General features: G+C 54.7%; 59 protein-coding genes and 1 CRISPR repeat array (2 of these 60 running past the window's edge). Of the genes, 16 read left to right on the top strand and 43 right to left on the bottom strand.

Annotation, left to right across the window (positions count from 1 at the left end; genetic code table 11):
- Window positions 1–214: the 5' portion of a hypothetical protein gene (locus ACLCGK_RS02090; protein ID WP_410951106.1), read on the bottom strand. It extends 143 nt beyond the left edge of the window; the window shows 214 of its 357 coding nt (coding positions 1–214); the start codon lies at window positions 212–214; its stop codon lies beyond the left edge, outside the window.
- Between the two features lie 50 nt (window positions 215–264).
- Between ACLCGK_RS02090 and ACLCGK_RS02085 the strand changes: the two genes are divergently transcribed.
- Both ACLCGK_RS02085 and ACLCGK_RS02080 read left to right on the top strand, forming a co-directional pair.
- Window positions 265–1,218 (top strand): hypothetical protein, encoded by a 954-nt coding sequence (locus ACLCGK_RS02085; protein ID WP_410951105.1) that lies wholly within the window; start codon window positions 265–267, stop codon window positions 1,216–1,218.
- A gap of 71 nt (window positions 1,219–1,289) precedes the next feature.
- Window positions 1,290–1,847, top strand: coding sequence for a hypothetical protein (locus ACLCGK_RS02080; protein ID WP_410951104.1), 558 nt, complete (start codon window positions 1,290–1,292; stop codon window positions 1,845–1,847).
- A gap of 151 nt (window positions 1,848–1,998) precedes the next feature.
- Here the strand turns inward: ACLCGK_RS02080 and ACLCGK_RS02075 are convergent, their stop codons facing one another.
- On the bottom strand, window positions 1,999–2,505 hold the full coding sequence (locus ACLCGK_RS02075; RefSeq protein ID WP_410951103.1) for a hypothetical protein: 507 nt from the start codon (window positions 2,503–2,505) through the stop codon (window positions 1,999–2,001).
- Between the two features lie 179 nt (window positions 2,506–2,684).
- Between ACLCGK_RS02075 and ACLCGK_RS02070 the strand changes: the two genes are divergently transcribed.
- On the top strand, window positions 2,685–2,888 hold the full coding sequence (locus ACLCGK_RS02070; protein WP_410951102.1) for a hypothetical protein: 204 nt from the start codon (window positions 2,685–2,687) through the stop codon (window positions 2,886–2,888).
- A gap of 97 nt (window positions 2,889–2,985) precedes the next feature.
- On the opposite strand, the gene ACLCGK_RS02065 is transcribed toward ACLCGK_RS02070, so the two are convergent.
- Complete coding sequence (locus tag ACLCGK_RS02065; protein WP_410951101.1) at window positions 2,986–3,543, bottom strand: hypothetical protein; 558 nt, start codon at window positions 3,541–3,543, stop codon at window positions 2,986–2,988.
- A 328-nt stretch (window positions 3,544–3,871) separates the two neighbouring features.
- Here ACLCGK_RS02065 and ACLCGK_RS02060 point away from each other — a divergent pair, with 328 nt between their 5' ends.
- Complete coding sequence (locus ACLCGK_RS02060) at window positions 3,872–4,090, top strand: hypothetical protein (protein ID WP_410951100.1); 219 nt, start codon at window positions 3,872–3,874, stop codon at window positions 4,088–4,090.
- 72 nt (window positions 4,091–4,162) lie between these two features.
- The gene (locus tag ACLCGK_RS02055; protein WP_410951099.1) at window positions 4,163–4,603 is read left to right on the top strand and encodes a hypothetical protein; all 441 of its coding nucleotides are present in this window, start codon (window positions 4,163–4,165) and stop codon (window positions 4,601–4,603) included.
- Window positions 4,604–4,616: 13 nt separating this feature from the next.
- Here ACLCGK_RS02055 and ACLCGK_RS02050 read toward each other — a convergent pair whose 3' ends face one another.
- From ACLCGK_RS02050 to ACLCGK_RS02040, 3 genes are read right to left on the bottom strand one after another with little or no spacing between them, the layout of a single operon-like run.
- On the bottom strand, window positions 4,617–4,883 hold the full coding sequence (locus tag ACLCGK_RS02050; RefSeq protein WP_410951098.1) for a hypothetical protein: 267 nt from the start codon (window positions 4,881–4,883) through the stop codon (window positions 4,617–4,619).
- A gap of 12 nt (window positions 4,884–4,895) precedes the next feature.
- On the bottom strand, window positions 4,896–5,252 hold the full coding sequence (locus tag ACLCGK_RS02045) for a hypothetical protein (RefSeq protein ID WP_410951097.1): 357 nt from the start codon (window positions 5,250–5,252) through the stop codon (window positions 4,896–4,898).
- A gap of 14 nt (window positions 5,253–5,266) precedes the next feature.
- Entirely contained in the window at window positions 5,267–5,722 is a 456-nt protein-coding gene (locus ACLCGK_RS02040) for a hypothetical protein (protein WP_410951096.1), read from the bottom strand.
- 328 nt (window positions 5,723–6,050) lie between these two features.
- Between ACLCGK_RS02040 and ACLCGK_RS02035 the strand changes: the two genes are divergently transcribed.
- The 7 genes from ACLCGK_RS02035 to ACLCGK_RS02005 all read left to right on the top strand — a co-directional run bounded on the left by ACLCGK_RS02035 (window position 6,051) and on the right by ACLCGK_RS02005 (window position 17,987).
- On the top strand, window positions 6,051–6,299 hold the full coding sequence (locus ACLCGK_RS02035) for a hypothetical protein (RefSeq protein WP_410951095.1): 249 nt from the start codon (window positions 6,051–6,053) through the stop codon (window positions 6,297–6,299).
- Between the two features lie 308 nt (window positions 6,300–6,607).
- The gene (locus ACLCGK_RS02030; protein ID WP_410951094.1) at window positions 6,608–7,984 is read left to right on the top strand and encodes a type I-F CRISPR-associated protein Csy1; all 1,377 of its coding nucleotides are present in this window, start codon (window positions 6,608–6,610) and stop codon (window positions 7,982–7,984) included.
- A gap of 10 nt (window positions 7,985–7,994) precedes the next feature.
- Window positions 7,995–8,897 (top strand): type I-F CRISPR-associated protein Csy2, encoded by a 903-nt coding sequence (locus ACLCGK_RS02025; protein ID WP_410951093.1) that lies wholly within the window; start codon window positions 7,995–7,997, stop codon window positions 8,895–8,897.
- Window positions 8,897–9,934, top strand: coding sequence for a type I-F CRISPR-associated protein Csy3 (gene csy3 / locus ACLCGK_RS02020; protein WP_410951092.1), 1,038 nt, complete (start codon window positions 8,897–8,899; stop codon window positions 9,932–9,934). The genes ACLCGK_RS02025 and csy3 overlap by 1 nt, the downstream gene beginning before the upstream one ends.
- A 48-nt stretch (window positions 9,935–9,982) precedes the next feature.
- Entirely contained in the window at window positions 9,983–10,543 is a 561-nt protein-coding gene (gene cas6f / locus ACLCGK_RS02015) for a type I-F CRISPR-associated endoribonuclease Cas6/Csy4 (protein WP_410951091.1), read from the top strand.
- Between the two features lie 207 nt (window positions 10,544–10,750).
- A CRISPR array of direct repeats spans window positions 10,751–13,180; the repeat unit is 28 nt; unit sequence CTTCACTGCCGCATGGGCAGCTTAGAAA.
- 202 nt (window positions 13,181–13,382) lie between these two features.
- Window positions 13,383–14,324 carry a type I-F CRISPR-associated endonuclease Cas1f gene (cas1f, locus tag ACLCGK_RS02010; protein WP_410951090.1) on the top strand — a complete coding sequence of 314 codons (942 nt, stop codon included), beginning with the start codon at window positions 13,383–13,385 and terminating at the stop codon, window positions 14,322–14,324.
- Between the two features lie 21 nt (window positions 14,325–14,345).
- Entirely contained in the window at window positions 14,346–17,987 is a 3,642-nt protein-coding gene (locus ACLCGK_RS02005; protein WP_410951089.1) for a hypothetical protein, read from the top strand.
- A gap of 112 nt (window positions 17,988–18,099) precedes the next feature.
- On the opposite strand, the gene ACLCGK_RS02000 is transcribed toward ACLCGK_RS02005, so the two are convergent.
- The 4 genes from ACLCGK_RS02000 to ACLCGK_RS01985 form a co-directional block, all read right to left on the bottom strand.
- Window positions 18,100–18,489, bottom strand: a complete 390-nt coding sequence (locus ACLCGK_RS02000; protein WP_410951088.1) for a hypothetical protein — start codon at window positions 18,487–18,489, stop codon at window positions 18,100–18,102.
- Between the two features lie 41 nt (window positions 18,490–18,530).
- Window positions 18,531–18,806, bottom strand: a complete 276-nt coding sequence (locus ACLCGK_RS01995) for a hypothetical protein (protein ID WP_410951087.1) — start codon at window positions 18,804–18,806, stop codon at window positions 18,531–18,533.
- A gap of 76 nt (window positions 18,807–18,882) precedes the next feature.
- Window positions 18,883–19,227, bottom strand: coding sequence for a hypothetical protein (locus ACLCGK_RS01990; RefSeq protein WP_410951086.1), 345 nt, complete (start codon window positions 19,225–19,227; stop codon window positions 18,883–18,885).
- Window positions 19,228–19,298: 71 nt separating this feature from the next.
- Window positions 19,299–19,562 (bottom strand): hypothetical protein, encoded by a 264-nt coding sequence (locus tag ACLCGK_RS01985; RefSeq protein ID WP_410951085.1) that lies wholly within the window; start codon window positions 19,560–19,562, stop codon window positions 19,299–19,301.
- 235 nt (window positions 19,563–19,797) lie between these two features.
- Between ACLCGK_RS01985 and ACLCGK_RS01980 the strand changes: the two genes are divergently transcribed.
- Entirely contained in the window at window positions 19,798–20,370 is a 573-nt protein-coding gene (locus ACLCGK_RS01980; protein WP_410951084.1) for a hypothetical protein, read from the top strand.
- Between the two features lie 142 nt (window positions 20,371–20,512).
- Here the strand turns inward: ACLCGK_RS01980 and ACLCGK_RS01975 are convergent, their stop codons facing one another.
- The 6 genes from ACLCGK_RS01975 to ACLCGK_RS01950 form a co-directional block, all read right to left on the bottom strand.
- Window positions 20,513–21,097, bottom strand: coding sequence for a hypothetical protein (locus ACLCGK_RS01975; RefSeq protein ID WP_410951083.1), 585 nt, complete (start codon window positions 21,095–21,097; stop codon window positions 20,513–20,515).
- Between the two features lie 125 nt (window positions 21,098–21,222).
- Window positions 21,223–21,687, bottom strand: coding sequence for a hypothetical protein (locus ACLCGK_RS01970; RefSeq protein WP_315695735.1), 465 nt, complete (start codon window positions 21,685–21,687; stop codon window positions 21,223–21,225).
- Between the two features lie 43 nt (window positions 21,688–21,730).
- Window positions 21,731–21,991 carry a hypothetical protein gene (locus ACLCGK_RS01965; protein ID WP_156675958.1) on the bottom strand — a complete coding sequence of 87 codons (261 nt, stop codon included), beginning with the start codon at window positions 21,989–21,991 and terminating at the stop codon, window positions 21,731–21,733.
- A 129-nt stretch (window positions 21,992–22,120) separates the two neighbouring features.
- Window positions 22,121–22,666, bottom strand: a complete 546-nt coding sequence (locus ACLCGK_RS01960) for a hypothetical protein (protein WP_315695737.1) — start codon at window positions 22,664–22,666, stop codon at window positions 22,121–22,123.
- Window positions 22,667–22,794: 128 nt separating this feature from the next.
- Window positions 22,795–24,045 carry a hypothetical protein gene (locus tag ACLCGK_RS01955; RefSeq protein WP_410951082.1) on the bottom strand — a complete coding sequence of 417 codons (1,251 nt, stop codon included), beginning with the start codon at window positions 24,043–24,045 and terminating at the stop codon, window positions 22,795–22,797.
- A gap of 2 nt (window positions 24,046–24,047) precedes the next feature.
- Window positions 24,048–25,295, bottom strand: a complete 1,248-nt coding sequence (locus ACLCGK_RS01950; protein ID WP_410951081.1) for a hypothetical protein — start codon at window positions 25,293–25,295, stop codon at window positions 24,048–24,050.
- Between the two features lie 446 nt (window positions 25,296–25,741).
- On the opposite strand from ACLCGK_RS01950, the gene ACLCGK_RS01945 reads away from it, so the two are divergent.
- On the top strand, window positions 25,742–26,347 hold the full coding sequence (locus ACLCGK_RS01945; RefSeq protein ID WP_410951080.1) for a hypothetical protein: 606 nt from the start codon (window positions 25,742–25,744) through the stop codon (window positions 26,345–26,347).
- 50 nt (window positions 26,348–26,397) lie between these two features.
- The gene (locus ACLCGK_RS01940; RefSeq protein WP_410951079.1) at window positions 26,398–26,697 is read left to right on the top strand and encodes a hypothetical protein; all 300 of its coding nucleotides are present in this window, start codon (window positions 26,398–26,400) and stop codon (window positions 26,695–26,697) included.
- Window positions 26,698–26,709: 12 nt separating this feature from the next.
- On the opposite strand, the gene ACLCGK_RS01935 is transcribed toward ACLCGK_RS01940, so the two are convergent.
- From ACLCGK_RS01935 to ACLCGK_RS01805, 27 genes are all read right to left on the bottom strand, one after another.
- The gene (locus ACLCGK_RS01935; RefSeq protein ID WP_410951078.1) at window positions 26,710–27,414 is read right to left on the bottom strand and encodes a hypothetical protein; all 705 of its coding nucleotides are present in this window, start codon (window positions 27,412–27,414) and stop codon (window positions 26,710–26,712) included.
- Window positions 27,415–27,417: 3 nt separating this feature from the next.
- Window positions 27,418–28,491, bottom strand: coding sequence for a hypothetical protein (locus ACLCGK_RS01930; RefSeq protein ID WP_410951077.1), 1,074 nt, complete (start codon window positions 28,489–28,491; stop codon window positions 27,418–27,420).
- Between the two features lie 209 nt (window positions 28,492–28,700).
- Window positions 28,701–30,071, bottom strand: a complete 1,371-nt coding sequence (locus ACLCGK_RS01925) for a hypothetical protein (RefSeq protein WP_410951076.1) — start codon at window positions 30,069–30,071, stop codon at window positions 28,701–28,703.
- Window positions 30,072–30,210: 139 nt separating this feature from the next.
- Complete coding sequence (locus ACLCGK_RS01920; RefSeq protein ID WP_410951075.1) at window positions 30,211–31,581, bottom strand: hypothetical protein; 1,371 nt, start codon at window positions 31,579–31,581, stop codon at window positions 30,211–30,213.
- Between the two features lie 87 nt (window positions 31,582–31,668).
- Complete coding sequence (locus tag ACLCGK_RS01915; protein ID WP_410951074.1) at window positions 31,669–32,328, bottom strand: hypothetical protein; 660 nt, start codon at window positions 32,326–32,328, stop codon at window positions 31,669–31,671.
- Between the two features lie 110 nt (window positions 32,329–32,438).
- Entirely contained in the window at window positions 32,439–33,146 is a 708-nt protein-coding gene (locus ACLCGK_RS01910) for a hypothetical protein (RefSeq protein ID WP_410951073.1), read from the bottom strand.
- 17 nt (window positions 33,147–33,163) lie between these two features.
- The gene (locus ACLCGK_RS01905; RefSeq protein ID WP_410951072.1) at window positions 33,164–34,141 is read right to left on the bottom strand and encodes a hypothetical protein; all 978 of its coding nucleotides are present in this window, start codon (window positions 34,139–34,141) and stop codon (window positions 33,164–33,166) included.
- Between the two features lie 72 nt (window positions 34,142–34,213).
- Window positions 34,214–34,702, bottom strand: coding sequence for a ProQ/FinO family protein (locus ACLCGK_RS01900; RefSeq protein ID WP_410951071.1), 489 nt, complete (start codon window positions 34,700–34,702; stop codon window positions 34,214–34,216).
- A gap of 105 nt (window positions 34,703–34,807) precedes the next feature.
- A complete protein-coding gene (locus ACLCGK_RS01895; protein WP_410951070.1) occupies window positions 34,808–36,106 on the bottom strand; it encodes a hypothetical protein in 1,299 nt (432 codons plus the stop codon).
- Between the two features lie 2 nt (window positions 36,107–36,108).
- The gene (locus tag ACLCGK_RS01890; RefSeq protein WP_410951069.1) at window positions 36,109–37,488 is read right to left on the bottom strand and encodes a hypothetical protein; all 1,380 of its coding nucleotides are present in this window, start codon (window positions 37,486–37,488) and stop codon (window positions 36,109–36,111) included.
- A gap of 137 nt (window positions 37,489–37,625) precedes the next feature.
- Window positions 37,626–37,898 (bottom strand): hypothetical protein, encoded by a 273-nt coding sequence (locus ACLCGK_RS01885; RefSeq protein WP_410951068.1) that lies wholly within the window; start codon window positions 37,896–37,898, stop codon window positions 37,626–37,628.
- Window positions 37,899–37,978: 80 nt separating this feature from the next.
- Window positions 37,979–38,176, bottom strand: coding sequence for a hypothetical protein (locus ACLCGK_RS01880; protein ID WP_410951067.1), 198 nt, complete (start codon window positions 38,174–38,176; stop codon window positions 37,979–37,981).
- A gap of 30 nt (window positions 38,177–38,206) precedes the next feature.
- Window positions 38,207–38,683 (bottom strand): hypothetical protein, encoded by a 477-nt coding sequence (locus ACLCGK_RS01875; protein ID WP_410951066.1) that lies wholly within the window; start codon window positions 38,681–38,683, stop codon window positions 38,207–38,209.
- Window positions 38,684–38,923: 240 nt separating this feature from the next.
- On the bottom strand, window positions 38,924–40,117 hold the full coding sequence (locus ACLCGK_RS01870; protein WP_410951065.1) for a hypothetical protein: 1,194 nt from the start codon (window positions 40,115–40,117) through the stop codon (window positions 38,924–38,926).
- 17 nt (window positions 40,118–40,134) lie between these two features.
- Entirely contained in the window at window positions 40,135–41,331 is a 1,197-nt protein-coding gene (locus tag ACLCGK_RS01865) for a hypothetical protein (RefSeq protein WP_410951064.1), read from the bottom strand.
- Window positions 41,332–41,334: 3 nt separating this feature from the next.
- A complete protein-coding gene (locus tag ACLCGK_RS01860) occupies window positions 41,335–42,576 on the bottom strand; it encodes a hypothetical protein (protein ID WP_410951063.1) in 1,242 nt (413 codons plus the stop codon).
- 4 nt (window positions 42,577–42,580) lie between these two features.
- Complete coding sequence (locus tag ACLCGK_RS01855) at window positions 42,581–43,798, bottom strand: hypothetical protein (RefSeq protein ID WP_410951062.1); 1,218 nt, start codon at window positions 43,796–43,798, stop codon at window positions 42,581–42,583.
- 22 nt (window positions 43,799–43,820) lie between these two features.
- A complete protein-coding gene (locus tag ACLCGK_RS01850) occupies window positions 43,821–45,062 on the bottom strand; it encodes a hypothetical protein (RefSeq protein WP_410951061.1) in 1,242 nt (413 codons plus the stop codon).
- A gap of 65 nt (window positions 45,063–45,127) precedes the next feature.
- Window positions 45,128–46,312 carry a hypothetical protein gene (locus ACLCGK_RS01845; RefSeq protein ID WP_410951060.1) on the bottom strand — a complete coding sequence of 395 codons (1,185 nt, stop codon included), beginning with the start codon at window positions 46,310–46,312 and terminating at the stop codon, window positions 45,128–45,130.
- Between the two features lie 2 nt (window positions 46,313–46,314).
- Window positions 46,315–47,385 carry a hypothetical protein gene (locus ACLCGK_RS01840; protein WP_410951059.1) on the bottom strand — a complete coding sequence of 357 codons (1,071 nt, stop codon included), beginning with the start codon at window positions 47,383–47,385 and terminating at the stop codon, window positions 46,315–46,317.
- 211 nt (window positions 47,386–47,596) lie between these two features.
- A complete protein-coding gene (locus ACLCGK_RS01835) occupies window positions 47,597–48,928 on the bottom strand; it encodes a hypothetical protein (protein WP_410951058.1) in 1,332 nt (443 codons plus the stop codon).
- Window positions 48,894–50,180: a hypothetical protein gene (locus ACLCGK_RS01830; protein ID WP_410951057.1), complete on the bottom strand. Its 1,287-nt coding sequence runs from the start codon at window positions 50,178–50,180 to the stop codon at window positions 48,894–48,896. Before ACLCGK_RS01830 ends, ACLCGK_RS01835 begins: the two co-directional genes overlap by 35 nt.
- 2 nt (window positions 50,181–50,182) lie before the next feature.
- Window positions 50,183–51,424 (bottom strand): hypothetical protein, encoded by a 1,242-nt coding sequence (locus ACLCGK_RS01825; protein WP_410951056.1) that lies wholly within the window; start codon window positions 51,422–51,424, stop codon window positions 50,183–50,185.
- 322 nt (window positions 51,425–51,746) lie between these two features.
- Window positions 51,747–52,334, bottom strand: a complete 588-nt coding sequence (locus tag ACLCGK_RS01820; RefSeq protein ID WP_410951055.1) for a hypothetical protein — start codon at window positions 52,332–52,334, stop codon at window positions 51,747–51,749.
- A gap of 74 nt (window positions 52,335–52,408) precedes the next feature.
- Window positions 52,409–53,773, bottom strand: a complete 1,365-nt coding sequence (locus ACLCGK_RS01815; protein WP_410951054.1) for an efflux transporter outer membrane subunit — start codon at window positions 53,771–53,773, stop codon at window positions 52,409–52,411.
- A gap of 113 nt (window positions 53,774–53,886) precedes the next feature.
- Window positions 53,887–54,555: a hypothetical protein gene (locus ACLCGK_RS01810; protein ID WP_410951053.1), complete on the bottom strand. Its 669-nt coding sequence runs from the start codon at window positions 54,553–54,555 to the stop codon at window positions 53,887–53,889.
- Between the two features lie 88 nt (window positions 54,556–54,643).
- Window positions 54,644–55,291 (bottom strand): hypothetical protein, encoded by a 648-nt coding sequence (locus tag ACLCGK_RS01805; protein ID WP_410951052.1) that lies wholly within the window; start codon window positions 55,289–55,291, stop codon window positions 54,644–54,646.
- A 127-nt stretch (window positions 55,292–55,418) separates the two neighbouring features.
- On the opposite strand from ACLCGK_RS01805, the gene ACLCGK_RS01800 reads away from it, so the two are divergent.
- Window positions 55,419–55,615, top strand: partial view of a hypothetical protein gene (locus ACLCGK_RS01800; RefSeq protein ID WP_056799349.1) — the 5' portion only. It continues 115 nt past the right edge of the window; 197 of the gene's 312 nt are visible here — the first part of the coding sequence; the start codon lies at window positions 55,419–55,421; the stop codon falls past the right edge of the window.

Below are 55,615 nucleotides of genomic sequence, written 5' to 3'. Positions count from 1 at the left end.
CACACCAGACCTCCAGGCCACTACCGCGACGCACCCGCACTTCCTTGCCCTTGAAATAATCCCGGTATTGGAGGCAGCCGTGCATCTGGTCGATGATCGCTTCTGCGTAGTGGCCGGTGATGTAGATCACACCACCCTCACCATCGTAGGAGAAATCTTCCGGGCCGGAAATGCGCAGTGCTTTTTCGATGTCGCTGTGCGGGGTCTGTTCCATGATGAAATCCTCAGAAGGTCGTAATGGCGATTTAAGCATAAATTGCCAAAATGGCAATGATTATTTCGACCACTGGCCCTGGCTTCGCTGGACGCGACCATGAAACAATTGAAGCATCAGCACGCAGCACCGCAAAACGGGTAAATGCCATGATCAAATTCTCAGACCTGCCCCCTGATATGCAAACGCTCATCAGCGATTTTATTGGCGCCCCGATCGGTGATACGGCTATTCCAGAGCACCTGCCTGTCATTGACGTCAGGCTTGCGGATCTCCCTGTCGTCCCCCTGTGCGAATACGACCGAGGCACCTTGTATGCCAGGCGCATGTCGCCAGATCTCACACCGCCCATCATCGTTGCTGACAACCAGTTTCTGGATGGCAAGCATAGGCGATTTTTGTTCTTGGAGCTTGGGCTAACCAGCGTGCCGGCCATCGATCTAACAGGCATCGCAGATCCGGAAATGGTGAAATTTTGCAGCATGGGTGAAGTAGGCGCCGGCATTTCCTACGTTCCAGAGCACGATCGCCCCGATGCGCCTGATTTCATGGTCTGGGACTATGCAAACAGTGGCTTTGTAACCAAAGACAACGGCTACAGCGCCCACCCCAATGATGCCTGCGAGCTGTCCCACAATCAGATTGCTGAGCGTTACAGCAGTTCCGAGCAGTATTTGATTTTCCCCCACCTGTATTTCGTGGACATCCAGACCAAGCTGCGCATCGAGCGCGGGACACCAGAACTGCTTGCCAGGGGAATTGTGGGATGGGCCTGGCAAATCGACTCACGCAATTCCTTGGGCGGAGAGTGGTATGACTGCGATTCTGCCAAGGACGCTGTCGAGGCGGCGAGGATGTACGTGGGTGATCGCCTGATTGGCGTGCGAGTACCCGAGCCGGAGCTGCTGTTGGCCCTGGACGCTCCCTGCATCACCGATGCGCTGGAGGCAGCCCCGCCACAGGTCGTCAAACGCCAGGCCTTTGAGTCCGTCCTGGGCTTCTGATTGGTTTAGGCTTTGCGCCGCCAGGGACGTATTCGTTAGACTTCACTGAAAGGCACTTGCGAGCGGTGAACATGAGTAGATTGACAACGCTGTTTCCTGAAGACGATGGCGTCACCCACATCAACATCGGGCGTGCCGCTAAAACGCAGCTGGGTCGTGACCTCGACATCTATGCTCATCGGCCTTTTCAACATCCGCAGTATGGTCAGTTCGCCTCGGTGGCCGGCTACTTGGTCTGGTTGACACGACAAGTCGAGTCCATCCGGGAAGTCCATGGATTTGACGCAGTGAACATCGCCAAAGAGCTTCCAGTCGTGAAGCACTTTACGCCCGAGCGATTCCAGGCACAGATCAATGCGGCAACAGCATTGAAAATTGCCGCGCATGCGGATATCGGCCAGGCCCTCTACGCATCAACTCTACCATTGATGCACTACGAGGTGCTCAAGCAGGATGGGCAGACTGCTGTCCAAATGGGCTCGAACGGGCCTCACGCGCTCTTGTTCATCGAAGGACTGCGCCGTGAACAAAACTGTGATGCCGACATGCACAACATCCACAAGACTTCCGAGCGATTTGCCGAAGTTCGCCATCTGACCGATGACTATGATGTCGGTCTTAGGCACTAATTTCTCCTCAGGCGAGCAGGGGGCGTTGCAGCTGGTCAAGTTAAGGCGGCACGCCCATGTGGCCTTGGCGTTCGCCCCCCATCCAGTGCCTCAACCAGCCCCCTGGGAAGTGTCAGCAGGAAGGTTATGCCCCATAGACGGCCCGGCTTGCCTAGTGTCGTGTGGCTTTGGCCTGATGTTGTTCATTTAGCTTAGTGGCAAATTCCGAAGCCTCACAAAACGAGCCAGTCAGATGGCATGGGGCAACACACTCTATTTTGTAGACCCGTTCACTCATGGCTTTCAGGCTGTCAGCCATTTCCGGATTTATTTTTCGAATCATTGCGCAAACAACCGCTATATGGATAGAGGTGTTCTCTATCGAGTTTTCCAGGAGATGCGGAGCAAGATTTAGACCAGTGGTGTATAAATAGTCCTTTTCAAGAATCTTCTGCAGGGCGCCCAGGAGAGACTCATGGTGTTCGTAGGCCTTCATTATTGAAAACCGGTTGTTGGAAAATACACCCATTCTCAACCCCCGGAGTTGAACTACAGCAAAGAAATCTTTTTCAGCAATCGGATGAAAGTAGTAACAACCAAACTCCTCGGGATCAATGAGACTTAAAAATTTGGATTGATTTCCTGCATGCTCCAGTTCAACACCGATGTCTCTACTCATCATTTAACTCCCCGAATGGAGCATTAGTCATATGCCTTCAATTTAATCAAGTTTTGCTATCGGTCACAAGCTGGATATGTTTTACCTTGGGATGACAAGGTATATTTCTTAATGAATGTATTGACAGGATGCCCTCAGATGCTGACCTTAATGGCGGATGTCATCCAACAGGAAGTTTTATGCCATCCCGTACACTCGAAGAAGTTTCCAAGGCGCTTGACCTCTATGGCGCATCGCATGAGCTGCTGAAGTGGCTTCAGAATGAAGGCGTGCTCCAGGTGGCCACCGACGCTCAGATTAGCGACCTTGCCCAGCGCTTTGCGGTGTCGAGCATTTCTGAAGAAGCGAAGAACCGTGTAGAAATGGCGATCGATACGCAATAGCGCATCGTCTCTTCAGCCTGGCTATCCAAGCGGCCCGCGCCGCTTGCACACACTCAGGGCCTTCCGTGCTGGCGCCTGGAAATCTGCAAGCCCCGCATCAGCCTTCAGAATCTGCACGGTTATTTCGATTACGCAGCCCATCGACAAACTCTGGCCACCCCAAGGGTTTCTGGTGATTGACCTGAGCGATGCCCACCACTTTCTGCGCCATCACATGCACAGTGAGCACTGGGTATCCGCCCTCGGCAAAGTCGTTGCTGCTCCCCTGGCGAATGTCCCCCACCACGGCATCTGAATCGAGGTTCAGCGACTTCAGCGCTGTCGCCTGAATGTCGGCAAGGCTTGCATCATCCTTCAGGATGCAGGGTGTCAGCCTGGTCTCACCGTAGATCCTCGCGTACCAGGACTCGTTGTGCTCCCTGACCGTCTGGAGAGCCTTTGGAGCGTCTTTCTGGTAGATGCAGGACGCATGCAGGCTCGTTACGCTTTTGCTGTCGAGAAGCCAGCCCTTTCCGCTTTCAATCATCGTCTGTTCAATGACAGGATTGTTTACCGGGCCATGGGGGACACGGTCTTTAGTCAGGGTGGAGATCCCTGCGGCAAAGCCGAGCATGGTTAAAATGTACAGTAGGATATTCCCTGCAGTGGTTCTCATGAGCAAATCCTGAGGTAGCGTATATTGAAGCAGTCAATATACCCGTAAAGGATTATAAGGCAAGCGCGCACCCGTGGATCGGAATGGTGCGAGGGAGGGTTCATGGGCTTTTGGTTCCAAAAACGCCACCGCCCTTTGTGGCCAGCGCTGTTAAGCGCCCGAGTCACAAACTTCGAGGGCTTGTTGATTGCCATTTTGGTAATCGCAAACTATGATTCAGACATGGATATCAATTCATGGATAAACCGTCATGCCGACCACCTTTCTGAATGGTGTGCGCACCTGGCGACCCTTGACTGGAATTAACGAACCATCAGGAGAACCACTCTTGGAAACCGAACAGCAACCGAGACGGAAACACCGATCGACCATCCGCCGCGTGGCCAAGCAGCTGCGCCAACAGCTGAATGGCAACTCAATGGGGGTCTATTGGTCAGCGAAACGCCTGGCCACCTGGGCAACGGAAGACCTGGAAGCCGTGCGTGATCTCGCCGAGTGCGAGGGGATGATGCGCGATGATGAACTGGTTTGGCACGACGATCCTTGAGAGGTGGCCCTTGCGCCATCCAAACATGCTGGCGAAAACCGTTATGATGGCCGCAACTATTAGGAGCGCGTCGTGATGCCACCCCCTGCAGAGCAGCTAACAACCTCAGAACAACCCCTGGACTTCAGGGGGATGCGAGTCAGTCCTGAAGAGCTCGATGTGGGCGAGGAGGGTGTGCTTGCCATTCTCCCGAATGACCAGGTGGTTGAGCTGCTCGAATGGATGCGTGTCCGAATAGGGAATGGCGGCGCTACGGTAGGTGGTACGAGCAGTGGCGAGGAGTGGGGCTATAGGGTGGTACGCCAAGCGCCAAGCGGACTCTACGCGAGGATGCAGCAGTTTCTTGGGGCGGTTGCACAAGTAAGGGCTGAGCGTATTGCCGCTGGCAAGCGACAGAAACGCTGGGACAGCATCATTCATGTGGTTGGCCATGAGGCCCTGACCTGCCCAGAGATTGCTGCGGAGGTAGTGGAAGATGGCTGGCTTACCCTACTGAGGGACTTCAGGGTATGAGTGCGAAATCCCCTCAACTTTTGAGTATGAACGTAGGGTGCAGAATTTCCCGCAGGCCGCTCGCATCGCAAGCGCGAATGTAGCCATCGTGCTTGAAGAGCTCTGAGCGACGAGCAGCATCCAGTACAGCCTTGATCTTGTTCAATGGGTGTTCCACTCGGCCTGCTGAGCGCTGATAGGCAGAAATACACAAATCAGGATCACCCGCCCAAGCACAGGATGCTTTGCGCTCCAGCATTTCGTCTCTCAGGTGTTCGGCTAGCGTCGATTTCTTGGGCATAGTGCGATCTTCCTATCTTGCTGAACTTGGTTGCTGAACCTCGATGTAAGCATACACCTCAGTTCTCAGATGTGTTCTTGCTTTGTCGAATCGCTGGCCCTGACGAACCGCGAACCAGTGGTTAGGGACACTGATAATATAGGTCTTGGTCGCATCAAGCGTCGGCAAAAAACGCTTCAAGGTCACACGCCCACCCGGCTGCTTCATGGGTGTTATCTGAAACCCCAGATCATCACGTAGCATGTACCAAGCAGCCACTCCGGTCATCCCTTTTTCGCTGTCCCATCCTCGTTGCTTTGCCAAGGACAATACGTCTGCCAGCTCCAGACCTGTTGCAATGTGAATGGCGTAGGGCACACAGTCTGTCATGACACGTTTTTCCTCTAACGTTCGGTGCCCAGGTCGGGGATAGCTTGAATCACCTTAGCTACCTGGCGCTTGGCTTCTTTCAAGTTGTTTGCCGCCCAAACCGGGGTGTAATGCCAGTGCTTGATGATCCGGGTCGGCTCATGCCAGCGCTCGAACCCTTGAATGCTGGCTGTCCAGGGCTGGCCCCTCGGGCGCCGGTTCAGCCTCCCGATGACAATACCATTCATTGATATGGAATAGCCCAGGGTGCCCTTTGTCCATGTCAGATGAGCGCCCGCTTGCTGGCGGATGCGGCGCAGTGCAGCTTCATTCCAACGGCCTTCGGCGGCAATCACTTCACCTGACCGAACGTCTGGCTGTGGTGGGGCTTCATTTGTTACCACGGTGGTGTTCCCCTGTTCGATCCTGGGTGCGAAAACCACCCATTTCTTACTGCTGCCACCCAGAGGACACTGGGCTTGAGCGGTCACTGGAGTTTCCCTGTGCAGTAAGCGGCTAGCTATTAGTGCCTCGGGGTTTAACGGTACCACAGTCCGGCGTAACGAGCAAAATCGCAGATCTCTGTGATTAGTGGAATCATTTTAAGCTCAGAATCGAGAATACCTACAGCGCGGGAGCGGGGCGGTATAGTAGCATCGTATGTGGCATCATTTTGCACTTAGCGCGGAGGATCCCGGCCTACCATGATAAGGTTCAGGGAGTCAGTCAGATCGACTCGCCAAAGCTGCAGGGAGAACGTAGACAGCAGTGTTACCCTTGAAGTCTATTCCAATTTTAAATGCGAATCAGGAGGCAAAAATGAAGCGTGAGGAAATCACTGCAGGCAAGATATACTCGGATGGCGCCAAATCGTTGCGTGAGATTATCAGTATTGAGCCTGATGGCCACGGCAACATGTGCGTCGTTTATGCCCTGCTCAGCGGAAAGCCGAATGGCAAGCCGCTGGATCACGATCAGGAATGCAACCCTATTTTTGGCTGCTACCTCCATTCATTCCAACGCTGGGCAAAGGGAGTCCTTGCACCGAAGGCTGGAGCCACTGAATAGGCGTAGGTGTTTGCGAATAGAAACCGGGAGGTTGGCCGGGGCTAAGCACCCACCAGCCTGTAAGTAGTGCACTTCCTCTTTGATCATATCCCTCTGTGCATCACTCAGCGCGAGCGGTATGTGTCTCCACGCGAAGCCTCTTCAAGCAATCCTACTGAACTGGCCAAGTCTTTGCGCCTTACCTGCTTTACCTGAAGCCTGGGGCAAGGATCTCAAGCAGGCTATCGAGTGTCGCTTTAGCCAAAAATTGGCTTGACTTGCAGATGTTGGCTTCCATAGCATGAGCTCAATTTTTGCTGGAGAGCCCCATGCAACCCCTGAGCCTTGCTGAAGCGTTGGCGTCTGCCATCCATGAACTTAAAGACCCCGCAACCAAAGCTGTGAAAAAAGCCATTCCGGAAAATATTTATCTGGGCATCAGAAACAAGAGTCCGGATTTCATCCTGGCTCCCAGTGATTTTTCCGAATACCTCGCCCTGGTTTGCTCATTGCTGAATTACTCTGCCAGCCCGTCACCCAGCCCGTTCAATGATCTCGTGGTTGCAACCGACATCCTGGCGAACCCGAAAGCCCAGAAATCGATAGCGTCACTGCTCAGCTCCAGCGGAACCCACGTGATCAAGCTACTTGACCCAGGCTTGCCGGGTCGATTCGTCGATGTGTTACCCAAGTCGCAAGACAACAGTCACGGCTTGAGCTCTGACACGCTAGAGGCTCCAATTGTACTGAACATGAGCGGTGCTGCCGACCTCGCGTTCAGCCCTTTTTGGCTGGCGACCTTCAAAATGCCGTGGGGTGAGGTTACTGATCACTTGAGCGTGCTGATGACCAGCAGGGGCTCTCAAGCCCACCACTGGTTTATGGATGCCCTTGCCAGGCTCGGGGCACAGGCGTTCGCCGGCAGCCTCAATCAGGCCGCTGCACTGGCTTCACAGTCATTCACTGATGATGTCATTGGCAAGCTTGTGCGCTTCCCCCTGTCACCTGATGCCGCCGCGACTGACAATTACATGACTTTGTCACCCGTGCCGTCCGCCTCGATGGTGGTTGAATTCAATAAGCGTTACTTCAACGCCGTGGCTGAACGCAAGGCCATTCCGAAGGCCGAGCTACAAAACCATGTCTTTGGCTATCCCGTGACTGCAAACGTCAGTGTTGGTGGCGCCAATCCACAAAACTGTGGCAGCACGGCAAGTATGGTTAATGGCAAGGTCAAAGCCTTCCTTGCCCATATCCCAAGCCAGTCTGTGGTTGATGGTCGAACAAATGGCCGTCTGATTGCCAAGCTGCAGTCTGGGCGCGGGTCGCTCCTCGTGATCGATAAGGCGGCGGTGAAGTTTCTGCTGAAAACACACCCCACTTCAGCACTTCGCCAGAACTGGCAAAGCAATCTGCCCGACGTGGTCGCCGATATCCTTGGGGGGCTGATCAGCCTTCGGGAAAATGGGCTGCCGACTGAAGTCGTAGAACCTCGCTTCAGTTTCGCTATTGAGCGCGACTTCGTCATGAAAACCTTGGCCGGCGATAAACAGGAGCGCTCTTTGACTCCAAACGATCTGCACCTGCTTGGGCTGCATGTCCGTGACCAGGTTCAGCACCAGATTGTAAAGCGCACGCAGGGGCTGGGGCTCGATTATGACCGCCAGGAAACACTCTACGCCGTTGTGATTGACCTTCTACGATAAAGGACACCCCATGCATACTTTGGTAATACCCTTTGCGGCGCACAACGTTAATCTTCGACCGTCCTTGCATGTCGTAGGCACTCCAGCCGCGACGGCAATCTCGGGGTTTGGCCATGTTGTGCTCCGACTGATAGCCGAAATTACCGGACAGTCCTTTTCAGACAGGGGTTCGGCCCTGGTCATTAAAAGTTACGACATGCTCCCAGGTCGCTCCAAGGCTCGGCTGGCAATGAAAGATGATGCTGGCAAGGCAAGGGCGGGCACAGAAGCGGGCATGTTCGATGAGCGGCTTGGGATCATCACGGGATCCTTTGTGATCCGCTTTGAGGCATCCTCAGGCGCGCTCTTTCAGCTGGAAGAGCATCTGATCGAGGTGAAAGATGCTCTGCACACCCTGGGTTTCTCAGGGGGTGTTTTGCAGGTTACTGATAAATTGAAGATCAGTGCCAACGATGACAGTGGGTTGATCGCTTTCAAGCAGCTCCCTGGTCATCACCGTGTGTTGGTCGATCGCACTGAAATGCTCACCACGTATGCCGAGGCGATGGGGGTTGATCACCTCGACGCCCTTGCCCAGCTGCTTATCCTGTCCCAAGAGCAGCGGAAAGCCTGGGGGCAGAGCCAAGGCGCAAAAACATCCCTGGGTGAGAAGGTTGTTCAGGAGGCCGAAGCATCGGAAGACGAAATCCCCTACTTGGGCCGTCTCGTCCCCATGAGCATTGGTTATCGGGCCATCGAACTGGCGCGGCTCCGAAACACTGGCATGCCCTACCCGCATGTCTACGCAGAGCCTGTGACAGGCCTTGCGCGCCTTCAAGCACTTTCCAGCTACATCCGCTCCGAGGAAGGCATTTCTGCTTTCTGGGCACATTCGCACAATGACAGAGCCTACATTTCTAAAGGAGAAATCTAATGGCCAAGCTGACTCTTCCATCCCTGCTTTCCTACCGTGGTTCGATCAAACCGGGCGCAGCGTTTTATTTCGCTGAGCTTGAGAATGGCAGCCGTGTGCCGGTTGAAGTGACCCAGGCAACGGTCAAGGGCACGATGGCCAGTTACAAGGAGGTAAAAGGCGCAAAGAACCCGGCAGAGATGGAGAAGAGCTCGGGGCGCTCGAACCTTCAAACGATCGACCAGGCCGTGCTGCCGGTCTCGACCAAAAAGTTCCTGATGGAGTTCGTGGTCAACGTTACTCCTGGCTCGGTCAAACCCGAAAGCTGCAACAACCAGTTGGTTGCGCTGGCGCTGAACGCATTTGTGGCGCGCTACCATGCCCTTGGTGGTTTCAAGGAGCTGGCTCAACGTTACCTGCGCAATATCTTCAACGGCGCATGGCTGTGGCGCAACGGCTCGTTGTTCGAAACCGGGGTGATCGAGGTCAAGGCCATGATTGACGGCGCAGAGCAAACCTTCTCTGCTGCCATCACCCCACGGCTTGACTCTCAATTGGCATTGCCGGCTGCCCTTGTCGAGCTGGTGGCCAGCGCACTGGCAGGCGACAGAAGGGTCGCCATCCTTCGCGTGAGCGCTGCACTTGATGCCTATCCTGGCCAGGAGGTCTACCCGAGTCAGGAATTCGCCAATGAGTCGACCGACGTTTCCCGCGTGTTTGCCAGCGTGAGGGGCAAGGATGGTGTGCGCCAGGCGTTCATGCACCCGCAGAAGGTCGGCAACGCCCTGCGCCGAATTGACGACTGGTACGAACCACTGCCTGGCTTTGATGTGAAGCCATTGGCTGTTGAGCCGCTGGGCGTCGACGCCTCCAACCAGGTGGCTCACCGCGCCACTAACGGCGAAGACTTCTACACCCTGGTTGAAAAGCGTCTTGACGACCTGCAGTTGAGCCTGAATGCCGCCGAATCGGCAGATCAGCTTACTCCGGAGCATCACTACATCGTCGCTGTGCTGGTTCGTGGTGGCGTGTTTAGTGGCGAGAAAAAATCCAAGTAAGCGTGCTTAATGGTGAAGGGGAGACCCTTCACCTAGCCTGGAGGAATTATGACAATTCGATACTACCTGGACATTCAACTCAATGCTCAGCATGACATGGATGTGAAGACCAAGACACAAGTCTTCAGCAACATCCACCGCCTGCTCAAACACCATGGCATCAAGGATCTCGCCCTGGGCTTCCCATCCTTTGGCAAAGTCAATGCGGTCGGACTACCTGGGCTTGGCGAGCATCTTCGCCTGGTGTCGAAGAATCAGGACAGCTTGAACCTGATCAAGAACAACGTCACGCACCGCACCCTGCATGACATCGGCATCGTCAAATTCGGCGTTGTAGCCCAGGTGCCAGATGATGCCAATGAGGTGCGCTTCTATCGCGACCAGTCACCTGGGCGCGTTAAAAAGGGCATCAAGCGTCGGGGAGAGCCGTCGCCAGGCAAGCACTACGATGGCATTGACCGAGAATCGGCAAGCCTACTGATCCAGCGCACCGATGGCTCCAAGTACCCCATCTTCATCGGTCTGCTATCCGCAGCTGAGCGGGTTGATGGTGCTTTCAGCACCTATGGACTGAGCACGAAGTCTGGCCCGACATTCCCAGAATTTTGACCACGCTGAAGCTGGGATTCAAAGCCTGTTGAGCAGGCTTTTGATCCGTAGCGCCTGAAAGGCACCTAGGTAACGGGAAATGGCTACGCTCTTTAAAAATTTCAGCAATACCGAAAACTGGATTCAATGGTATACTTTTCGAAGGTTTTTCGACTCAAATGGGCTTTGCGCCCTTTCTCGCCAGGGCTTTGGAAAATAAATGTTCTACTTCACTGCCGCATGGGCAGCTTAGAAACGGAGCCGATTTTGAGCGCCTACGGGCGCTTTCTTCACTGCCGCATGGGCAGCTTAGAAATGGTGCGTAAGCGCCGGGGCTTTTTGCTTTTGCTTCACTGCCGCATGGGCAGCTTAGAAACCACCCCCCTTCCCCTCTTCGTGGTTGAAAAACTTCACTGCCGCATGGGCAGCTTAGAAACTCCCATCCACTTCTTGGCGTTGAGCTGCAGGGCTTCACTGCCGCATGGGCAGCTTAGAAATGCTCCTCCCGCGCAACAAACCAGTCCAGCGCCTTCACTGCCGCATGGGCAGCTTAGAAAAGAGCAAGCGCAAACCACCGGTTTCGCTGTCTCTTCACTGCCGCATGGGCAGCTTAGAAAACCCAAACGCTGGAGGCCTAGCGCTACGTGTGCTTCACTGCCGCATGGGCAGCTTAGAAACGTCTAGGATCGAGCGCCAATCTTTCTGAATTCTTCACTGCCGCATGGGCAGCTTAGAAAGAGCAGGAGCGCGACCAGGCCGACCTGCTGGGCTTCACTGCCGCATGGGCAGCTTAGAAACCTCCTGCGCCCTTCCAGCCGCCTGTGCACGTCTTCACTGCCGCATGGGCAGCTTAGAAATGCAGGGCATCGCGTTGCTCGACTGCACGCCCCTTCACTGCCGCATGGGCAGCTTAGAAACTGGCAAAATAGTGCGGGTTCACCTCAAACTCCTTCACTGCCGCATGGGCAGCTTAGAAAAGTAGTCCCGGTTGGTCTCGGCCTGGGACTTTCTTCACTGCCGCATGGGCAGCTTAGAAAAAGGAGGCCGCCAGCGAACGAACCTCAGTGAGCTTCACTGCCGCATGGGCAGCTTAGAAAGAGCAGTACCATCACTGATACCAACCCGAAACCTTCACTGCCGCATGGGCAGCTTAGAAATTCAATTCCGCCCCCAGCTGATGCCTCCAGGACTTCACTGCCGCATGGGCAGCTTAGAAATCGAGACATGCATCCAGGCGGGTTGGGGAGTGCTTCACTGCCGCATGGGCAGCTTAGAAAAGTATCCGTCTCGACCGCTCTATCGCGCTGGCCTTCACAGCCGCATGGGCAGCTTAGAAACATTCATCGAGAAGCACGGCGATGAGTACCAGCTTCACTGCCGCATGGGCAGCTTAGAAACGCTGGCGACTCCCACAGGTGCTTGTCTTTTGCTTCACTGCCGCATGGGCAGCTTAGAAATGGCAAAACGGGTGCGGTCTGGGGTCGTAACGCTTCACTGCCGCATGGGCAGCTTAGAAATGTATATCAGCTGTAAGCCTTATGTATAGAGGCTTCACTGCCGCATGGGCAGCTTAGAAATTAGCTACGTCATCCATGGTGCACTTGGTGACCTTCACTGCCGCATGGGCAGCTTAGAAAACATTGAGCGGGCTTTGTCGTATCTGCAGATACTTCACTGCCGCATGGGCAGCTTAGAAAACTTCCAAAAATCTGACTCTGGCTTGTAGTTGCTTCACTGCCGCATGGGCAGCTTAGAAAACCTGCTGCCTGTCGAGCCCGGAGGCCTTCAACTTCACTGCCGCATGGGCAGCTTAGAAAACCCGCGTACAGTCACAGCCTAGAAAAAACGGCTTCACTGCCGCATGGGCAGCTTAGAAACACGAACTCTGGTTCATATCGCCTGATGTGGACTTCACTGCCGCATGGGCAGCTTAGAAAACGCAGGGTCGAGCCTGGGCCGAGGGTAGGGGGCTTCACTGCCGCATGGGCAGCTTAGAAACCCGAGCGGTCGCGCTCGATCCTCGGGGCAGGCTTCACTGCCGCATGGGCAGCTTAGAAATCCTACGCACCGGCAAGGGCTAACAGCCCTGGCTTCACTGCCGCATGGGCAGCTTAGAAATGCATCGAGCGCGGATGTTGATGCTTGGTGAGCTTCACTGCCGCATGGGCAGCTTAGAAACTGGACTTCGCCTGTGGCGTTGTTGATCAAGACTTCACTGCCGCATGGGCAGCTTAGAAATGGCTGAGCACCCCCGCTCGCATCATCAGGGCCTTCACTGCCGCATGGGCAGCTTAGAAAAGGCCACGTTGTCTTTGGCCCACTGATCTACGTCTTCACTACCGCATGGGCAGCTTAGAAATGGCTGATCCAGCCGTCTTTGGAATAGTCGATCTTCACTGCCGCATGGGCAGCTCAGAAACAGAGCTTGGCGGTTTTCGCTGACGCTGTATGCTTCACTGCCGCATAGGCAGCTTAGAAAAAGAGATTCAACTGGTCTGACAAGATCAGCATCTTCACTGCCGCATGGGCAGCTTAGAAAAGTACTTAAAGTAATACCACACAAACCTCACCCTTCACTGCCGCATGGGCAGCTTAGAAAATACACGGCGGCAAGCGCTGGCAAGAGATGATTACACTGCCGCATGGGCAGCCTAGAAAATAATGGTTCGATGATTTAACTAACCTACGACTTTACTGTCGGCCAGGCAGCTTAGAAAATATAAAGAGCGACCAGAAACAGAATCAGACCCTTCACTACCGCATGGGTAGCCTAGATTGCATGTCGCAAGGCCAGTACGAATTAGATCCTTTATGCCATCAGGGCAGCCTAAAAAAAACAACAAACAACAGGTAAACACCCATGTCAGACAGTTACCACAAGCTTAACCAAGTCATGCCATCCCATAGAAACACGCTGCACTATGTGGAGTATGCCTCTATCCACTCATACGATGACACACTGAGTTTTCGGGTTGCTGAGAAGGGTAAATCCAAAGAAATTTCGATACCGCATCGAAATATAGCGGGACTGATGCTTGGGCCAGGCACCAGCTTGACGCAGGCTGCGGCGCAAAAACTAAGGGAAGCGAACATATGCGCGATGTTTGTCACGGGGGATGGTGGCAATCCCTTGCTCTGGACGGCGCCGGATGAGTACCGCCCTGGTGAATATTGCCGATCATTTCTGAGAATTTACTATGACGCTGATCTTAGAGACCAGGTGGCTCAGCTGTTCATGCAGAAAAGGATCGAAATGATCCGCACGCTTTGGCCAAAGGTTTTGTCCAAGGATTCCAGTATCCTGAATGACCTTTCTGGGGTCTGCCAAGCGTTCCGATCAGCAGTCGCAGGCAAGACCGGACAGAGCCTATTGCTCGAAGAAGCCAGGTTTACCAAGGATCTCTACCGCCTGGCTTCACGAGCCTTTGATGTTAATTGGTCGGGCAGGGTGCACAAGGGGGATCTCGATTCGGCCAACAGCCTTCTTAACCACGGAAATTACCTGGCCTATGGGGTGGCCAACATTGCCCTCTACATTCTCGGCATTCCCCATAGCTTGAGCGTCATTCACGGCAGCACACGGCGGGGCGCATTGGTTTTCGATGTTGCGGATCTGTTCAAAGATGCACTGATTTTGCCAATGGCCTTCAAGGCTGCAAGCGATGGACTTCAGGACAAGCAATTTCGAAGTGAGATTATTCAGGAAATTGACCGATTGAGAATCCTTTCCTTTACAATCAATGCATTAAAGGATGCCTGTGCAATAGAAGGCACTCAACTTGATGACAGCCTGCCGTTCTGACGGGCCCAGAGGAATCGCCGCGTGAAGAATTACCTGCTCGTATCCCAATGCCAAGGTAAGTCCTTGAGGACGACACGGCGGATTGCCTCCTCATTCTTGTCGCGGCTGGGGGACACGACGTGGCAGGGGACGCTCAGCCAGGAAGCGCTGAGGATCATGGTGCTGGCGCTCAAGCGCAAAGCCAACCAGAACTCGTGCATCGCGGTGTATGACGTGAGCGGTCGAGCCAGGCAGAAGGTGGTGCACATTGGGAACAGGCGCCGCTACAGTGCCGATGGGAGCTACGCATTCAGCATTCATGCTCAAGCGGCAAAACCCCAGGGAAATGCCTCAAGCATGATGCCTTTGTTGTCAAAAATGGCTGCTCTGGCAGGTTTTCTACATGATTTGGGCAAGGGCACGGTTCGGTTTCAAGATAAATTGGATTATGGCGTCAAGTACGACAAGGGCCTTGCGGATGCCATTCGCCATGAGGTTGTATCTGTGTTGATGGCCGAGCCATTGCTGGAGTTCTTGGGGCAAGCCGACCTGCAGATCCTGCTAGACAATCCCCGGCGCCTGGGAGATTGGTGTACCGAGCATCTTCAGCAGCCCCTATCTCGATTCAAGGCCAATGACCAGGATGATTTGACGCGTCAGTCGAGCAGAATCGCCGGACACCTGAGTACACAGACATTCTCAAGGGAAGCCTGGGCGAGAGATTCCCTGCTGCATACCAGCATATTGTGGATGGTGCTTTCCCACCATCATTTGCCAGAGGGTGTTGATGATAATGGACTCCAGGTGGGCATTCCCTACAGCGCATCCGGAGGCAGCCACTACTTCCTGAAGGCTGTAAGGGGTGCAAGCATTGGTGAAGAGCCATGCGAGCACTCACCAGATTTCAACGTGAAGGAGTTCAACAGCAACCTGACCTTGTGCACACTGACCAAGGCTTCAACGCCTGTCGCTCAACCTTGGGATGATGCAGCCTGGTGCAAAGAGATGATCAAGGCATACTCCCGGTTGCGCAAATTGGAGATGGCGGCTGATCATTACCTGCCAGAAAACGCCATTGCCACCAACAACAGCTGGGCCACTGCGCTGGCGTATATGGGGCGCACAGCCTTGGTGTATGCCGACTACATGGTTTCCAGCGAAAAGCGCCCAGGGGGCCAGCAGAGAGCACCAGGAGCGATTTACGCCAACACAACCAAAGTCCTGCAGACTGCCGTGTATGCGGACACGCTCACCGAGCACCTGATAGGGGTTGGGCGGCGTGCCGAGCAGTATTTCGCCCAGATGTTCATCCAGCAGAATAGTCTGCCACGGTCGTTTTCAAGTTTGTCCAGGGACGAGCGCAACAGCATCCTGCCGGGCCTGAACAAACGATCGGCGGATGAGAGGTATCAATGGCAGGACAAGGTTAGAGACAGTTTGAAGGCCAAGGCCTCGAACGCGCCGTTCTTTGGCAGTGTTATGGGCAAGACCGGGGCGGGGAAGACCCGTGGCAACATCATGCTGATGCACGCCATGAAAGAGGACATGCGGTTTACGTGTGCCATCGGGCTGCGTAGCTTGGTCAAGCAGACCCATTGTGCCTACCTTGAGCCATTCATTGGCATGAGCGATGAGCATCTTGCTCTGTTGGTTGGCGAGTCCCAAGGGGGGTCAGGCCAGGTTGCTCAGGATAATCAGGGCACTGGGAATGATCTCGAACAGGACGCCAATTTGTTGCTGGGCGACTATGTTATCGAAGGCCAGTCCATTTTCGATCACCCTTTGGGAAGGCTCTATGACGCCAAGAAGCAGCGCGCCATGCTTTCTCACCCTGTGCAGGTGATGACTGTCGACCACATCATGCCTGGTGCCTCCTTGGGCCGCTCATCCGAGCTCAAGCTTTTGTTACACCTGATGGGGACGGACATCATCCTAGATGAGATTGATGATTATCCGGTGTCGAGCCAATGCGCCCTGATGCGCATGGCCTTTGTCAGTGGTGTGTTCGGGCGTTCGTTTGTACTTTCTTCGGCCACAGCCACGCCAATCATTCAAAAGGCGTTTTTCAATGCTTGGCACGAAGGCATAAGCCACCATCGGCAGCTGTTTCAACTGCCGGGAGCTGAATTGTCACCCAGGGCTGTGCTGGTGTCACATGTGGCCGGCAGTGAAGCATTGGCGGTAGCGCCCGAGGCCTTCAGCGAGGAGTGTGATCGGTTTGTGGAGGCCGTGGTGAAAGAGGCTGTAACTAATGCCCGCCACCAGATTGATCTTGTTGATCTCAGTGCCGCCGTACCACTTGATCCGCCAGGGCGCCTGGCTTCGCTCTACAAAAACAAATACCTGAGCTACGCACAGCACACTGACCTGATAGCCCAAATTAAGGCCGCTCACGATCTCCATCACATCGATGCTCAAGGTGTTTCCGTATCTTCAGGGTTCGTAAGATTCAACAATGTTCGAAATGCGCAGCATCTGGCCCTGGCCCTCAATCAGTGGGAGGATGAAGACACCCTGATCCTACCGGTGTGCTATCACTCCCAGATGATGGCCATGGAACGTCAGCAAATCGAGGCTTTTCTGCTTGAACTCAACTGCCGAAAATCCCTTGGCCAGGTGGGCGGGGATGAGCGAATCCTCCGCCACCCCACCACTGTTTCGGCCATCGCTCAAGCGGTGAAAAAAGGGGCCTCCAGGGTCATCTTTGTGATCTGCACCACCAACCTGCTGGAGGTTGGCCGCGACCATGATTATGACTGGGCGATTCTGGAACCCAGCTCCACCCGTTCAATGGTGCAAAGCTGTGGGCGAGTCTGGCGTCATCGAAGCAAATTGCCTCCACCCAGTGTTGCGAATGTGTGGATGCTGAACAAAAGCGTCAGAGCGCTGACAGGCGAGGAGGACGAGCTTCCCAAAGCCGCCATCAAACACCTGTGGACACGCTTCGGCATCGAGGATGAGGCACTGCCAGGAAAGCAGCAGGCCCCGTTGATTTCGATGAGCATTCCCTTATCCCCGCATTCCAGAAATGCCCTGGATGAGCTAGGCGTGGAAGTGCCTGCGACTTTGAATGGACAAATGACCAAGGGAACACCTTTCAAAAAGGCCGTCATGGGGCACAGTGCAATCCTCTCTACTCGGCGCGTGTGGCAAGATTTGTTCCACACCCCGGCATCCAGAGTTCACGCTGGCTTGTGCCTTGAGCGGCCAGGCAACGCTGCCACTGCCTTCATGCCCTCAATGGAAGCCGCTCAGCAGCACCTGCATCTTTGTGGTACCGCGACACCTGACAGGGCTTTAAATTGGCAGTTTCCGAGCGCGCTTCAATATGCTGAAAGCCCGGTCTACAGGCTCACCAGTCATCACCCAAGACAACGGCGACTGCGCGATCCCGATGATGGCTATGTCCTCCAGCATGACAAGCAACAGGGGTACAACGCTGGAGGCGACCCCAAAGGAACCTGGATGGCAATTGACAAGAAAGGAGAGGTAAAAACACAGCAATTGGAGGTGCGTAGAGCTGCCGCAGGGATGCTTTGGAAGCCATCCTCGCTGGAGGTGTACCTGTATGGCCGTGAGCATGAGGCGGGCAGGGCGAGCCGCATCTCGTTGAGAAAGGATCAATACGGGAAGCTGGTTGATTTTTGCTATGTGGTTGGTGTCGGATTACTTAAGAAGGACTGACTGAGCTAGCATTACGGGGCTTTGACCAGTCTTGGTGCCAGGGCTGTGTCAATGACCCTTGCTTGGGAAGGTAGCCTGCACCTGCCCGTCTAGCCACGCGCTGTGCTGTGCATCAGGTTGCGCAATACTGGCTGCGAACAATATCGCCATCTTCCGTGTAGGACACCAGCACGTCGCCGATTACGCCGTTATCTTTGACCATTTGGTTGACTATCTTCCACCTGCCAGTATGTGCCAGCCACCCCTTACGGGTCACGGTCACTGGGCCTGAGCTTGCGGTACCAGAAAAGACCGTGCTCCGTGTCTCAATCAGTCGCGCCGCTGCATCTCGCCCCAATTCCCAGTCCATCAGGCGCTGTCCGACCAGATGGATTGGTGCCTGGCGCGGCCACAAGCGACCTGCCAGCCGTTCCCTGCCCTTGAGGCCCGCTTCCCAGCCTGAGACGATATCGACATTGATTCTCCCAGCGTAGCGCTCAATGCGAGCGGTATCTACCCTCATCAAATCCTCCTCAAGGCATACTCTTGCATAGGGTCGAAGCTCTAGGACGCCCACACCAGCAGCGTTCGCAGCTTACCCAGGAATGAGACAATCCAGTCCTGCGCAACGCCCTGCTCACGCAGGAAATAGTCGGCATCCCAAGAGGCTTCAAAGGAGCCGTGGTACTCGGTGTAGGCGGTATGGATCATTTCCATGGCGCGCAGCGCGTTGGGTTCGCTAACCCCCTTTTCCAGGAGTTCGCCGGCACACGCGATAAATGCGGTTTGGGACGCCTGATCAGGGAACCCTGGCTTTTGCGTGAGGAGATTCATTTGCATGCAAAATGCCGAGGCAGGCTGATCGGCTCTGATCTCGGGGGAGGGTGTAGCCGACATATGTGCCTCTCTGGTCAATTCACAGCAGTAGAAGAAGGTCTTTCTCAGCCTGGTCGAACAGCCCCGGCAACATGTCTTGCATGTCACCGTCTCGCCCCACGGTCACCGTGTGCTGGCGCTCGCCGTCGTGGAACAGGAAGGCAAAGCTTTCAGGGGGTACATGCCCCTGGCGAATGGCGATCCGCACACCATGGGCGACATGGCATGAGTTGCTGAACACGTGCAGATCCTCACCACCTTCGGGAGCGCGCAGGCCTTTGCCGATCTCCGACATCTCTGCCTGGGTGGCAGTCAATGACCCCAGAACAACGGTGTCACTGGGGATGTCCTGGAACACGCCACAATGCAGATAGATCACGCCCATGAGTTACCCCCTCCAATAATGCTGAGAAGCCGCAGACGTGCGGCAAACGCCGTGGATCAGTCTCGCCTAGGTCAGACTGAGCCTTGCCCTTTGGACGCTGCCTCGCGTTTGCGACGGCCTTGCGCCTGGAACTCCGTGCGGAAGTTAAAGTAGTCGGCATCCCACAGCTTCTCAGCCAGCTGACGAATACAGTTCTCCACCCGCTGCGCCCCGATCGCCGCCCAGCGGGCGTGAGCCGCTTCGCGAAAGGATTCGACGTCCTTGTATGCTTCTGAGCGTGCGAGGCTGAGCAGATCAGCGACGACCTCCACATCATGCAAATCTTCATTGCTCATGATTCAATCCTTCCAATTCATGGCTTCAAGTTAGGCATTAATTGACAAAATGTCAATGAGTTCCACTCAGTGACCCGCCAACATCAACATTTCCCTGCCTGTTTATACCAGGTGTTTGACCTGGATCTAAGACAGTGCTTTATCTGTAAATTGCTTGATTGGTGCCCCACTGATAGGCTCCAATGAGTCATTATAACCCTTGGTCAAAGCTGGCTTCTCTCAGTAAGGACTCCAAATGAAAATCTGCATGGTCGATCTGGCCCAGTCGAACAACCTCGTGGGAAGCACCCTCGGTCGCCTGGTGGGCATGAAAATCCGCGAGCTCTGCAATGCCCCAGCGGTGGCTTTGAGCTTTGAGCGCGCCAGCATGGTCGATGCGACCTTCATGCGCGAGGCGGTGGTCAGAACAGTGATGGTCTTCATCCCAGGAACTGCCGTGGTGGTGACAGGGCTCGACAACCCCGACCACCGGGATAATTTGCTGCACCCCTGCCTGCAGCTGGAGCGCCCGATAACGGTCATGAAGGGGCGATCGTTCGAATGCCTGGGCCCGGCGCTTAGCCCGCCGCTTGCCAAGGCTGTTGAGCTGGTGCTGGCAAGAAAGTCACTGACCTCAGTGGAACTGGCGAACGCGCTGCAATGCAGCGTCCAGGCGGCCAGCACAAACCTCAAGAATCTGCATAACAAGGGCTACATCAATCGTGTTAGACGAGGTGCGGTGACTGGCGGAGAAGAGTATGTGTATGAGCCTTTTGGCGCCCATTTAAAATGGGAGTCGCGTCACCAGGCTGTGGATCTGGCCCTGTAAGGGCGCCGCTATCCAGAGAAGTCGGTGTGTTCAGCGAAGCTGGCTGCTGTACAGAGCTACCTGGCAACTTGTGACCCCACTCAGCACCCGCCGCGCAAAAGCCGCTCTAGAGCGGCTTATCATCACCTTGAGGGCGGGGAATTCAGCTCGCAGGCCCGACCTCAAACCGATAGACAGCGAAATCGTCGCTCATAACAGAATTCACGAACACTGGGGTCACCACAATCTCGTCGTTCACGCGTACGGTAGCGCCACTGCTGCGCATCACTGGCACATGGATAACGGTACCTTGATCACCTTTGTAGGTGTTGATGGCATGGATGCGATCCTCGCGCATGAACACGGCAGCCCCCATTGGGTCGATTTCGAGGTCGCGCCCAATGGTCAGCAGTGGTGCAGCCTTGCCACCACCACCCAGAGATGCTGGCAATTCGAAAGACACGGTGGGTTTGGTGGAGGGCAGAATGCCCTCCCACACTAACTGCTCTCCCAAATACACCTTGAATGCATACGCTGGGCCGCCAGCGGACACACATTGAAGGGGCGTGCTGCCGTCTTTCTCGTAAAGGGTTTTTTCAGTGGGATAGCAGGGCTTGCCTTCAGCAGGCCGAGCCCCTTCTGCGATTGCTGAACTCGACACCAGGGCGAACACACTGATCGCAGCGGCGCCCAAAAATTGCTGAAGAAGCGCATTGGCAATCGGGGTTCTTCTACGAAGGTCACGCATACCTGCACCCATCAAGTCATCCAGTGTTGACTCAAGTTATGCGTTTATTGACAAATTGTCAATGATTGCGGCGCCTCATCGAGCATCCGATAATTGCGTGGTTTCACAAGGGGGGAGGCCCTATTTCAAGGATGGGAAGTAACCCCGATTTTCGCGCACACGGCCAGGAAATGCTCGGCAGTGATCATTTTTTCAGCCAGCTCGGCATCATGATTTCTGGCGATGGCTGCCAGCTCAGGGTCTTCGTACAGGATCATGACAAGGTCATGCGCCGCTTCAAGCTGTTCAAGCAGCCACTGCCGGCACGCACGCTCGGACTCACCCATCAGGTCGTAATCAGGGATGCTCACCCCGGCCAACCTGAGAGCTTCGCCGACCGGTGTATCATCGCAGTAGACGGTGCCGACTTGGCGCCCACTCAGCAGCCACTGATGCATGTTGTTGGCCCCAGGCATCCCCTTGCGGATCAGGCTCATGGCCACCAGGTCGGGGATATGCACGATAGCTGTCTGGCTCAGCAACTGCAGGGCATCATGCTCGGCCAGGTACTGCAAAGGGCCGGGTTCTGGAATCAGGATGTCGATCTGCATGGCTCCACTCCCCGATACGAACAGATGAGCCGCTGACTGCCTACTAGCGATAGGCTTCGACCAGCTGTTCGCCCCTGGTGGCGTATTCAGCCCAGCCTGATGCTGTCCTGAAGCCCACAGCAATGCCCAGGTAGCCTTCTTTGGAGTCCCAGTCATTGCAGGCATCCTCGATCTGCTCATGGGTGACCCGGAAATGCCGGGCTACTTGCCGCAGCGTCGGGTATTGGGTGCCCTTATCATCCGCTTCAGCTTGGCGGGCATAGGCATTGGCATAGTCAAACAGTGCTTGAGGAGTGAGGGGCATGTGCAGTGCTCTCCGATGGGCGACTGAAGTGAGTTTAGCGGAGCTTTCAGTTCAGCATTCGCGCTCGCTCGATCAACCGATCATAGCAGATGGAGGTGGGCGCCATTAGGACTTTCGGCGGCCAGCCTCTTACAGCCCTGGTGGCGAAAGCTCATCTTCGTACAGCATGCCTGGGGACACCACCAAGGCGTTGATTTGCAGTAACCCGATTGCCTTCATTTGCAGGAAATGGTGCTCCAGGTGTTGGCGCTCACCCTTGAGGTAGTGGGCCAGTACGCCCTCGCGCATTTGTAGCTTGATGAGCGCCAGCGCTTCATGATCACTCAGCTCTTGCACCTGAGCAGTGTTGGCGCAGTATTCATCAAAAAGATCGCGCTCGGAGCGTGGCCCTCGTGCATCCAGGCAGTAGTTCGCCGTGTGGGGGAGTCGGCAGAAGGCATGTTCAACGCGGGTACTGAGAAGGCCCGTCGCTTTCGGATCAGCAGGCCTGCGATCGACAAAAGCCCCCAGGCTCAAGCCACTGACTTCAGCAAACGCCATTGCCGCCAGGTGGGCGCGGTTGCCCAGGTAATCATCGACACGAAGGTTGTTGCTGCAATCGACGACAAAATCATCCGTGACGTTCATGAAGTTTTCGTCGTAGGCGGTAAGCGATCTTTTCAGTAGACTGTTCATCCCGGCCAACCTCATCCAGAACTGCCAAGCCCAACAAACCAAGGGTAGGCAGGTTCTATATAATCAGGGTATAGTTGAATACCCCTTGATTATTTCATTGAGGAAATGCAAAGACAACAATTAACAACTTAGAGGCCGAGGTCATCCGAGAGCAATCTTTCTGCGCCGCGATCTGACATGGCTTCTAGGAACGCTTTGCTACCCGTGACTTTATAGGCCACCTCAAGGTCATGATCACTTCGACAGTTATTCATGATTACATCCCTAGGTTCGCGCAAGATGAATGCTGACGCCCAAGTACGACACAGATAGTTGGGTACCGTGGCGGTTTCGGACGTTTTGCTCGTGTCTTTGCTGTTCCGGTATAGATGAAAAGCCTGCTCGAAATAATGCGCCAGTAGCGTGTCAGGCTCATCTTCCAGGTCTGAAATCCAAGGGGAGACCCGGATGTTGTGACGCTCCAAGAAGAAGCGGTGTCGACCCGCACCCAGGGTATCCAGTAAATCCCCAAGTAAGCGACTCACCAGTGGGAGTATATCCGCTTGTGGTGTCTGCATCTTGACATAGCCAAGTCCGACCCAAAACGAAACTCCAAATTCACTGGTTTGACGCTGTAGATACTCCTGATAGCGGGGTAGCTTGTAGACTTCATGATCGAGTGGCCGTTTGTCACAATTCGAGATGGTCGTCGTCTCAATCTCCAAGGTTCGCATTTGAACCTTAACTCGCATGTGAATTTCATGCAGCGAGATTGGCTTGTTGGGCGTAATCCATTGTCTGATTTTGCTGTGTGCAAATGGTATTTCAGCCAAAGCCTTGAGAATCTTAGTCCGCCCATACACAGGGTTGGTGCTATTGAACGGATCATTGAACTCATCGTGAATTTTCTTCGCCATGATAACGTCATCGATCTGGACAATGTGCGCAAGCACTTTTTCTTGACGCAATCCGAAATTGCGCTTCAAGTAATCCAGGTCTATGGTCGGCAAGCGGTACAGGTTGTAGGCATCGAACTGTATGCATCCTGGGATGTTCCTAAACCAGGAATCCAGGATATCGGGATCCTCCAACATGATTTCAGCGAATGCAAAAAGCTGCTCGAAATCAGGTGCCGGGATGGACAGGGCCAACGCCACCTGAAAGGTGTAGGGCGCCAGGTTGCTCAGTGGGGCTACCTGGTTGATCGCAGCGCCATCGGATTTCATTGTGTTAGTGGGGCCGTGCAGCATGTAGCGGCGCAGCGCGTTTTGGCAGTACTGCTGCAGCTCACCTGTTTCTGCCGCCGCCTGCAGGTAATCGGGAAGCTCGTGGCCCGCCTGTAGCGCTTGGCGGGGGTAGATGTCGGGCGTGAAGCGCCAGCCTGTCAGTGTGTTCGCCATTTTTAGAGTCCCAGGTCGATGCCGAGTGCAGTGGCTTGATCTGATTCTCGCATCAGATCGATGAGGGGCTTGTGGCCTGTCACCTTGTAGGCGGCCATCAGCAGTTCTGGCCGATTGCGAAGCAGCTTGGCCACCTTACCATGCCCAATGTGCCTGAGTGCTGTTTTGGCCGCTTTGCGGGCCCCTGCATGGCGGGATGAGGAGTCATCCAACACGCTGTGGGAGGAAAGCAGCGTTTTCAGGAAGAAGGTGTCGTAATCAGGCTGTTGTTTTGCGGTCAAAATCCAGCCAGGGTTCATACCAAACCAGTGAAGGAGGTGATCTCGAAGATCGACATGTTTGGACACCTCATCCATCAGCCGGTCGTGCACACGGTGCATGTTGGCAGGCAGAGCGGCATCGATGGTTATGAGTGCCCTGAACAACGCCTTCGCCATATCTGGCGCAAGGGCCTCCACAAACGCTTCATAGCCGGGAAGCTCGTCGAGACGCTCGTCGCATGCATTCTTCCATTCCTGCAAGCCGTTGTCATCTGTCATGTCAGTGCCGACAAAACGCAGCATCTGCGCTTGAAAACGCAGGTAGAACTCGTGGGCAGTGATAGCTCTGGGCTTGTTGTGCCAGTTACGCAGATTGGAGTCGGCGACATAGGGCATCGCTGAGAAAAGCTTGTCGATCTGGAATTTGTCGAGCCCTTCACTTTCCACGAGCATCTTGACCATTGAAACATCATCTCGGTCAAAGCAGACTTTGAAAAATTCCAAGGCTGTATAGTCAGTCATTTGGCGGAAACGGCTCCACAACGCCGGCTCCAGACAGCAGAAAAGCTCCGGATAGGGCACCGGATTGTGCTTGCTGATGGTGCGTAATCCATTGACGATCACGTGATTGCGATCACTGATGGTCGAGGCATAGGCCACTAGCGCATTCAAGTCATGGCAGGGGGTGGAGAGGGCCAGCGCCAGGTTATAGTCGATCCAGTGCTTTGCTATGTAACCGTCAAATCTTGAGCCCTTGAGGCATTCCCGCACTTCATCCTCAATTTGTGTGCGGGAAAAATTGCCGGCTTCATACCTGCGAATGGCGGCAAGGGTATGACGCTGAGCGGCTTCGTAGCGCGTTGGCATGTCGTCCTCAACATCGAACACCCCGTCATAGCGACCATCATCAACACCCAGGTCAAAATACTCCCAAAATGGGAGGAATGTTGGCTGAGCTTGCCCTTGCTGATCCAGCATAATCGCATTCACAGGTTGCACCCCGCAGCATCATCGGCCATGCGATCCATAGTGGGGCTGGTAAATTGCAGGCTCTGTACAAACACCGCCCCCATTTGTTCAGCGAGGTTGCAGTCTCGGGCGTAGCGAGTTGAGCATCCACTCACAAGCATCGTGACCATCAGCATTCCAAGACAGTAAGAAAGGCGGGTTGTCGAGCGTCGAAACATGGCGTCTTCCATCAATATAGGCTATACGGGTAGTCTGACACGTAAGGGACTCCCACCCCAAGAGGAACTCTGCCATTTCTGGCTGAAGCGTTGAACAGAAAGTGCAGGCGACCCTTTGTTCCTCGGATAGCTTGCAACACTTCAACATCCCGTCGCTAGGCAGGCTGATGAGAAAAATGCCGACATTCTTGTGAAATTTTGCTTAAATCACCCAACTCGAAAAATCTGCGGAAGATGAGCATGAAATGTATGAAGCTGGTTTTGCCACCCAGCGCCGCAGTGATGCTGACCACTGCACAGGCCGAAACGGTCAGCGTAGCTACCCTGAGCGAGATTCGCGACGCGAAAGGACTTGTTCGGCTCATCGCCGTGGATGGTGAGTGCCAATACTCCTGCGCTGTCGATCTGCAGGCCTACCTGATCCACATTGATCACAAGACCTGTCTCACCGAAGGCGGCGGATTGACTCATGAACGGTACATGGCTCAGGCATCATTTGGTACGCTGCCGATAGCTACTGATACGCATCTGACTATGGAGCGTGTCTGCGCACATGCTGATCGGGCGGGAGCTATTTCAGCCCACTCCTGTGCCTCCGGTCGCCCGAGCAAGAATGCCGAGTCCGAGCAAGGGGCTCGCGAGCGTGCTATTCGTGAAAACCAGCTGCCCACCGCATACATCAGGGTGCGCAACGAATTGGCCGCGAAAGGCTACGATGCACCCATGCGCAGTCGGCAAGAGATTCGTGCGATGCTTCAGGTGATGCAAACCCAGGCTGAGGAGTTGGCGCGTCGTCAGCGTGAATTGCTAAGCGAACTGGACGAGGCTGACCAGCAAGAATCCTCGGCCAACTGAGGCCAGCTCAATGGCCAGACAATCCCAATCTATGCACTTAGGAGGCATTCGTGAAAGATTACAGTCAACTGAAACAGTCGGCAGCGGCAGCCAAGGCCGCCCATCCAGGCGACCCGTGGCATTACCAGGAGAACAGTGATGTTTACACGCATATTGTTCGTGTCAACAACCCAAAGCTGAACAATTCGATGATCGTTGCCCAGCTGGGTCAGCGCACCGATGGTGTTTCTGAGACGGTGGCTCGCTACATCGCCGGGACAAACCCGGATGTGATCCTGGAGCTTATTTCCGAGCTGGAGAGCCTCAGGGCTCAAGTTGCGCTGGGGCAGTCTGGCGAAAGCTTGGTGTAGACACATCCGACTCTAGAGCCCCAAGTCAAGCGCCAAGCTGTCTTCAAGTATGCGTTCCTCTCGGATCTGATTCAGAAGCGCCTGGTCTCCGAACACCCTGTAGAGTTTATGCAGGGTGGCATCATCCAGTTCATACCCAAGGAAAGACTTGGGATCGTCCTCCATGAGCAGCCCCTGGGTGAACAGTCGTAGAACCAGGTGTTTCTGGCAGGGTACCGGCATGAGATTGATCAGGGCCTGCAGGGACTGAGCATGCGACAGGGGTGTTCTCGGTTCGTATCGGGCCGCATAGGGCGTTAGCATGGATTCGTGCACCGCTGCATCGATGCTTACACCTACCACATTCGCCAGTGACATGATGGCAGGGAAGGCGGTCTTCACGATGGCATCTGCCTCGTGCTCGGAAAATGCGCGCCGCCTGGTGGACAGCGCCCCTGACTCAGACCTCAGGTAATTAACCAAGGCTTGATGGTAGAGTGCCGGCTGAAGGATGGGGCAATTGTCCAATAGACCCTTGAAGTTATCCATGTATTGCTTGAGTTCGGCAGTCTGAGGGGCTTCAGGGTTGCGCGCGTAGGTAAACGCGACGTAGTGGATCAACAATTCAAAGCGCGCTCGGCACTCATGGGGTTGGGCAACGAAGCCCAGGAGGCGGGTGCGCCGGGGATCATCGAAACGGATGTCGAGTTGATAGACTTCATCGGTCGGCTGAGTCATAGATCAAAGGCCCATGTCCGATTCCAGTAGGTTGCTGCGCGCCACCTCACTGACCAGGTGATTCAGAAACCGGTTATCTCCGGTCACTCGATAAAGCAGACCGCGCTGGCTGTCTCTAGTGATGAGGGGGGCGAGCCATTCGGGCCCAAAGTGCTCTCCGATCGCCTTGATCATGGCGAACGACTTCGCATCGCCAACCAGGGCTGGGAACAGGGTGCCGTCCTCTGCCATGTAGTGAACCTTACGGGCAAGGCTGGTAAATACGTGCTTGATCCCTGAGGCGAAGTCAACGCTAGCCTTGAGGTTTTCGATGCTGCCAAGGTTGTAGCCCTCGACCTGGGCTGCCCAGAGGCCTGCAAAGGGACTTGGGCCCTGTTTGAGTAAAAAGGTGAGGGCCAGGCTTGCTTGTTCGATCGACGCCGTACAGGCAGGCGCAGGGGCGTTGCGAGCCTCAGCTCGCTGAATAGGCTTGCTGTCACCCATCGCCTGGGCAATGGTGTACCAGAGCAAGTCGGCATGTCGCTCCACAAAATCAGCGGGAACGCTGCTTGGTGGCTGGAACTGCTGGTAGGTGCCTGCATGGTTGAGGCTGTTGATGGGCGCAAGGATGCGGGCGAACACCTCTTCAGCCTGCGGTTCCGACTGCCCCAGATAGAGTTTCCGGGTGTTGGGGGCCAGGGTGTCGTCACAGGTGTAGAACAGCCTCACAAGGGCGCTGCGGTGGGGCTTGCGCTTGCCACAGTTGTTCATCAGGAGGATGAAGCGCTCGGTGTCATCGTGATCGATACACAAACCTAGATCACGCTCGATGTTCCCCAGGGTGGATTCATACTTCTTGACCCACTCGGGCTGGGTCGGGACATCCATGATACTGAGCCGCCGAAAGCCCAGGCAGGCGTCTTCCAGTGACCCCCAGCCAGCCGTCAGCTGATCGATCCGAGGCATGAAACCGTCCATGCGGCTTCTCAATTCCTGCCGCACATTATCCGCTGTGCTCAGCCCCCTGTACGCCGCCTCGATGATGTCCAGGGTGTGGTCGCCTGGATAGTGGGCGGCTGCCACCAGGATGTTGAGCATTTCACAGCGCCTGGCATTGTCGGTCATGCCCAGCAGCGACGGAAATCGCTCTTCCAGCTGCTGGCTCATCTGCAGCAGCGTCAAGCCGTTGTGCACAAGCGCGGTGATGATCAGCTCGACACATTGGTCGGGCGAATCCAGGCAGAGCGCCTCGATCGACGCATCGTAGACCGTGGCTATAGGCAAAGGCCTTATGATACCCATCATGTTCAGAGCCCCAGATCCTGGGCAAGAATGTCCTGCCGCATTTCTTCGTTTTCAATGATGTCCAGGAAGCGTGTCTCGCCTGAAGCCTCATAGAGCAATCGCGCCAGCTTCTCGTCCTTGTCGAGTGCCTGAATGAGCGTGCCTCGGTCATGACTCAGCACCCCGCCCAGCAGATGCATGGCGGTGAGCGTGGCGAAGTTCTTGGTAATCGTGTCATCCAGTTCTGTGTAGTGGTGCAGAAGGCGCTTGATAACAGCCTGCGGGCCTTTGCGCAGAAGATCGTAGGCGTGACCTGGCATAAGGCCGCACACCCCACGCAGCAGTACCAGATCCAGGCCTACCCCGAAATTGCGCAGCAGCTTGTAGCCCTGGGCGAACTCCAGCACCTTCGACTGGCCACCAACAACCGCTGGGTTTGGATCTACTTCGTCTTCACCCAGGTGCCTCCGGATAATTTCGATCAGGTCGGCAGCCAGGCAGTTGTTCAGGTAGAAGTCATTGCTAGCGCTCACATGTAGTACATGCTTGATTGCATCGAATGCAGCCCCTGGTCGCGTGGCCTCTCCAGCCTTGCGCAACTGTGCCTCGACCCGGTTACTCAGTTCAGTAAGTCCTGGCTTTTCCTTACCCATGACCATGATTCGAAGTGGGTCATTGTCAGCCAATGGATACTTGGGGAGTTGTTCCTTGGCGATCCAGTGGGTGATGTGCGCCTGAAAAGGAAATGCTTGTACGAAATAGCGCAGCTGAGCAACGCATTGCTGCGAGTCGATCTTTTCTTTTTCGAGCTGGCTAAACAGGGCATTCACGGAGAGCAGGATCTCTTGGGGAAGGAGCAGCCCCCGCAGAGCGGTCTCTGCGTGATCGCCTTCACAGGTGAAGGCCATCGGTATGTAGGCTTTGCAGGGCATGGCAGCCCTGGGTTTGGTCTTTGACTCGCGGATGCGCCAATAGTGCAGGTCGGTTTCAAGGTTACCTTGATTCAACTGCCACGCAACTTTGCGATGCTCACTTTCAAATTGACCCAGCACATCATGCTTGTGCAGAAACTCTCCTTCCGCCGCGAAAGCGCTGATCATCGGTTCGCGCAGGTGTTCATCAAGAAATGCCATGCACAGTGTGAAACCCAGTGCCTTGTCATTAGGGGCGATACCCAAAACGTTACACAGGTGCTCCAGGGTATGACCATTGGCCTTAGCTGCCAGGAACCACTGCGCACACTCATTGCTCAGCGCGAGTTGCTCCAACCGAATCGTGATTGATTCGATTTCAGATGGATGAATGTCATAGCGCTCACGGTGGCTGAGGGTACGGTTGACCATTGAGTGGAACTGGTCGACGGCTTGTTGGGGCAGAGAGCTGGGTTCGCGCATGGGGGATTCCTGGGTGCTTATGGTTCCATGATACGGGCTGAGACCACCCACAACCAAGCTCATCAGAGCCTGGATATTGGGCGGTAATTGAAATCAGCGGGTGGGCCCTTTTGGACATTCCTTTGCGCCCATCAGGCGCTTACAACCCCATATCTATGGCAAGGATTTCTTCTTTCAGCTTTTCAGAGTGAACACTGTTGAGAAGGCGCCTATCACCTGTCACGTCATAGAGCATCCGGGCTTGTTGTTCATGGGTTCCGATTGCCTGAAGAATGGACTTCGTATCATGACTCAGGATGCCCGCCAGCAGATATTGGGCGGTCACAGAGGCGACATCGCGCATGGGGCTGGTCAGCACCAACTCATCACACTGCTTGAGCATATACCTGATTGCGCTATCAGGGCTTTCCCGAAGGGCTTCGCGGGCTTTACCTGCGCTCTGGGTGCAAGCAGCTCGCAGTAATATCAAATCGAGCGGCACGCCATGCTCGCGCATAAGCTGGAATCCGTGGATGTAACCACCCAGCTTCTCATTCCCATTCTCAATTTCATCCTGCATATCCCTTTCATCATATGCAACCTCACCTCGGATAGCGTCGTGCAAATCAAAGGGTAGGCATTGTTGGAAATACTCGGGATTCGACAGTGCGCCATAGACTAAGTTGTTGAAAGCCTGCTTGATTTCGTTCGCAGAGCTCAGGCTGCCCATGCCGCGCATCATATCAAGTGTTTTTTCGCTGAGCTCGGCAAGCGAAGGCGGTGTGTCGCCCATGACATGTCGTCGAAGTGGCTCATTACCCTGCAAGGGAAGTGGCGCGAGAGCCGCCGAAGCAGTTTTCTGAATCAGCGCTTTGTGAACATGGCAAGCTGCCTCCAGAAATTTGAGTTGGTGCAGACAGGTGTTGACATCAGTTTGACCATACTCGCGATTTCGGAAGATTGTTGCGACTTCCCTTGTCAAATGGTTGGGTTGAAGGGTTGCCCGCAAGGCAGTTTGGTCAGCACTCCCCTCAAGTGAGAACTCCAAGGGGACAAAGGCTGTGCATGGTATGGGTTCAATAAAGGTGCTTTTATTTTTCAGATTCCATCTAGGGAAATCATTTTCAAGATTTCTGGTTGATAGTTGGTAGGCCACAGAGTTGGAAAGGCTTTCATAAGCTTTGACCAGGCCGAATTCATGAATGAAATCAACTTCGTCAGCCAGTGTGACGATCAGCTGTTCGCGCAGATGCTCATCCAGGAAGGCCATGCACAGGGTTTTGCTCAAGGCGATATCATCGGGCGTTATTCCGATTTGCTCGCACGCCTGGGCCAGCGTGTTGCCGCCCGCCTTGAGCGCTGTGAACCACTCGGCGCATTCTTTGCTCAATCCCCGTTGCTCAAGCAAGATGGTGATGGCGGGGATTTCGTTCTGGGCCACCCGGTAGCGATCCTGATGCATGAGGATTCGATTGACCATCGAGTTGAATTGACGAATCGCTTGTTGCGTCAGGGGCCGAGGGGCTGTCATGGGTACTTTCCTTGAGCTGATATACCTCCACTATAGGGTACTGGAAGCTAGCTGCTCAAGGTTGACTCGCGGTCAGGGCGCACATGTTTACCGGAGCGGTTGAAGAGGGTAATGCTCAATGCGCGATTCGCCTCTTCGCCGCAAGGCGGCTGCCATTGTATTGTTATCGGGATAGACAGTCAAATCAACAATTTTCCAATTAAAGTAGAGCAGAACACATAAGGCATGATGGGATTCTCGGCTAAGTGTGGCACCAGCCAGGGCGAGCCTGAATTGAAGGATTTTTTCTTGAGCGGTATAGAGGCGCAAAGGTTTCCGTCGTTTCAGCGAGCGCCAACCATGACCAGCCACAACTTGGGCATCAATGCCCGTCAATAGAATTACCCGCTGACCATCCCATATGAAGTCAGTCAGCCGATGTCCGCGCCCGAGTTTTTTCGCCATACAGTGGATTTCATTATCCGATGCGAGCAGAAACCGCTTGGCTGCCAAGACTTTTCGAATCTCAAGGTTACGCGCCGCACGCTTCACAAAGAATTTGGTCACGGGGATCATAATGATTAAAAAACTCGCACAGCCTACCAGCACCAGAAGAACCCCAATGATTCCAATATCGCGCAGTGCCAATGCGAACGTGCCGACGATGCCGATCAACGTGATCAACCATATCCCAGCAGGATGAAAGCAGGCGATCATTGCAATGGCTGCAAGCGCTAAATAAACGTGCCAGTCCACTTCAAATCCCATGATGTCACCTCAAGATCAAAACTCAGTAAGCGGTATGATGGCTGTGTGCACCTAGTTACACAGCCACTTTCGCATGTTTGTATTCAGCGTCGTTGAAGCTGGGTTATCCCTTAGGCAGTGCTTTCAGCCATGCGAAGCGAGTAGCGCTCGTAACGGGTATCCGCCCGGCGCCCCAGCATAGCCAGCAGCGCGTGGCGTTCACCGTCTACCGTCATCTCCAGAACCTCCCAGTTGAAGTAGAGCAAGGCACACAGGGCATGGTGATCGGCTTTAGACAGCTTTACCCCGAGGCTCTGCAGCCTGAAGTCGAGTTCTTTTTGCTGGGCCAGATAGACATAGTCCGGGGTAGGGGCATTGATGGAAACCCATCCGCGAGACCCCGCGATTCTGGCGTTCTCACCCTCACCCAGAATGACTCGCTCACCATCCCACTTGAAGTCATCCAGTGTTTTGCCACGATCCAGTGAAACGCACATTCGATGAATTTCCAGCTTCGTGGCAGATGGAAAGCGCTCTACAACCCTGGCCTGGCGGAACTTGAAGGTGCGTTCGGCTCGGCGGCTGCGCACCACGGACACCAAAAGACCGATGGCCAACATGGATATGATCAAGCCTGCAAAGTAGCCGACCACTTTCAAGACCGCCATGGCTCCGAATAGGTAAATGGAATAGCCGATACCAGCAAGAATGGCCATAACCACAGTCAGTGCGAGCCTTCCAGCGGCCTCTGAGGCAGGGGGTATAACCGCAGAAATGAATCCCACGCACAGGCAGCCGATCAAAACGGTATGCAGAAATGAAGAGATTTCAGGTTCCATCGCAAACTCCTTTGTCGTTAGAGGCCCAGGTCAACTGCCAGCGCTTCTTCACGCTGATTGGCTGGCATGGCTTCGATCAATTCGGTGTGACCTGTCAGCTCGTAGGCGAACTGCCATTGCCAGGGCTCATGCAAGGCTTGCTTGAGCGTGGAAACGGGAGTTGAAAGGATAAGGCTGGTGATCAGCCGAGCTTTTGGTGTCCTGATAACTTGCTGGGAGGAATATTTGCCCGTACGGTCATCCAAGGCAAAATCGGCGAGGCTATTGAACCAGGCTTCAATGTTTGAATCCTCCCAGTTGGGCTTGCAGAAGGTTTCCCCAGCAGAGCAACGACCGTCACACAGCAGCGCCATCGAAATGATTTCGGCTGCCTGAGGGATTTTTTTGAGCACAAACCCCATGAGTCGAGTCAGCCTGTTGACCGCTTTGAGTGAACTCTCCAGGTCTTCTCGCACTACCCCGCTAAAACCAATGTTAACGGACAGCGTTCGGGTCAGATTTTGCAGGTCTATTTGCGCCATGCTGCGCAAGTAATCTGTGTGCCTGCTAACCGCCTCCAACTGCGCATCAACCGCCTGCTCTGGCGTAGTCAACAGCAACTCATGGACTGGGCGCAACCGGGAAGGCATTGGGCTTGCCAAGCGAAAGGCGTCATTGAAGCGCTCGGAGACCTCCCACAACGTCATGAAATCACCGAGCCCCAGGGCCTGGCGCAGCAAAGCTGCTTCATCGCCCCACGAGCAGATCAACAATTTGCTTAAGGTCTGCTTTACCGCCTTGTCCAGATTGGGAAGGCCCGTGTCGCAAAGCATTTTCAGGCATTGCAGTGCATCGGGACGGGCGTAGAGCTCTTGAATCGACAGGTAATCCGTGAAGGCTGGATTCATCATCTCGACTGACAGCATCTTGAGGCCATGCCGGGACACCGGCTGGGGTTGTTCACTGGCTGAACGATGTTTATCAAGATGGGTTGGGGTTGTGATGTGGTGGGGCATGGTATCGTTCAACTGCAAGCGAAAACAGCGCCTAGGAATGGCGCTGTTTGCTGGGTGAATGTCAGCCAACAATCAAGAGGCTTCGTGGATGAGCCGCAGTTCTTCATCCATGGCGGCGTCATGGTCAGCCTTGTCTGCTGCCTGCTGCTCGTCATTGATCGACTGCGCATTCTGCAGGCTCGTTGGCGCTTCGTGGTTTTTGGTTTCGCTGCGCTTCATGAGGCGTTTGAAGCGCTCTTTCGCGTACTTTTGGTGCTCGGGGGTAAGGGACTCAGCCACCTCACCATTGAGATCGATGCGGTGCGTCGCCTTTTTGAAGGCATTGAGGTAGAACTTGCGCGAACACCAGTATGCCAGGGCAATGCGCACCTGGTTCCAGGTCAGGCCAAGTTGTTGCTCCTTGACCTTCGCCATGATCTGGCGATTGATGCTGATCGCCAGCGGCCTCACCGGCAGTTCGCCTTTCTTGGGGAACGCCTTCGGGAAATGCTCGTTGAACGTAGCAAGGGTCTTGACCAGTTGCTCCATTTGTTCCGGCGACAGCTTTTTCTTGGCGGGCATGCTCGTTCTCCTTGTTCGGTGTGTCATCAATATATGCTATAAGCGACACATTGCAAAGGCCGAATTCAGAAAATTTTCTTTCAGCTCAGATGGATAGCGCTGGCGCTAGAGGCCGAGATCATGCTCCAGGGCGGCATCGAGTCGTTCAGCCGATTCGACCCTGGCCAGGAACTGCGCATCACCCAGGTGCCGGTAAAGCTTCAAGAGTTGGTCATCATTCAATTTAAGGCTATACCATGTTTCAATCGGTATTCGCCGCAGCAGGACGTTGAGCCACACCGAACATTGCGTTTGTCGAGTGGGGGACACCGGATCTTCAGGCAGCACCTGCAGCAAGTCTGCAGCGCGATCTGCCAGGGTGGGTTCGCGACGTGACTGGCATCGCTGATAGAGGTCTTTAGCCAATCCTGGCAGCAGCTTCGATTCGGATGGCGAGCGCACCAAGCTAGTGACGATCTCATGGAAATTGACCCCACGGCTTTCAGCGTAATCCATCAGGGCATGCAATGCCGGAACCCCCTCCAGTGGAAAGGCAAACTCGTCCTCGGTATTGAGGCTGATTTGATCGAACACCTTGCGAAACTCATAGTCTTCGCCGCTGCGCCCGCGAGGCGCTGAAATAGAAACAAACGCGGCTACCGCTGTGTCCGCCAACCCACTCTTCGGGCTCAGGATGTCTTTCCAGACCTGGTCGAACCGATCACGGATTTCAAAGACATGCATGGCCGGAAATTGATCTTCCCACACCGCCTTACGGCGGACATCATCCTGAAAGAGGTGGCGCGAATCGGCGACCTTTTGATAGCGTCGGGTCAGAGCGCGCCCTGGACTCTCACCCTGGGCCAGCAGATTGGCTATTGCCCGTGAAAACCCTGCTGGGTTCTCGCAGAACAGGTCGTCCATGCTACGGTACAGTACAGATGGATAGAGATGCTGGAATGTCTCGGCGTGATAGCGAAGTCCTTGCTGGTCATCAAAAAGCTGGGGCCATTGCTCGACGGGCGCCTGCATCACCATGACTCTCCATTGCTGATCACCTAGATCAATCAACGCCGGATGTTTGTCCTCATAGGCTTCGAAGGCCTTCATGATCTGTGGCAGATCGGCGTGCTCAAAGGACAACGCCAGCTTGACCCTGCCCACGAACTTTTTCCTGAGCAGGGCGTAGTCATGACCCTCCATGTCCCGCAGCACCTGCAGACAACCCTCGAAGGAGTGATGATCCGTTAGCGCCCGCAGAATGAAACGCACGCCCTCCTGCCGACAGTGCATGTCAACAGGCAGAGAAACGATGGCCAGTTGGTGCAGGGAGTTCAATGCCGGAGCCTCTGAACCAGCGGGGACATGCTCCTGAGCGTAATCACGCAACTGCCGCGCCAGGTCTTCCAGGTCGTTCGAATGCATCATCAAATCCCAAGGTCATGTACGAGGGCGGCTTCCAGTATGGCTTCATCAGTGATGCTGTCACGCAGCCGGGTGTCTTCGAGCGCCAGGTAGAGCTTGAACCGATCTGCGTCAGGGATTGGCAGTTCGAGCAAACGATCCACCCCAGCCATCCCAAGGATTCCATATGACCAGAGCATGGCCGTATCAACCAGGCCCTTGATACTAGGCATGTTGGCGATGATCTTCACAAGGGCAGCCGCCTCATTCTCGGTGTCACGACCACCAGGGGCAGTCAGTGCATTGGCAAGCAGGATCGCAGGCGATAGGCCCAAGCTTTCGAGCAGATGGTGCAAGGGTTGATACTTGAAGCGCAGAAAATCGATCACGGCAGGCAGAGCATCAGGAAGGGGATCAAAGGCTTTGTGAATTTGCTCTCGTGTTACTCCACGCAGCGTCGTCGCAAGCTGCTGACTAAGGGCAGTTTGAAATTCGGTCAAATGCTCATTTGAGTCGCCCACCAACCCTGACACCTGCTTTCTGAGGACTGCCACCAGATGCTGGCCCAACATAGCAGGCGAAAGATAATTACAAGCGTCGACAATCTCGGCATAAACGGTAATTACTGAAGAGGCGGCCTCGGCGGACGACATTGAAGCCAAGTCCATGTACTCTCTGCTGGTGAAGAAGGCCAGCACGTTATCAATGCGTTTTAAGCACTCATCCGCAGTGGGTACTGCCCCAAGGATTGAACAACGTCGAGGATCTGCCAATGGACAATCCACTGAATGCACTGCAGCCATGGTTTTTCTGACCCCCAGTCTGCAGAAGGTTTCCACCATTTTTCGGTGCGTTTTGGTGAGGTTTTCAAGGCTGCTTTGACGCATGGCCTTGGTCATCCAGCGCTGCAATTGCAAAAATCGTTGATCGCCAGTTGCCGCTTCCAGGAAGTAGCGGTCAATTTCCTGATTAACCCAATTGGTAAACACCCAGCTCAAAATCTCCAGACGATGGGGAATTTTGAGGTCTTGGCCTACCAAAATCGGCAGATCTTCGGGAGCTGTGGATGCCAGGTACTTCTCGTTACTGCAGGTGGTGGCCAGGGTGGAATGTTCAGCGCCCAGGTCTTCCATGAAGGCATTCAGGATTCTGTCCAGACCTGGGTGCTCAAAGCTTATCGACAGGAACAGGCGAGTGCGGGCGATATCGTTGAATTGACCCACGTAGGCGCCGTTGTGCTCGTGAATGCCTCGGTAATAGGCCGCCAATGAGCCGAAATGGTCGAGCACCCGCAGCATGAAGTCAGCGCAGTCGATCTTGCTCTGTTTGGATAGAGGGTCGATCACGTTAGTAAACCGATGCAGCTCATCGATCAGGCTGGCTTGTGCGGTGGTCAGGTGCATAGCGATCACACTGGTCAAAAGAAAGAGGCGACAGTTTCTCAGTTGCTACGCATTTATGCAATATTGATTTGTCCGACGCTGTCCGGCTGTTTGTCATGGTGGGAGGGGGTGCTGTTTGTGGGCAAAAACCGCGCAGTTCAGCGCTGCTGGAGCAGCTCGTAAAAGCGGATGGCCTCGCGATCCAGGCGCTCGCGACCAATCCCCCGGACGCCGACCGTCACCCTGGCGTAGCGACCATCGAGGTCTTTGAGGTCATGCCAGTGGGCCTTGCTGCTGGCGCTTTTGAACTTGCCCACCAGGGTGCCGACCTTGAGGCCATTGACCAGCACATCATAGGAAGCCGGGGCGTAGCGAGCGTCAACCAGGGTATCGGCGTTTTCGATTTTCTTGAGCAGAACTTCATGGGCCATGACGGGGGCCTGCGTGGTTTTTGTTACTTAAATTATGCTGGTGCCGCAGTTAACAGAGCAAGGTAATCACTCATAAATGCCTAGCCAAGGTCGCGCACTGCCCAGGTCATGGCGTGTAAGGCATTCACTTGGCCAGAGTTCATCAAGGCCTCGCCGAAGCGCTTATCCCTCTTGAGGACATACAGCGCCAGCACCAGCAGGCTATTGGTGTTGCGCCCTTTGGCAATTAAGCAGTCAGCAGTCTGCAACTGGGGTAGGAAGCCCTTATCCCATGGCATTCTAGGAAACATCTTCGTTCAGGCGAGGCGTCAACCGTGCCCATTTTCGAACTGAGCTCGCTTGGCTTTGCCCAGGTCATGGTTGATTGTAAGAATGACCTGTTTGAGCTTCTCGAAAGCAGGCCCAGAAAGCACGGGAGGCCATTTCAGGCAGCCAGGCCCACTGACTTCGAAGCAAGAGCCGCCACCCTTTGCACTGAGTAAGAGCAGATTCTCATCATCGGATAGCTTGATGGCCCAAACCTTCCAGAGGTATTCGCTTTTGTAGCAGAACGAATGCTTACCCCAAAGATTGGCGTAGGCATCGAGATGGTTGCTGTACAGACCAAAAAAAGCTGCGGGGTTGTCGTTTTCGATTTTTTGGAAGAGATCCCTGATACCGGGCAGGTTGGCGATTGGTGTTGCGGTTGCCTGCTCATACCACGACTTATCGACTGGAGCTTTTTCGAGCTTCGAGAGATCGATTTTCTCGACCTTTGGATTGTGATGCAGAATTGTTCGGGGCATGCCTTCCTTCCTTGCGCACTATGACTAAAGCGATGAATGAAATTATGTCAGGCTTTCTAGGATATTAACGCAGCCTTCAAGTGACTGGAAATTCTTGCACTAAGAAATGCTTGGAAGGGTGATTCAACCCCACTTTAGCCAAGCCATCATTGCCAAGAAGCTCAGTCTGGCCGAGGTTTCTATGCAGGCGCTGAGCGCTACTTAGGATGTTTTATCTTCAGTGGCGGCCTTATCGACTAATCACATGCCAAGGTCGTGCGCCAGCAGCGTTTCCACGCGATCCGTGGTCATCAAGACCTCGCGGAAGCGCTCATCTTGCTTGAGGACATACAGCGCCAGCACGGCGTCGGTGTTGCACCCACTGGCGAGCAGGGCTTCTGTGTCTTGCAGGTACAGGTAGGACGCCCTCAGCACGTTGAACTCAGTCTCACCAGCATAGCAGTCATGCTGCTTGATCGGCAGGCCAGAAGTCAGGGCGTTGATGAATTCGGACTGAGGAACGCGCTTGATGTTCAGTAGTTTTTCGAACAGTTTAGCAGCATCGAAGCCATGGGCAATGGCCATTTGCAGCAGGGTGGCATTCGCTATAACAGCCTCATCGTAGTCGATTATACTTTCCGATTTCATCATTTGAAATCGACCATCAATGTCAGAAAGCAAGGTCTTCTTCTGGGTATCATCAAGTTCAGCAAATACATCAAAGAAATTCATCATCTCCTGGGCGCGCTGGCTTTCATCCATGGCATCGTTCAACTGCTCGTAGATTTTTCTCAATCGATAGGTGGCCTCTTCCCACACATCGGAGCCCATGGCGCGGCACAATTGCCGGCGAGGGTCGTCGGCTGGAACATGAGCAGAACTCATAATCTCGCATAAGGCATTGACAACGAATTTGCTGGAAATATCATCCATCACGGAGATCTGTTCAATGATCCTGGTGAATTGTGCACCGTTGGACATGAAGGCCGATTTCAACTGCAACTTCGCATTGATTCTGTGGGTGGTTAGGTAGGGCCTGGGGGTATGCAAGAGCTTGCCGACAGCATCCCACAGCATGGGTTTGTGCTGCTGAGGGATCCCCAAGTGATGCGCCACGTAGGTAACACCATTGCCATGCATAATCTGGGTTGGAGTAAAACTGAAATAATCCTCATGCACTTCAACTAAGAACTGATCTAGTCGCTCATGTTCTATGGCGATGGCATGCATGCCAAGGGCAAACATGTCCTTCTGATTAAAGCAGGGCGATCCTTCGCCGAGATGCGTTGCGATGCCCCTCATGTTTTTATACGTGTCGAGCATGTCCCCGAACAACACCACCGCCGCCAGCGCCGTTTCATAGATATGGTTGGACTGCTGATTGGCAATCCTAAGTGCGGTGAACTCATCCAGGCGATTCAAGAAATTCTGCTTGAGGATCTCTGCATTACTCATCATTCGTCCTCTCGGGGTCACATGCCCAGCTCATGGATCAGGAGGGTGTCAGCCCGATCAGGGGTGCGCAGCGCCTGCTTGAATCGATTATCGCCCTTGAACAGGTAAAGTGCCAGCAGGGTGTCGGCATCAAGGTTGGCAGCGAGCAATTGATCGCTGTCCTGCAGGTGCAGAAAGGCTGCACTTAAAACGCTACCCGCGTCGACACCTGCGTATTGGTCGAAAGGCTTGTTTGCCAGGTATTTTGCGCAAGCTGCAATGACACTGCTGTAGTCCGAGGCCGAAGTCGGGAGAAAGTACGCTTCTAGGTCAAAGCCATAGTCTGCCGCAGCCTGCAAAAATGCAGCATGTGCTGGGACGGCATTGTTGGAACTGAGGGTGACGTCCAACGTGCAATCCAGGGCCACTAAGCTTTCATGTATCTCAAGTATGATGCACTCCTGGTCTTCTTCGCACAGGGTGCCTGCTATGGAGAAGAAATTCTTGATGGAGGCACGGAGCTTGTCTTCACTGCTATTCGTATCCAGCGCTTTCATGACCTTCAGCAAGCGCCTTTGACACTCGATCAGCGCGCTGCAGAAGGGTAAAATCCCCTGCCTGCGACTGTCATCCACGGACACATCGAGGTCGATCAGTTTGAACAAGATGGTGTCTGCGATTTTTTCGCCTAGACACTGCTCAAGGACGGACAGCGACGCAATAACCTTGCTGATGGCCTCGCCATTTTCAGCCACGAATTGATTGAGCTGTAATTGGGCGGCCAATGAATTGAGGGAGATAAATGCCGTGGCGTTATGCAGCTGATTGCCTTGGTCATCCCACAGCCGGGGAATGCAGTCTGCATCTGCTTCGGACATGGCGTATCCAGGTTCATGAATGTGGTTGGTGGTCAACTTGCCGGCGTAGTGCTGATGGATCTCTGCGAGGAACTCGTCATAGCGGTCATGGTTAACCATCAACGAAAACTTGAACAGCGCCAATAGTCCTTGCTCGGCCACATTGTCTTCATGACCGTGGCTAAGCCATGCTGGCATGAATAGCGTCCTGATGACATCGAGGCTCTCATAGGCATCCAGCAGGTCGTTGAGCAGGCATACGGCCTCCATGGCCATCTGCACATGGGTTTCGCCACTGCCATGTACAGCCTCGATATAGGCGAAGTCCTTGATCCTGTCCAGGAAGGCCGCTTGCTTGCGTTCTACAGAGCCGGTCATCACCTAGAGCCCCATGTCATAGGCGAGCAACACGTCGGCCTTGTCGGGCGTGCGCAGCGCGTCCTTGTAGCGCTCATCACCTTTGAGCATGTATAGACTCAGCAAGGCATCACCGCTGATGTCGCTGGCCAGCAGGACATCGTCTTCCTGATTGAGCAGGAATGCCGCGCACAGCACCCGACGCACAGGTTCTCCAACGTAGACACTGCTGTTCCCGATAAGCAGCTCAGCGGCAACACGCCTGAACACGTCCTGTTTGCGCGAGTCTTTCATCTGAAACTGCGTTGCAAAAAATTCGAGGTCATCGAACCCATGCGATCTCGCTTTACCGAGGAAGTCGGCGTAAGCCTGGACGGCGCCAGCGTAGCCAACATAATTGTCCTTGCTGATCAGCTCTTCACACAGGTGTTTCGATATGCTGGCCAAGGCCGATTGTTTACCAGGGGTATCCAATGCCCGGAACAAATCAAACAGGCGTTCAACCGCTCGCGGAAGGTCAGTTGAGCTATTTTCGTGGTTCAAGCCCCCGATGACCTGGTAGAGGCGATTGGAAAACTCCTCGCGTGTGTCCAGGTAAGGTATGAGGGCCATTCTGCGTGGGTCGTCAATGGCAACATGATCCATGATCATGAAGCGCGAAAGGAGCTCAACCACGCTGCCACGAAAAGCTGTTTCAAGCTCTGGGAGCGACCTGATGACGCGGAGCAGTGCAGGGTCATTTTGCTCATAAAAGGCGTGCAACTGGCTATCTACGCTGGCTTTTCGAGTAGTAATGAAATGCGAGGGAATGTGCCGCAGGTTGCCCTCGCTATCCCAGAGCTGCGGTTTTTGCTGTCCATCGACCAGTGAAGGTGATGGATAGTAGGTCATCATGGCGGTGCGAGCAGGGTTGATGGCCAAGAGCTGCGCCGGGTAATGCTTGCTGTGATCCAAGTAGGTCTGCTCCAGGATGTGATCCAGGCGCTCGTGCTCGATAGTCAAAGCGTTCATGAACGCTCCAAATACCCCCATTTGAAAGCCGTCGTCCTGCAATTGATCCTGGAAGGTTTCGGCGATTTTGCCAATGTGCCCGTAGTCATCCAGCAGGTCACAGGCGAGCAGGATCGCACTCGAAATCGTGCTGGAGTGCTCCTGCGTTTTTCGGTTGGCGATGTACAGCTGCCGAAAGTCCTGTGCGCGCTTGACGTAGCACTGCTTGAGGGCTTCTTTGGCTTTCTGGGCGCTCATTGGGTCTTCAGTGTTCATGCGATTACAGCCCCAGCTCATTGGCAAGCAGTAGGTCGGCCTTCTCCGGGGTGCGCAACGCGTCCTTGTAGCGCTCATCGCCCTTGAGGATGTAGAGGCTCAACAAGGCATCGCCGCTCAGGTCGCTGGCCAACAGGGCATCGTCATCCTGGTTCATCAGGTATGCGGCGCAGAGCACCGCGCAAACCGACGCTCCCATGAAGGCATCTGCACGTTTGGCAGGCAACTCCGCCAACACCTTAGCAATCACGCTCTTGCTGCGAGAGGGCTTGGCATCAAGATACTTGGCAAAAAACGTGTCCGCATCGAAACCATTCCAGCAAGCTGTATCGAGCAAATCAGCGTAAGCATGGACAGCATCATTGTAGTTCACGTACTCGTCTTTTATCCCCACATTGACAGCAAGGAGTGCTTCAAAGGTCTCCAGGGCCTGCTGCTTTCCCTGGGTGTCCAGCATTTGAAAAAGGTCAAAGAGTCGCGCAGTTGCCAGGCCATGTACCCGGCTTTCGTGTTTGAGTCCTGCGAAGATCATTTTCAGGCGCTCATCAAACTCGTCCTTTACATCCAGATAGCTCGCCATGGCTAGTCGTCGAGGATCATCAACAGCCACATGATCGATAGAAAATGAGGATTTGATGCTACTGATGATTATATCGGCGACTGATGCATCCAGGGATGGCAGCATGTTGATGACGTTCAAGATCGCCGGGCCGTTTTCCTGGTAGAATCCGTACAATTGACTATCAACACTGGCTTTTCGTGTTGTGATGAAGTGCACGGGATTGTGCAGCAGGTTGCCCTGACTGTCCCACAACTGTGGTTTGAGCTGATCGCCAATCATTGCACGGGTGGGGTAATAGGTCATCATGGCCGTGCGTGGCGGGCTGGTGGCCAACAATGGAGCAGGGTAGTGCCCGTTGTAATCCAGGTGCACCTGCTCCAGGATCTGATCCAGGCGATCATGCTTGATAGCCAAGGCATTCATGAATGCCCCGAAAACCCCGTTCTGAAAGTCGTCGCTTCGCAGCTCCTGCTGGAAGGTCGCTGCGATGTTGCCAATATGCCCGTAGTCATCCAGCAGGTCGCAGGCGAGAAGAATCGCATGGGCCGCTGTGCTCGAATGATCCTGGCTTTGCTGATTGGCGACATACACCCGCCAAAAGTCCAGTACCCGCCTGATGTAGGACTGTTTGAGCGCTAGTTCGTTTGCTGTAGTGGTCATTGTTATTTCCGCGTTGATAGGGCTACAGCCCAAGCTCATTGGCAAGCAGTCGGTCGGCCTTCTCTGGTGTACGCAGCGCATCTTTATAGCGCTCATTACCCTTGAGGATATACAGGCTCAGCAGGGCATCACCTTCTAGGTCTAAAGATAAAAGCTCTTGGTCATCACGGTTCATGAGGAATGCCGCGCAAATTACTGAGGCCATGGATTCACCCAGGTATGAGCTTGCGTTTTTAGGCGGGAGTTTCGACGCCGACTTTAAAGCTATGTCCCTCATATTTTTTTTCACACCAAGATGCTTTGCAAAAAAAAATAAAGCATCAAGGCCCTTTGCGCATGCTTTATTCAAAAGGCAGGAGTATGCTTGAACGGCAATATTGCTGCCGGCTATAGCATCATCTTGAATGAAGCAATTAGAAAGAGATGACTCTAACCTAGTCAGGGCATCATCCTTCTCAGAATCATTCAACAATTCAAAGACATCAAAAAGCCTGTCAATAAACTGCAGTATCTCTGCCGGATGGTTCTCTTGCCTCAGCCAGATGACAATGAATCCTAAGCGTTCATTAAACTCCATGGCGAAATTAATTCGAGGGAGCAAGGCCTGTCGCCTTGGGTCATTTATAGGCAATTGATTGTGGCAAATATCCACCATTATTTTACTGACAATTTCGGCGTTAAATGGCGCCTCAATCCCAGGGATGCTGAAAGCAATCTTTTTGAAAGCGGGAATATTATTCTCGAAAAACTCTCGCGCTTGGAACTCCGCGCTTTCAAACAAAGACGCCATGAAGTGATTGGGGTTGTGTTGAAAATCCCCAGCGGTGTCCCATAGCGTCGGTTGTTTTTGCTCCCAGAGCCTAGGAAATGACAGCTCAAGGCATTCCATGTTTGACATGCTTGATCTGGTCTTAGCCACTAGCTGATGAGGAAAATGCTTGGTGTGATCCAGGTACAATTGCTCTAGAATTTGATCAAACCTTCTATTGCTTGTAGATAGGGAATTGTCGAATGCGCAAAACACACCAAGGCTGAAGGCTTCATCACCCATTTGATCTTCAAACACCTTGGCAATATTGCCAATATCCCCATAATCATCGAGCAAGTCACAGGCGAGCAGGATCGCATGAGGCACTGTCTTGACGTGATCACCTGCTCGCTTATTGGCAATATAGATCTGCCGAAAGTCGAGTACGCGCCTGACGTATGACTGTTTAAGGGCTTCATCATTTTCATGCGCGCACATTGGATTTTCCGGATTCATTGTTTTCCCCATTATTGAATGTGCCGCACGACCCGGTCAAACCCATAGACGCCTAGCGATTGGCCTCACAAACCCATGTCTTGAGCCAGCACGTCAGCCAGGTAATCCGGGTCGGTGGTCTTGTCCCGAAGCCGGGCATCACCCTTGACGCGGTACAGGCGCGAGGTGGTTTTCGAGTCCAACTCCATCGCCAGCAGTTGGTCGACGGGGAAAGCATCGATAAACGCACCCAGCCAGACATCCTGCTTGCGCAGGTATTGTGCACTGGGGATCTGTGGCAAACGCCCCACAACCGCCTCAACCAAGGTCGTGGGCGTGGTCTCAGCCGGCATCCCCAGCAAACCCGTGAACACCCGGTTGAAATCAATCCCCACTGCGCGCAGCGCTTGAATGAAGTAGGACGCCGGCAGGAAATGGAATTCCAGGTTGAATGCCAGGTCTTCATTGGCCTCGAAGTCCAGGTGATGAACGAACGCGGCAACGACCTCATCCTGACCCACCTGTGTGGCCTGGATGTGTTGCGCCAGCTTGTCGACAATGCTTTTCGCATATTCGATGGTCAGCGGGGCGCTGAGGTCTCTAATGACCTCGGCCAGGCGCTCGGATATCAGCGCGGAGTCCTGCTCACCCTCAAACAGAAGCGGAAAACGTCGATCATCAATGGCCAGGTGGTCTTCAATGGCGACGCGCTGAAGGCCGGACTTGAGGTTTGCAAGGGTGGCTTCAGTCAAGCTGTTTTTCAGGTTGGTGTATTGCGATACAAAATGATCAGCCTTGTTTTGGTACGTGAATTTAAGCTCATTGGCCACCTTGCGTCCGAAGAACGTGCAGTACTCATTGGCTGGGTATCGCATCGTTGCATTGTTTGAGAACAAGCAATGCGTTTGCAGGCGCGCTTTCCCGGAAGCGCTTCCATTCAATCGCTCTTTCATCTGCATAAGGCGCACGGGGGTCAATATCCGATTTTCCTTGGCAGCGTCCTTATATGCCCAGGCCAGGATATCTTTGAAATATATGCCTTCGTGTTGCAGACCCCATCGCAACGTTTCATACAGGGCTGCAGACAGCTTTTCGCATTTGTCCTCGGGCTCCAGGCCAATGGCCTCAACCACCGGATCGAGCCCACCGAACAGGACATACATTTCCCCGATCAACGCCTGCGCCATTTCCGCCAGATCCAACGGTTTAGACCATCTTGCTTGGAAGTTCAGGTCGGTGAGCGAGGTGAAGAGATCTTGAATGGTGTGCATTGTCATAAGCCCAGGTCAGCTTCCATGGAGTGGGTAAGGTCGAGTGCGTTCATCGCTTCCAGGAGGGGCGCAAACCCTGTCAGTTTATACAGCTCGCGCCGTTCACGGCTGGTGAAATCGTCAAAAGCAAAATCGCCCTCATCGACCATCATGACCATGGCTTTTTTGATGTCAAAATCCGAAGACACGCCGTAGGCATTGCCAGTTAGGGCCCTGAGAAAGGCGCGGTTGGCAATGCCAGAAAACGCCGTGCGATCGAAACTGGTGGCCAGGGCCTGGCCTGCCGGCACACCCATCAGCGATATGGCCAGGTGGCGATAGAAGTCCGGATTTATCTGCATCAATGCGCGGAAGGTGCTCTCCAGCAATTTCTGGTTATCCAGGCGGAACACACCCTGTTTTTTGTCAGTTTCACCCATGACCGCGTAGAAATCGAAAATCGATTGGTTTTCCAGGTAGCTGCTCGACCGCAACAGGCTCAGTTGCTCATCGATAAACGCAACACCATGCTCGGCAGGCAGGCGGGTGTGGGTCGACGGGGCTGCAGCCACGCGCAACATCTCGCGATAGCGGTGGGAGGCCTCCTCATCACCCAGATCGCGGGAACCGGTGACAATAAAGCGCAGCTCGGGCAGATGCGCCCGGTTGCAGGCGAGCAGGGCTTGCATCACTTCCCGCTGGTCAAGCAGGTCGGCCTTGTGCAGGGCGGCGATCAAGTCCATCTCGTTCTGTTGGACAAGGTAATCCAGTGATCCCTCCCATTGGGGCCCATGGTAGCGGCAATACAGTGACACGTCGCGCAAGGCCCCATCCGCATGGCGAATGGAGGGGCGCCGATTGAAGGGAGGTTCCGTGGTGCCGAGTTCCTCGCACAGCCCTTCGACGAAGAAAAAGAACGGCTTGCCCTGGTATGCGGGAATCAAGACGTTGGACTGATAGGGCAAAAAGCCAAGGCCTCCATCCGACAGATCAACGAACAGGTCAACTTCATGGCGCTGGGCGAAGTCCATCACACGGGGGAAATCGGGGTGCTCGAATGCCAGGCTGATGGCCAGCATTTCCACCAGGCGCATCTTTGCCATGTCGATCTGCGCGGGCGTGGGGGTATTGACGCCTTGGCGGGCGAGGTGACTTTCCACCCAGTGATCACATGGGATCTGCTGATCGATTGCCTCCAGAACTTCGGCCAGGGATTGCCTGGCAAACCCCATCAGGGCGTCTTTGCTCTGGAAGCCATCGCGGCGGGTGCCGCCTGTAAAGCGGTGTTCGAGTGGGTACGGCATTTCACATCCCCAGGTCGGATGACAGAATTTCTTCTCGGTACTGCTCAGACTGTATGCGATGGACAAATGCGGAGTGCCCGGTGGCCTTGAAACACGCCATCAGCTGGTGTTCATCCTGGCAGAGGTTGATGCAGTCTCGCTCACTCAGCGTATGGATCCAGCCATAGCGTCGGGCCTGTGCCCTGCCGGGGGAGTCCTTGTCGACGGAATGTTTCATCCACTCGGCTGCAGCGCGAATGACTTCACGATCCAGCCAACGCTCGTCATGATCATGCCTGCCCCTGATCTCCAGGCATTGCCCGAAGTTGTCACAACTCAAAATCCAGGGCGCCATCTTGATGCGATAGTCCAGCCCCTGATCAATCATGAATTTTTTTAGTGCCTTGGCCTGTTCGGCCTGGGTGGCGATCGAAGCAGGCTTGAACGACTCCTCGCACGGGTCTCTCAGGGCATAATCGGTGCTCTGATCCTGAAGGTTTCGGTACAGGTCATTGATGAAGCAGTGCTCCATGAACTCCGGCGAACTGCCAATCGCCTCCAGGTGTTCAGCCAATTGCTGCGGGGTGAGACTGGATCTGCCGCCAAACAGTGCCACGGCCACGACCCTTACCCGCGCTTCACACTCCAGGGGTGTGATCAGCTCACCCTCAAACAATACGCGGCGCAGGGCCATGCCGGAGCCGTCAGCAACGCCGAGATCCAGCGGGTGTCGCTCCAGGGCATTTCGGCAGTTGTCCCGCATCGTCTTGAGCCCATAGGGATCGCAGACCTTGGCGATCGCCACGTACTCCTTCACCACCTGGAGATGCTGGCGCAGTACCGTCAGGTCGAATTCCAGTGCTTGAACCGATCCGGCTGGTTGCGCCAGCAGGCTGCCGAGCATCACATCCGGCGACTCGCCCTCAATCAGTTCCAGGCGCTGACTTGATGTGCCTGTCAGCCGGTAATTGCCTGCTGCGCCCTGCGCATAAGCCAGCACGTCCCTCAGGAAGTCAGGCTCTTCCCGCCCCAGCAGGGTGATTTGTGCATGGTAGCGCCGGGCAAAATAAAATGTGTCGTAGTGGCTGCAACCCACAACATACGCCAGGGCGCTGCGCAAAGCGGGTCTCAGGGCCTCTGGGGCGTTCTGCAAGCCGTCCAGCGCCTGTTTGAGGTCAGGGTACAGCTCATGGATGCTGCGCAGCATATCGGCACACAGAGGGGCCTGGTCGGAGAAGCGCAATTTCCCCGCGTTGCACACCAACTCGTCGTGAATTTGCATGAGGCTCGTGTGGAGCTCTTGTTCTAGTGGACTCATGTCACATTCCAAGCTCGGTGGAAAGAATTTCTTCAAGGTGGTACTCGCCTCGCAAGGCCTGCGCCAGGTTGCGATGCCCGGTGGCGCGGAAACAGGTCATCAGCTGATCGTCATTTTCACAGAGGCTCAGGCAATGCTGTTCACTGAAGGTCTTGATCCAGTACATACGGCGGGCCTGTCGCCGATCGTGCTGTATTGAATTGACATTTTGTTGCAGGGCAGCGGCCCGGATGATCTCACGGTCGAGCCAGTGCGCATCGGTCATTGGCTTGCTCTTGGCGCGCCAAGCGTTGAGGTCGCCTTCAAGCAACCAGGGCGCCAGGTAAGTGCGATGATCCACCCCCTGGCGGGTAAAGACGCCCCGCAATGTCAGGCAAAAGTGCTCATCGACAATCGGAATCTCACTGCTCTTGGTCGGCGCCTCACCCCAGTCGAGGTCATTCTCCAGGTAAGCGATTTCGGCATAGATGCTATCAAACAGCTCATCCATGGGCAGTTTGCTGTGGCTCAGCGCCTCAAAATCGTTCATCATCCGTACACGGGGATAACCATCACCCGTGCCGTGCATGGTATGGGCAATGGCTTGGATCCGGTGTGCACACTCATGGGTCGAGGTGATCTCGCCACCAAACAGCTGACGTCTGAATGCCAGTGACTCCCCGTCACGCTTGGAAAACTCAAACGGGTAGTCGCTCAGTTTTTCAGCGAAGCAGTGCACGACCTTCTCCAGGCCAGCTTTATCAACCTGCTCGGCGATCGCCATGTACTGGGCGACAAAGGGAATGTTTTTAGCCAGTCCGAACACTGAAAGGAGTCTTGCCGTCCCGAGCGGTTGCGCCAGCAGGCTTCCGAGGGTGAGGGCGTTCTCGTCGCCTGGATGGAGGTCTTCGCACACCGCCCGATTTTTCGGCCTGCCAGAAAGACGCTTGTTGTCCTTTTGTCTGCCGGCGAACTGCAGGATGTCATTGAGAAATTCCGGCGCCTGCTGGCCAAAGGCTGCAATGTCGCCGTGGTACCTGACCATCAAGGCGAGTTCATCGTATTCGGTGCAGCCATAGACAAATGCCAGACTCTGGCGCATCGCCTGACGCCGATCCTCGGGCGCTTGCTCAATGCTGTGCAGAGCCTGCAGGCCATCTCGATACAGATGCTTGATCTGGCGGAACAAGTGCGTGCATGGGGCAGCTGCGGAAATCTCGGTCGTGGTGGTTGACCAGCTGTGCACCGTACCACGGATTTCATACAGGCGCTGAAGGAGTTCTGTGTGGTTGGTAAATGTTTCGGTCATGGTCACAGTCCCAGATCCCCAGAAAGCACACCCTCAAGATGATGCTCACCCTGGATTTTATGGAGGAAGGTAGGACTAGGCCTGAGCTTGTAAAGGAACGCCCACTCTCTGTCACCGAGGTTTGCATTGAGCAGATTTTCTTCGGGCGTTCGCATGAGGAATTCACGGTACAGCAAGGTGCTAACCTTGATATCCAAATCATTGTTGCACGCATCCACGGCTTGAGTGACAAACCTGCCGTACTGCTCAGCATCCAGTCGCCCGACACCCCAACTACCGCCTACGACTGAAGCCGCCAGCCGGCAGATATCGGCTCCGATATCGCCCAGCGCGCTTAGAAAGACCGCTACATCTTTCTTGTAACTTGTAGTGATGTACCTGCCATCGCGCAGCACTGCGTAAAGATCAATGTTAAAATCCTCCATGCAGAAGCCAGGCATGTGATCCAACAACCCTTTGAATGCGCGCACGCTTTTGCGAATGAATTCTTCAGCGGAGATACCCCCAGAGGCTTCCACGGCCTGGAGAGGGCGTGCAAAGTGATCGGCTAGAAGTTTAAGGCGCCTTGCATACTCGTTGGCACTAACATCCTCACCTAGAACCGCAAGCCTGATGGGGTCATTATGAGCCAGTTCTTTGAGGTGAACGGACTCACTAAGACTCACTTGATATCGCCGCAGCGCCTCAGAGTTCTGAGCTCTGGCATAGAGAACAAGATCCGCCAGGGTGGGATCTAACTCATCCAGCATGTCACTAACCCGATTCACAAAAACATCCGGATAAATGAGGTTGAACTGATCGACTATCCGACCATTCTTCATCAGGTCGAGCTTGTCCAGGTTGCCATCCAGCCAGGCCCTGGCAGGCGAGTTCGGATTGAGGACTTCCAGCACCTGCTGAGCCAGGCCAATTTCCCCTTGGGTTCTAGGCAGTGGGTCTTGGATGGACGCCTCGACCATTTGATAGGTCAACGGGATCAGTCTATCCAGGTGAGGCCCATCCTCCATCAGCGACCTGGCTAGCATGGCAATCCAACGCTCTGTCAGCGAGACATGCTGACCAAAGAGCGGTGAACCCGGCTGCACCGTGGCAAGGCGCAGGCACTGAATGAGTGTCACGAAGTCCGGGAAGATTTCAACGGCGCGCTCCATCGCGGAAAGGGATTCGAAGGGCTCGCAAAATCCCAGTTCGTCTGGCAACACAGGAAGTTGCTCGAAATAGTCGAGTTGGGCGGGCGTGATCAACGCAATTCTCCTGGATTCTTTCTCCCTCCACTATAGGGATATTGCCTGGGCCACTGCAATGAAAGCCTGCCTCGGCGTGAATGATGCCGTCCATGGCTGGGGACTTACACAGGCAGCATAGCCATCGCCAACAGAGATTGGGCTGTCTGGTGCGGGGAGAGCGACCGAAGGTTAGGCGGTTTTGCGCTTAAGCTGGGTCGTCAGCGCGTCGATGCGCATCAACTCATCCGAGAAAGCCCGCACCCAGTCTTTGGCGCCCGCAGGGAGGCCACAGGATATCTGGCCAGCAAGCAGGTGCACGACACTCAAACGGAATGCTGCACTAAAGGCCTAGGTCACACTCAAGCATGCTGGCCATCCCCCTTTCCGAAAGCAGGTTGGTTAGCTCGGGCCAGCCATAGATGGCATGAAGGCGATCAAAATAGGCAGTGTCAGCGATCGAAGCAATCACGCTCTCACGGTTTACGAATGTATTGATGGCCTCCACGAAGCCTGGGCACCGCTCAGGCATCATCGTGCGCAGGAGAAAATCCATGAACGGCTGGGTACCGAAGCCCTGGATCACGCTCAAAAAGTGCAGGCCGCCCGCCTGATCGATCTGTAATGCCTGAACCCATGGTGCCCGCAGATCAAAGACCACGCGCTTGGCTAGCATCCTGTCATCCAGTGCTTCCTTGAGTACTGCAAAGCCACGTTTACGCCGTGTGACATCCCCAGGATTGACCGATGTACTGAAAATGCCAGAAAGCTTGCACAGATGCTGGGTATACGAAGGACGCTGCTCGATCTTCAGCGCTTTGAGCAATGGCCAGATTAGCTCAGTGTACAGCGCACCTTCCAGATGGGCCTGGGCGTAGTACTTGCCTGGCGCCTGGTTAACACGCTCAAGCCTGAGGGGGTCATCGAACATCGGTGTGAGATTCCTGGGTTTTGACCAATATACCGACTAATACAGCAGGCAAGCCATCCCTGGCCAGGCTTTCGTCAGAACCCCAGGGCGTAATACAGGTTCGCCTGGCTGATAAGCTTGCCATAACGAATCTCCACGCTCGATTTTTCAGCATCCAATAGGCTTTTTTGCGTATCCAGCACGGTCGAGTAGTCAACGGTGCCCACGGCATACTTGCGCAGGGCGAAATCCATGGCCTTCTGCGCTGCACTCAGCTCATCTTGCATCCACGGGGTCTGCTTGTTCCAGCCCTCGGTTTCGATCAAGGCCTGGTTGACGTCTGCAAAGGCTGTGAGGATCGTTTTTTGATAGAGCGCTGCCACTTCACGCTGGGCCGCTTTGGCCTGATCGACCTGGGACAGTCTGAGCCCGCCGTCAAACAACGGCAGGTCAAGGGTGTAACCCAGTGTCCAGAACGATGAGCCGGCACCGGTCAGGCTGGACAGGGAGGCGCTCCTGCCGCCGCCCTGGGCGGAGAGCCCGATCGAGGGGAACAGGGCAGCACGGGCCACGGCCACGTCGAAGCCAGCCGCTTGCAGCTGATTCTCCGCCTGCTTGATATCTGGGCGCTGTTGCAGCAGGAGCGAGGGTAGCCCCATGGTGGGCGCCATCAAGGGCTCCGCAATGCCGGTGCCCGCTGACAGCGTCAGGTCGGGTATGCCAACCAGAATGGCCAGGCTTTGCTGGTAACCTTCCCGGCTGGTCTTGGTACTGATGCGACTGCGCTCCAGGCTGGCCAGGTCAGCTTTAGCCTGCTGAACATCCAGCTCGGAGGTGACCCCGAAAGCGAGCTTCTGCTCGGAAATGGTCAGTTGCTGGCGGCGAGCCTCGATCTGCTTGGCAATCACCTCACCCAGTGCGTCCAGCTGGCGTATCGACCAGTATTGCTGGATCACGGCATTTCGAATGAGGTTTTGCGTATGCCGACTGTACTCACGCGCCGCTTCCGCAGTTTGTGCATTCGCCTTGGTGGCGTTACTCAAGCGCCCCCACATATCCAATTCAAAGCTGGCCAGGCCAGACGCGCTATGGGTGCTGGAGCGGTCACGCTTGTTCGCGGTGTTGGTCGATTCGCGGGTAGATCCAGCCTTTACAGTGAGCGAAGGCAGCTCATTGGAGCGAGTGGCTCCCAGCACGGCAAGGGCCTTGTCGTACTGGGAAAGCGAGACGGCGATGTCCTGGTTGTGGGCGTTGGCCAGCCCGATCAACCTCAATAACTCCGGGTCTTGGTACCGGCTCCACCAGTTAACCACGGACGCCGAGGCCGCATCAGCCTCACTGGCTTGGGCGAGGTACTGGGCAGGCAGCTTGACGGGCTCAGGGCTGGCGGGAGGATTGAGCGCACAGCCAGTCATAACCAGCGCCAAGGCGAGAGGTGTCAGTTGAAGTAGGCGGGGCACCGGGACGATCCTTTTTATTATTAGTCAAAGGATTTTCCCACATTGTTCCAAGCGAAACAATGTTTAGCATTATATTGGAATTTTGATGCGGGATTGCCCAGCGCGGATCCCAGTCACCTGCGACCTCGAAAGACCGCACGCACGGCCACAGCGTGAACGTAAGCCCTCTGTAGTGCTTCCTCATAGGCCAAGCTTGTTCGCCAGGATCGACAATCTTTGCAGGTACACGCCGTGCCTGCCGGTGGATCGCAGTAGATCGGAGGCGGCTCATTGGCCTCACGTTTTTTAGCTGAGTCCCCGGCAGCAGGGTAGGGATAGACCGAGCATTCTGGCGATGCGGGGTGCTGGGCTACGAACCAGGGCTCATCGCCTTTTTCCTGCAGGTAAGAAACGGGGATATCTACCCCATAGACTCGCACCAGGGCAATGCCGGGTTGATCGCGATAAGGCGAACTGAAGTTAAACTCAGAAGCGGGGAATGATTTCCCATGGAACTCCGGATTGAGTATTCGGCGAAGCCGCTGCGGCGCATGGGATGTCTGGTTGTTGGTCAGTGCCAAAACGGCTTTGGATAAAGCTTCGACTTGCTGGCGCAGTGCATCGATGTCATGCGCCTGACAGTTACACCGGGTAGTGCTGAGTTCACCACCATGATAGATGCGCCCAACGCTGCGCCGTGATACGCCGAATTTCTTTGCAGCAGCTGCCAGGGACAGGGTGCCCTGGCAGGCCTTGATCGCCTGGCGGGTTGCTTCCGAAATCAGGGTGTTTCTGGGCTTCATGGCGTCAGCACTCCAGAGGGTTTCCTAGGTACTTACCCTGCCTGGGCTGGCAGGGGGCAACCGCTCAGTATCCAAGGAGGGGCGAGGGTTAGTCGCGCTTGTTGATCAGCCGATTGATCCCATCCTTAATTGTAGACTCGCCAGCTTCACGGCTATTGTCACTGAGCAGCGTGAGCGTCTTGCACATCAATGGTGTCAGTGGGTAGACGGGCACGGCGAAGCCTTTGCCCTCACAGCCATTCTTGACGATCTCCCAGCTGGCGCTGAAAGCACCGTTGGCGTAGTGGTAAGCCAAACCATAGCCGATCTCGGCATCGTGCGGAAGATCGGAAAGCGGGCATTCCACATGATCAGCTTGGCAACAGTTGCTGGCGCTGCTGAACGACCCATGCACCTTGCGGCATTTGCCGCAGGTGTACTGGTTTTCACCCAGGATCTTGCCAATGACATCGGCAGCATCATAGAGGCCGAGGCGGTTTGCAACGACCCGCAGGTCACGCAGCTGATCATTGGCCCCGTCCTGACGCTGGGGCTGCTGCTGGATATTCCGCAAGGTGGTGGCTAGCGTAGTCGTCAGGGTGTGATTGACCACCGGATGCTGTTCGTAGACGATCATGTTGCCAGCACGATCGAATACTGCGCCAGGTTCGGCGTCGAAGTCGTGTTTTTCTTCAGCTCTGCAGCGGGCGCAGGTGGCGTTGTGATCCCCATTGGGGTCGTCGTCGATGACCGACATTTCTGTCCTGCAGCTAATGCAGCGTCCGTAGTCATGGCTCATGATTGTGCCCTGTGGTGGGTGGTTGACTGTAATGTATACCGGGTATATCTTGTGGTCAAGACAAACAGGACAAGGAATCACGACCATGACCAGTCAGAATCTGTTCGCCATCACCTACAACTCGGACACCACCGAGGGCCGTGGCTACACCATTACTCTCGGCTATACGCACACCCGCGAACTGGCCGACGCCATCGTCAGCGATCCTCGATTCAGCAAGTACTGCTGCATGGGCTTTCACAATGCTGAAGAATGCAGGAAGTACAGCGTGCGACCAGCTGA

This window comes from Pseudomonas sp. S1(2024) (assembly GCF_046557535.1).
Note: the sequence above shows the minus strand (reverse complement) of the source record. Positions and strands in the feature narration are given on the sequence as shown.

Excerpts from the sequence above, each read along its gene's own strand:
- ACLCGK_RS02085 (WP_410951105.1), top strand. The coding sequence starts at position 265 with ATGGCAATGATTATTTCGACCACTGGCCCTGGCTTCGCTGGACGCGAC.
- ACLCGK_RS02080 (WP_410951104.1), top strand. The coding sequence starts at position 1,290 with ATGAGTAGATTGACAACGCTGTTTCCTGAAGACGATGGCGTCACCCAC.
- ACLCGK_RS02075 (WP_410951103.1), bottom strand. The coding sequence starts at position 2,505 with ATGAGTAGAGACATCGGTGTTGAACTGGAGCATGCAGGAAATCAATCC.
- ACLCGK_RS02070 (WP_410951102.1), top strand. The coding sequence starts at position 2,685 with ATGCCATCCCGTACACTCGAAGAAGTTTCCAAGGCGCTTGACCTCTAT.
- ACLCGK_RS02065 (WP_410951101.1), bottom strand. The coding sequence starts at position 3,543 with ATGAGAACCACTGCAGGGAATATCCTACTGTACATTTTAACCATGCTC.
- ACLCGK_RS02050 (WP_410951098.1), bottom strand. The coding sequence starts at position 4,883 with ATGCCCAAGAAATCGACGCTAGCCGAACACCTGAGAGACGAAATGCTG.
- ACLCGK_RS02045 (WP_410951097.1), bottom strand. The coding sequence starts at position 5,252 with ATGACAGACTGTGTGCCCTACGCCATTCACATTGCAACAGGTCTGGAG.
- ACLCGK_RS02035 (WP_410951095.1), top strand. The coding sequence starts at position 6,051 with ATGAAGCGTGAGGAAATCACTGCAGGCAAGATATACTCGGATGGCGCC.
- ACLCGK_RS02030 (WP_410951094.1), top strand. The coding sequence starts at position 6,608 with ATGCAACCCCTGAGCCTTGCTGAAGCGTTGGCGTCTGCCATCCATGAA.
- ACLCGK_RS02025 (WP_410951093.1), top strand. The coding sequence starts at position 7,995 with ATGCATACTTTGGTAATACCCTTTGCGGCGCACAACGTTAATCTTCGA.
- csy3 (WP_410951092.1), top strand. The coding sequence starts at position 8,897 with ATGGCCAAGCTGACTCTTCCATCCCTGCTTTCCTACCGTGGTTCGATC.
- cas6f (WP_410951091.1), top strand. The coding sequence starts at position 9,983 with ATGACAATTCGATACTACCTGGACATTCAACTCAATGCTCAGCATGAC.
- cas1f (WP_410951090.1), top strand. The coding sequence starts at position 13,383 with ATGTCAGACAGTTACCACAAGCTTAACCAAGTCATGCCATCCCATAGA.
- ACLCGK_RS02000 (WP_410951088.1), bottom strand. The coding sequence starts at position 18,489 with ATGAGGGTAGATACCGCTCGCATTGAGCGCTACGCTGGGAGAATCAAT.
- ACLCGK_RS01995 (WP_410951087.1), bottom strand. The coding sequence starts at position 18,806 with ATGCAAATGAATCTCCTCACGCAAAAGCCAGGGTTCCCTGATCAGGCG.
- ACLCGK_RS01990 (WP_410951086.1), bottom strand. The coding sequence starts at position 19,227 with ATGGGCGTGATCTATCTGCATTGTGGCGTGTTCCAGGACATCCCCAGT.
- ACLCGK_RS01985 (WP_410951085.1), bottom strand. The coding sequence starts at position 19,562 with ATGAGCAATGAAGATTTGCATGATGTGGAGGTCGTCGCTGATCTGCTC.
- ACLCGK_RS01980 (WP_410951084.1), top strand. The coding sequence starts at position 19,798 with ATGAAAATCTGCATGGTCGATCTGGCCCAGTCGAACAACCTCGTGGGA.
- ACLCGK_RS01975 (WP_410951083.1), bottom strand. The coding sequence starts at position 21,097 with ATGCGTGACCTTCGTAGAAGAACCCCGATTGCCAATGCGCTTCTTCAG.
- ACLCGK_RS01970 (WP_315695735.1), bottom strand. The coding sequence starts at position 21,687 with ATGCAGATCGACATCCTGATTCCAGAACCCGGCCCTTTGCAGTACCTG.
- ACLCGK_RS01965 (WP_156675958.1), bottom strand. The coding sequence starts at position 21,991 with ATGCCCCTCACTCCTCAAGCACTGTTTGACTATGCCAATGCCTATGCC.
- ACLCGK_RS01960 (WP_315695737.1), bottom strand. The coding sequence starts at position 22,666 with ATGAACAGTCTACTGAAAAGATCGCTTACCGCCTACGACGAAAACTTC.
- ACLCGK_RS01955 (WP_410951082.1), bottom strand. The coding sequence starts at position 24,045 with ATGGCGAACACACTGACAGGCTGGCGCTTCACGCCCGACATCTACCCC.
- ACLCGK_RS01945 (WP_410951080.1), top strand. The coding sequence starts at position 25,742 with ATGAAGCTGGTTTTGCCACCCAGCGCCGCAGTGATGCTGACCACTGCA.
- ACLCGK_RS01935 (WP_410951078.1), bottom strand. The coding sequence starts at position 27,414 with ATGACTCAGCCGACCGATGAAGTCTATCAACTCGACATCCGTTTCGAT.
- ACLCGK_RS01930 (WP_410951077.1), bottom strand. The coding sequence starts at position 28,491 with ATGCTCAACATCCTGGTGGCAGCCGCCCACTATCCAGGCGACCACACC.
- ACLCGK_RS01925 (WP_410951076.1), bottom strand. The coding sequence starts at position 30,071 with ATGCGCGAACCCAGCTCTCTGCCCCAACAAGCCGTCGACCAGTTCCAC.
- ACLCGK_RS01920 (WP_410951075.1), bottom strand. The coding sequence starts at position 31,581 with ATGACAGCCCCTCGGCCCCTGACGCAACAAGCGATTCGTCAATTCAAC.
- ACLCGK_RS01915 (WP_410951074.1), bottom strand. The coding sequence starts at position 32,328 with ATGGGATTTGAAGTGGACTGGCACGTTTATTTAGCGCTTGCAGCCATT.
- ACLCGK_RS01910 (WP_410951073.1), bottom strand. The coding sequence starts at position 33,146 with ATGGAACCTGAAATCTCTTCATTTCTGCATACCGTTTTGATCGGCTGC.
- ACLCGK_RS01905 (WP_410951072.1), bottom strand. The coding sequence starts at position 34,141 with ATGCCCCACCACATCACAACCCCAACCCATCTTGATAAACATCGTTCA.
- ACLCGK_RS01900 (WP_410951071.1), bottom strand. The coding sequence starts at position 34,702 with ATGCCCGCCAAGAAAAAGCTGTCGCCGGAACAAATGGAGCAACTGGTC.
- ACLCGK_RS01895 (WP_410951070.1), bottom strand. The coding sequence starts at position 36,106 with ATGCATTCGAACGACCTGGAAGACCTGGCGCGGCAGTTGCGTGATTAC.
- ACLCGK_RS01890 (WP_410951069.1), bottom strand. The coding sequence starts at position 37,488 with ATGCACCTGACCACCGCACAAGCCAGCCTGATCGATGAGCTGCATCGG.
- ACLCGK_RS01885 (WP_410951068.1), bottom strand. The coding sequence starts at position 37,898 with ATGGCCCATGAAGTTCTGCTCAAGAAAATCGAAAACGCCGATACCCTG.
- ACLCGK_RS01880 (WP_410951067.1), bottom strand. The coding sequence starts at position 38,176 with ATGCCATGGGATAAGGGCTTCCTACCCCAGTTGCAGACTGCTGACTGC.
- ACLCGK_RS01875 (WP_410951066.1), bottom strand. The coding sequence starts at position 38,683 with ATGCCCCGAACAATTCTGCATCACAATCCAAAGGTCGAGAAAATCGAT.
- ACLCGK_RS01870 (WP_410951065.1), bottom strand. The coding sequence starts at position 40,117 with ATGAGTAATGCAGAGATCCTCAAGCAGAATTTCTTGAATCGCCTGGAT.
- ACLCGK_RS01865 (WP_410951064.1), bottom strand. The coding sequence starts at position 41,331 with ATGACCGGCTCTGTAGAACGCAAGCAAGCGGCCTTCCTGGACAGGATC.
- ACLCGK_RS01860 (WP_410951063.1), bottom strand. The coding sequence starts at position 42,576 with ATGAACACTGAAGACCCAATGAGCGCCCAGAAAGCCAAAGAAGCCCTC.
- ACLCGK_RS01855 (WP_410951062.1), bottom strand. The coding sequence starts at position 43,798 with ATGACCACTACAGCAAACGAACTAGCGCTCAAACAGTCCTACATCAGG.
- ACLCGK_RS01850 (WP_410951061.1), bottom strand. The coding sequence starts at position 45,062 with ATGAATCCGGAAAATCCAATGTGCGCGCATGAAAATGATGAAGCCCTT.
- ACLCGK_RS01845 (WP_410951060.1), bottom strand. The coding sequence starts at position 46,312 with ATGCACACCATTCAAGATCTCTTCACCTCGCTCACCGACCTGAACTTC.
- ACLCGK_RS01840 (WP_410951059.1), bottom strand. The coding sequence starts at position 47,385 with ATGCGCCTGGTGGAAATGCTGGCCATCAGCCTGGCATTCGAGCACCCC.
- ACLCGK_RS01830 (WP_410951057.1), bottom strand. The coding sequence starts at position 50,180 with ATGACCGAAACATTTACCAACCACACAGAACTCCTTCAGCGCCTGTAT.
- ACLCGK_RS01820 (WP_410951055.1), bottom strand. The coding sequence starts at position 52,334 with ATGTTCGATGACCCCCTCAGGCTTGAGCGTGTTAACCAGGCGCCAGGC.
- ACLCGK_RS01810 (WP_410951053.1), bottom strand. The coding sequence starts at position 54,555 with ATGAAGCCCAGAAACACCCTGATTTCGGAAGCAACCCGCCAGGCGATC.
- ACLCGK_RS01805 (WP_410951052.1), bottom strand. The coding sequence starts at position 55,291 with ATGTCGGTCATCGACGACGACCCCAATGGGGATCACAACGCCACCTGC.